This window comes from Dysgonomonas termitidis (assembly GCF_042654545.1).
GTDB lineage: Bacteria > Bacteroidota > Bacteroidia > Bacteroidales > Dysgonomonadaceae > Dysgonomonas > Dysgonomonas termitidis.
In genome coordinates, this window is sequence record NZ_JBHSGN010000094.1 from 57,672 (window position 1) to 115,342 (window position 57,671).

General features: G+C 39.1%; 33 protein-coding genes and 5 pseudogenes (2 of these 38 cut by a window edge). 14 read left to right on the forward strand and 24 right to left on the reverse strand.

Features of this window, described 5'->3' with window-relative positions; all coding sequences use genetic code 11:
* The 15 genes and pseudogenes from ACFO6W_RS16215 to ACFO6W_RS16285 all read right to left on the reverse strand — a co-directional run.
* Positions 1–761, reverse strand: the 5' portion of a protein-coding gene (locus ACFO6W_RS16215; protein ID WP_379998313.1) for a fimbrillin family protein. It extends 121 nt beyond the left edge of the window; the window shows 761 of its 882 coding nt (coding positions 1–761); it begins with the start codon at positions 759–761; its stop codon lies off the left edge, out of view.
* The gene (locus tag ACFO6W_RS16220; protein WP_379998315.1) at positions 761–1,687 is read right to left on the reverse strand and encodes a fimbrillin family protein; all 927 of its coding nucleotides are present in this window, start codon (positions 1,685–1,687) and stop codon (positions 761–763) included. The genes ACFO6W_RS16215 and ACFO6W_RS16220 overlap by 1 nt, the downstream gene beginning before the upstream one ends.
* Positions 1,688–1,734: 47 nt before the next feature.
* Complete coding sequence (locus tag ACFO6W_RS16225) at positions 1,735–2,628, reverse strand: hypothetical protein (RefSeq protein WP_379998317.1); 894 nt, start codon at positions 2,626–2,628, stop codon at positions 1,735–1,737.
* An 11-nt stretch (positions 2,629–2,639) separates the two neighbouring features.
* On the reverse strand, positions 2,640–4,847 hold the full coding sequence (locus ACFO6W_RS16230; RefSeq protein ID WP_379998319.1) for an OmpA family protein: 2,208 nt from the start codon (positions 4,845–4,847) through the stop codon (positions 2,640–2,642).
* Between the two features lie 33 nt (positions 4,848–4,880).
* Positions 4,881–5,423, reverse strand: coding sequence for a DUF3575 domain-containing protein (locus tag ACFO6W_RS16235; RefSeq protein WP_379998321.1), 543 nt, complete (start codon positions 5,421–5,423; stop codon positions 4,881–4,883).
* A gap of 19 nt (positions 5,424–5,442) precedes the next feature.
* Positions 5,443–5,889 carry a hypothetical protein gene (locus tag ACFO6W_RS16240; protein ID WP_379998323.1) on the reverse strand — a complete coding sequence of 149 codons (447 nt, stop codon included), beginning with the start codon at positions 5,887–5,889 and terminating at the stop codon, positions 5,443–5,445.
* Positions 5,890–5,922: 33 nt separating this feature from the next.
* Complete coding sequence (locus ACFO6W_RS16245; RefSeq protein ID WP_379998325.1) at positions 5,923–6,627, reverse strand: hypothetical protein; 705 nt, start codon at positions 6,625–6,627, stop codon at positions 5,923–5,925.
* 18 nt (positions 6,628–6,645) lie between these two features.
* Positions 6,646–7,230 (reverse strand): annotated as a pseudogene (locus ACFO6W_RS16250) (TraG family conjugative transposon ATPase); the annotation flags it as partial.
* Between the two features lie 109 nt (positions 7,231–7,339).
* On the reverse strand, positions 7,340–9,151 hold the full coding sequence (gene ltrA / locus ACFO6W_RS16255) for a group II intron reverse transcriptase/maturase (RefSeq protein ID WP_379998327.1): 1,812 nt from the start codon (positions 9,149–9,151) through the stop codon (positions 7,340–7,342).
* A 103-nt stretch (positions 9,152–9,254) separates the two neighbouring features.
* Positions 9,255–9,395, reverse strand: coding sequence for a hypothetical protein (locus ACFO6W_RS16260; RefSeq protein WP_379998329.1), 141 nt, complete (start codon positions 9,393–9,395; stop codon positions 9,255–9,257).
* A 352-nt stretch (positions 9,396–9,747) separates the two neighbouring features.
* Positions 9,748–10,740, reverse strand: a pseudogene (locus ACFO6W_RS16265) (TraG family conjugative transposon ATPase); the annotation flags it as partial.
* Between the two features lie 107 nt (positions 10,741–10,847).
* A complete protein-coding gene (gene ltrA / locus ACFO6W_RS16270; protein ID WP_379998331.1) occupies positions 10,848–12,509 on the reverse strand; it encodes a group II intron reverse transcriptase/maturase in 1,662 nt (553 codons plus the stop codon).
* A gap of 651 nt (positions 12,510–13,160) precedes the next feature.
* A pseudogene (locus ACFO6W_RS16275) lies at positions 13,161–14,084 on the reverse strand (TraG family conjugative transposon ATPase); the annotation flags it as partial.
* Positions 14,081–14,410, reverse strand: a complete 330-nt coding sequence (locus ACFO6W_RS16280) for a DUF4133 domain-containing protein (RefSeq protein ID WP_379998333.1) — start codon at positions 14,408–14,410, stop codon at positions 14,081–14,083. The pseudogene ACFO6W_RS16275 and the gene ACFO6W_RS16280, both read right to left, overlap by 4 nt.
* Before the next feature lie 42 nt (positions 14,411–14,452).
* On the reverse strand, positions 14,453–14,746 hold the full coding sequence (locus ACFO6W_RS16285) for a DUF4134 domain-containing protein (protein ID WP_379998335.1): 294 nt from the start codon (positions 14,744–14,746) through the stop codon (positions 14,453–14,455).
* 521 nt (positions 14,747–15,267) lie between these two features.
* Here ACFO6W_RS16285 and ACFO6W_RS16290 point away from each other — a divergent pair.
* The 5 genes from ACFO6W_RS16290 to ACFO6W_RS16310 all read left to right on the forward strand — a co-directional run bounded on the left by ACFO6W_RS16290 (position 15,268) and on the right by ACFO6W_RS16310 (position 22,100).
* Complete coding sequence (locus tag ACFO6W_RS16290) at positions 15,268–15,438, forward strand: hypothetical protein (protein WP_379998337.1); 171 nt, start codon at positions 15,268–15,270, stop codon at positions 15,436–15,438.
* 62 nt (positions 15,439–15,500) lie between these two features.
* Entirely contained in the window at positions 15,501–16,805 is a 1,305-nt protein-coding gene (locus ACFO6W_RS16295) for a radical SAM protein (RefSeq protein ID WP_379998339.1), read from the forward strand.
* Entirely contained in the window at positions 16,774–19,122 is a 2,349-nt protein-coding gene (locus ACFO6W_RS16300; RefSeq protein WP_379998341.1) for an outer membrane beta-barrel protein, read from the forward strand. Before ACFO6W_RS16295 ends, ACFO6W_RS16300 begins: the two co-directional genes overlap by 32 nt.
* Complete coding sequence (locus ACFO6W_RS16305; RefSeq protein ID WP_379998343.1) at positions 19,119–21,329, forward strand: peptidase domain-containing ABC transporter; 2,211 nt, start codon at positions 19,119–19,121, stop codon at positions 21,327–21,329. The genes ACFO6W_RS16300 and ACFO6W_RS16305 overlap by 4 nt, the downstream gene beginning before the upstream one ends.
* A 24-nt stretch (positions 21,330–21,353) precedes the next feature.
* Positions 21,354–22,100 (forward strand): HlyD family secretion protein, encoded by a 747-nt coding sequence (locus ACFO6W_RS16310; protein WP_379998345.1) that lies wholly within the window; start codon positions 21,354–21,356, stop codon positions 22,098–22,100.
* Positions 22,101–22,396: 296 nt separating this feature from the next.
* Here the strand turns inward: ACFO6W_RS16310 and ACFO6W_RS16315 are convergent, their stop codons facing one another.
* The 3 genes from ACFO6W_RS16315 to ACFO6W_RS16325 all read right to left on the reverse strand — a co-directional run bounded on the left by ACFO6W_RS16315 (position 22,397) and on the right by ACFO6W_RS16325 (position 24,310).
* Positions 22,397–22,996, reverse strand: a complete 600-nt coding sequence (locus ACFO6W_RS16315) for a hypothetical protein (RefSeq protein ID WP_379998347.1) — start codon at positions 22,994–22,996, stop codon at positions 22,397–22,399.
* A 121-nt stretch (positions 22,997–23,117) separates the two neighbouring features.
* Positions 23,118–23,543 (reverse strand): DUF3408 domain-containing protein, encoded by a 426-nt coding sequence (locus tag ACFO6W_RS16320; RefSeq protein WP_379998348.1) that lies wholly within the window; start codon positions 23,541–23,543, stop codon positions 23,118–23,120.
* Positions 23,544–23,545: 2 nt separating this feature from the next.
* On the reverse strand, positions 23,546–24,310 hold the full coding sequence (locus tag ACFO6W_RS16325; RefSeq protein ID WP_379998350.1) for a ParA family protein: 765 nt from the start codon (positions 24,308–24,310) through the stop codon (positions 23,546–23,548).
* 819 nt (positions 24,311–25,129) lie between these two features.
* Here ACFO6W_RS16325 and mobA point away from each other — a divergent pair.
* The 9 genes and pseudogenes from mobA to ACFO6W_RS16370 all read left to right on the forward strand — a co-directional run bounded on the left by mobA (position 25,130) and on the right by ACFO6W_RS16370 (position 44,577).
* A complete protein-coding gene (gene mobA / locus ACFO6W_RS16330; RefSeq protein WP_379998352.1) occupies positions 25,130–25,534 on the forward strand; it encodes a conjugal transfer protein MobA in 405 nt (134 codons plus the stop codon).
* Positions 25,531–26,829, forward strand: coding sequence for a conjugal transfer protein MobB (gene mobB / locus ACFO6W_RS16335; protein WP_379998354.1), 1,299 nt, complete (start codon positions 25,531–25,533; stop codon positions 26,827–26,829). Before mobA ends, mobB begins: the two co-directional genes overlap by 4 nt.
* A gap of 661 nt (positions 26,830–27,490) precedes the next feature.
* Positions 27,491–30,454, forward strand: a complete 2,964-nt coding sequence (locus tag ACFO6W_RS16340; protein WP_379998356.1) for a T9SS type A sorting domain-containing protein — start codon at positions 27,491–27,493, stop codon at positions 30,452–30,454.
* A gap of 17 nt (positions 30,455–30,471) precedes the next feature.
* Positions 30,472–40,413, forward strand: coding sequence for a SpvB/TcaC N-terminal domain-containing protein (locus tag ACFO6W_RS16345; RefSeq protein WP_379998358.1), 9,942 nt, complete (start codon positions 30,472–30,474; stop codon positions 40,411–40,413).
* Between the two features lie 102 nt (positions 40,414–40,515).
* Positions 40,516–41,235: a hypothetical protein gene (locus ACFO6W_RS16350; RefSeq protein ID WP_379998360.1), complete on the forward strand. Its 720-nt coding sequence runs from the start codon at positions 40,516–40,518 to the stop codon at positions 41,233–41,235.
* Between the two features lie 60 nt (positions 41,236–41,295).
* A pseudogene (locus tag ACFO6W_RS16355) lies at positions 41,296–41,592 on the forward strand (RHS repeat domain-containing protein); the annotation flags it as partial.
* 785 nt (positions 41,593–42,377) lie between these two features.
* Positions 42,378–42,881: a hypothetical protein gene (locus ACFO6W_RS16360; RefSeq protein WP_379998362.1), complete on the forward strand. Its 504-nt coding sequence runs from the start codon at positions 42,378–42,380 to the stop codon at positions 42,879–42,881.
* A gap of 202 nt (positions 42,882–43,083) precedes the next feature.
* Positions 43,084–43,596, forward strand: coding sequence for a hypothetical protein (locus ACFO6W_RS16365; protein ID WP_379998364.1), 513 nt, complete (start codon positions 43,084–43,086; stop codon positions 43,594–43,596).
* 423 nt (positions 43,597–44,019) lie between these two features.
* Positions 44,020–44,577, forward strand: a complete 558-nt coding sequence (locus ACFO6W_RS16370) for a hypothetical protein (RefSeq protein WP_379998366.1) — start codon at positions 44,020–44,022, stop codon at positions 44,575–44,577.
* Positions 44,578–45,079: 502 nt separating this feature from the next.
* Here the strand turns inward: ACFO6W_RS16370 and ACFO6W_RS16375 are convergent.
* The 6 genes and pseudogenes from ACFO6W_RS16375 to ACFO6W_RS16400 all read right to left on the reverse strand — a co-directional run.
* Positions 45,080–48,042: pseudogene (locus tag ACFO6W_RS16375) on the reverse strand (glycosyl hydrolase family 28-related protein).
* Positions 48,043–48,206: 164 nt separating this feature from the next.
* Positions 48,207–48,926: a DUF3823 domain-containing protein gene (locus ACFO6W_RS16380; RefSeq protein WP_379998368.1), complete on the reverse strand. Its 720-nt coding sequence runs from the start codon at positions 48,924–48,926 to the stop codon at positions 48,207–48,209.
* Between the two features lie 44 nt (positions 48,927–48,970).
* Positions 48,971–50,932, reverse strand: a complete 1,962-nt coding sequence (locus ACFO6W_RS16385; RefSeq protein WP_379998370.1) for a RagB/SusD family nutrient uptake outer membrane protein — start codon at positions 50,930–50,932, stop codon at positions 48,971–48,973.
* A gap of 12 nt (positions 50,933–50,944) precedes the next feature.
* The gene (locus tag ACFO6W_RS16390) at positions 50,945–54,361 is read right to left on the reverse strand and encodes a TonB-dependent receptor (protein ID WP_379998372.1); all 3,417 of its coding nucleotides are present in this window, start codon (positions 54,359–54,361) and stop codon (positions 50,945–50,947) included.
* 221 nt (positions 54,362–54,582) lie between these two features.
* On the reverse strand, positions 54,583–55,545 hold the full coding sequence (locus ACFO6W_RS16395; RefSeq protein ID WP_379998374.1) for a FecR family protein: 963 nt from the start codon (positions 55,543–55,545) through the stop codon (positions 54,583–54,585).
* 127 nt (positions 55,546–55,672) lie between these two features.
* Positions 55,673–57,671, reverse strand: partial view of a family 20 glycosylhydrolase gene (locus tag ACFO6W_RS16400; RefSeq protein ID WP_379998376.1) — the 3' portion only. 194 nt of this gene lie beyond the right edge of the window; 1,999 of the gene's 2,193 nt are visible here — the last part of the coding sequence; its start codon lies beyond the right edge, outside the window; it ends in the stop codon at positions 55,673–55,675.

Below are 57,671 nucleotides of genomic sequence, written 5' to 3' on the forward strand. Positions count from 1 at the left end.
CTTTCCCATTTGGTTCCGGCAGGTACGGGCCAGTGTGCTTTCAGGTTATCCGTGTAAAAGTCGACCAAAATATCCCCGTCACATTCTACCTGATCGACGGGCACGACCATCAATGACACTTTTGACCCGTCATAAAAATGATCGGAATTCAGTTGCCATCCGTAAATTATCGCCGGATCGTTCCATCCTTCCAGGTGTTCCATCCTTCCGGTAATAAGGTCCAACTTGGCTCTGCTGTAAAGGCCTTGTCCCTGAATGGAGATAAAATCCAGCTTTGCGGCTTGGGAAACATCCATCCACTCGAACTCAAATTCAATCAGTGCCAGTGCGTGCTTCATGGTAAGGGACAGTACCGGGTTAGAGCTGTTGACGCTGTGCCTTTCACTATACAGGTAATCCGTCTGGCTGGTATGCTCTATCTCAAAAGAGGTAGCCACATTATTTTGAAGATCGTAAGGATAAGTAGCATATATGTCCGTATTATTTTCAGCAAGGGATACAGGTGTTTGTAATACCCATGAACTATTTTTATAATTCAGCTTATTATAGCCTGTCCCTTGGGGACTGTTTATATGTAAGCCGATTTCATCCCCTTCTTCAAAGAAGGATTTCGATGTACCATCCGATGATTTTAGAGAAAAGCCGACTTCTGCAACAGATAAGAATTTTTCAGATCCTTCATTTATCCAACTCTCCGAGTCATTGCAAGCACAAAACAGGGATAGTAGCATCGTGATTGTAAAAAGATATTTCTTTTTCATTAGTACCTGCTTGTTTGGGTTAATACTACATTGATATTTCCTGTTTCTCCGGAAGATTTAAGTGACCTTGCCACGGGAACCATATCCACCTCATAGGTATATTTGTTTCCCGATTGCCAGCAAGTACCTGCTTTGACAGGCCATGTATAGATCCGTCCGTCGATCTCGAATTCAAAGAACAGGTCTCCGTCATTCCTTACAGGTTCGATGGGCATGACCAGAATACGGGCAAACTCTTCTTCGCCGGAATATGGCTCATAGAAATTCATATCCTCGGGCGTAATGGCGGCTTTGTCATAATAGCCATCCAGAATTGCTATCTCTCCGCTTTCGAGGTCTAATACCCCCTTGCTCCTGAGTTGTGATACCCCGTCCGCATTATTGATCGAAACCCTTTGCACGGAGCAGTCATGCGGATAATTGTTCCTGATAAATTTAAACTGTACTAAAGCCAGTACATGCTTCATCACTATATCCGCATAAGACTTATCCCGGCTTACATAGTCTCCTTCTGCCTGCCCGTGCATATAATCGGTCTGACTGATATGCTCCACCTCTACCTGTTTAGCCTCCAGGTTCGCATGGTCTTCCAGCCTGAACGGATAGTATGCGAACAGGCGTACCGGTTCACTGCTTAAGAATACCGGCTCCGACAGCCGCCATCCGTAATTTTCCCGTACTGCATGGGGAAAAGGATATCCCCTGTGGTATTCCTGCAGGTACAGCCCGATCGCATCGCCGTTTGTAAATTCACTGATTGTTCCGCTCAATGATCCGCCCCTTTCGTTATAAACCGCTACCGATTTCAGGTGCAGTTCCGTTTCATTCAGGGAACCACCGCCATCCGGCAGATTCTCGTCCGAACAGGAAAAGAATAGAGCAAGAGCAGAAAAGAATAATACCGTTATTATTAAAATCTTTTTCATAATCGTATTGATTAGTTATGAAATAGTTAATAAAAAGGTCTGAGACCTTAGAGTTCAATAGTTCCACCATCCGAGACATCCCATCCGGTAACCTCCACTTCCATATCTATCAGCCCCAAACGGATCTCAATGGTTATATTGATAATCCGCGTGGTAAATCCGCTAAAGACATTTGTCAGGTCAATGGCTTCCCTGTATATGTTGCCGTCAGAAGTTTGCAGGGCAATATCCATCAGGTTATCTATCCTGCCTGTAGCCTGCTTGTCGGGATTGACCCCGAATACTCTCAAATCAGAGAAGAATACATTGCTTTTTTCTTCATTACGGACTGAACCAAACGCCAGCCATGCCGAAGATCCGAGTTCATCCAACCGCTTAAAACCGTATTTATAGGCAATACCGGAAAGTTCTCCGTTGATAGAACTGACACCCACGCCCGAATTATCTACCACTACAAAATCAATATTGATTTGACGTATAGCCGGTTTTAATACAGGCTCACTGACAACACGTTCAAAAGGAATCACCGTCAAATCAGCATTTGCTGCATACAAAGCCGGGGCCAGAACCGTATATAGCCTATCATTCTCTTTATACGTACTTACCTCTGCCTGTGCCGTTTCGGGGCAGTCCATACCCGAGAAACTGATGTCTTCCAATCCGTATGCATTACACGCCAGCACCTTGTAGCTTACTGCCCGAATGCCTGTCACCAATGTATCGGATGTAATACTATACGTATAATTACGCTGTGGCGATAGCAGATAGATGTCTGTCAGTAAAGGTTTCGTTTCCCCTTTCTCCAATCCCGACCAGTCCGGCCGGATTTCCACATCCCCATAATAAGTACAATCCTCCGAAAAATCGATCAGACTGCAGGATGTCAAAAACATACAGCAGATAAAAGACAATATCCATTTTAGATAATTTCTATTTTTCATACTCATTTTCATTAATCGTTATTTTCGTTATCGCTATCCTCTTCCTGATTGAGATTGTACGCCTTAATCAGCCTGTTGATTTCCGGGTCGAGCGTTCCCCGCCAGCGTTTAGTTGGATCGAGCTCCACAGAGTGCAGGTAGCGAGTAACAGCTTCCTGAGTCTTACCCAGCCGTGAGGCAAGAATAGCCAGCAGGTACTCGCTGTTTGCCGTTTCAGGTTCATTCAATAGTATATTGTATGCCGCCTGATCGTAACCTAAACTCATCAAACAAATAGCTGTATTGTAATCGTTATAGTCATGCAAGATCTGTAGGGCATCGGCATACCTGCGTTTTTTCATCAGCTCCATACTCCTGGCATATACCGTATCGGGTTCTGTAGTATGAATGGTATCTTTTATCATCCCCTTGCGATGTACATGGAAGGTAAAATCGACAGCCCGCAAATACGGATAGAGCTTTTCGCGGATATACTTGTAATCGGCAGGATATTTTGAGCGGATATCCAACTCTTTCCTGTCCGGATCACTCTCTGAAGCAATCAGCTCAAGAATAGCTTGTCTGTTTTCACTATCCAGAGAATCCGCTACCAACCGGGATAAGCCCTGCCAGTCTTCCCTTTTGGGATAAGGTTTCAGCATCCCGGCTATCCCTTCGATTCCCGATAGCCCTCCGCTTAGATAATTACCGATGGACTCGGCACGCCGTTTCGATAAAAGCATATTGGAAGGGTAGGAACCCTCCGGCGAACAGCCCGCAATAAGCGAAATACTATCCATGACAAACTCACCCGTTTCCGTCAGTTTATCCAGCATATCCTGCACCTTGTCCAGTTCAGAACGGTTATCACCCAAATCAATATCCATATTGTACTTACCTGTCTTAAAGGTGATATTGGCCTGAAGTGTAGACAGGGCTTTACGTTCGATAATTTTCAGCATATAGCGGGGAGTGGTATCCAGAAACTGTATCATGGACGATACGATATAATCCAGTGTATCGGAATGCTGCAACAGGTGGCTGTCACCACTAATCGACTGGGCGAAACCGTCCAGATAGATTTTCATCCTGCGGCTGTCTTCGTCAGCCATAACCTGTTGCCTGTAATAATATTCAAACTTACCTTTGTTATAGATGACCGTATCGAGCCGTGCCTTTTCGTTCTTCGGGAACTTCACCATTTCAGCAAAAGCGATATGTTTGTTGTCGATCAAGCTCTGGTTTTTGGCAATCTGACGGTCTTTGAGGAATCGTTTTTTTAAGAAGACCGAATCGGCAGCCGTTACAGGCTTGTAATCGTTAATAAATCCGGTAGCATATTTGTCCTTACGGTATTTCCACAAAGTATATTCCGGAGAGAACTCTCGCAAGAGATGGAACATCGGCAGCAGGTTTACGATCTGGTTGTATCGTTTGTTGTAAACAGAGGCTATATGTACCGTATCCTGACCGAAGTATTCGTAATGCTCTTTTATTCCTAAAAAATTCATTTGCTTTTTAAGCCAATTCCGGTTACGATACATCTTCCCGTTGAAAAACTCATAACGCTTGTTCAGCCGGGCCTTATACTTTGAATAGCCTGCATGATCCAAAGAGTCTTTGCGTATACGCATAAATTCAGACCGGTTATAACGGTCTATATAGTGGTGAAAAGCTCCGGTCCTGACAAAGTATTCATCGAAGAGGCTGTCAGGGATGATTTTTGAAAGATATTTATCAAACTCGGCATATTGTTTTTGCTGCAACTTTCTGAAATCATCACCGCTGATAACAAGGTCTTCAAAATCCGAAATATTGTCCGCTTTAATCAAATGCGGAGTCAGGTTCAGTTGCCACCGGCTGTTTATCAGTTCTTCGGGTACCGAGACAATAAAATCGACGTCAACTTTCCCGAAACGTTCCGGTACGTTTTTCATTTTTGCCGTTACGGTCACTTCTTTTAGCTGAACCGACAACTGCGCATTTCCGTCTTTATCCTTTTCTGTCTGTACATAAGTTGTTTTATTTCCAAACCGGTCCTTCATATCGATGACCGAAGGCAGTTTCATATCCCGTACCTTTTCCTTTGATTCTTCCACGGGCTGTACCGGCAGATGGATATTGGCCCGGGCCTCTTTGTCCATACGCTGCGTACCGCAAGATGAGAACAGGGATACAATCAGCAGTATTAGTGCCCAAAACAAATAGAAGAAAGGATATGTTATTATTCGTATATTCATAACTTTTTTAGATTAATAAAAAGGTCTGCGACCTTAGAATAAATAGATGAATGAAAGGGCGAGCTTGTTGGGGACAGCCACCCAACGCGAGTATTCTCCTTTTTGCCGTCCGCACTCCTCACACTCGTACTCGGAATAGTCCGCCCATACAAGCCCGATACCCCCTTCAATTTCCAGATTCCAGCGCGGCGATAAGAGCCATGCATAGCCTGCACTGATTCCCATTCCGAATGCTTTTCCATCATAGCGGCTGTCCTTCCATGTGATATGGTATTTGGAGCCGATGGCATTGACCCCGACAAATCCGTTCACATAGGATTCCAATAGCCAGTAGCGTACTCCCGGCATCACTGTGAAGTTTTGCAATTTTTTGTTATCCTTGAATACGAACGGATTGTAGTACACAGGTAGGTGTAGTGACCATTTTCGGTCCAATGTCATACTGACTTCCGCATTGATCGTTGCCATTCCAAATGCCGGGATATTCGTGCCCAGCGAATAGAACTGGGCACGTAATCCACTGCATGAAAAAAAAAGAATTGAAACCAGTATGTATTTGAATATTATAGTTTTCATATTTCCTTTTTCAGTGTTGTTAATTAGGATTAATATCAAGGGGGATTGCAGGATAAGATGCCCTGTCAGCTGCCATGCGTACCATAGAGAGATTTCCGCAAATACGTAACTGCTTATTATTCTGATCATGCTCTATAAAAATGGCATATGAATCCAGAATGAAATAGCAGGTGTCTTTGTATTCCCTGATAGGATAAGATTCCCTGTAATCTTCCGGCTGGCCATTCAGATCACGGATAGAAACGAAATAATTGTTATTTTCATTTCTTATCGACAGGCAGATCCCCAGATCCTTTCCGCCCCATTCACCGCATATTGCATCGGGTACGGTTTTGAAATCTGTATGTTCCTGCCAGCAGCTTCTGCTCTTGACGATATTTACCAGGTCTTTGAGTAAATCATTCTGCAGGAGCAGTAATCCCGTAAGGGTTCTTATATGTATTGTTTTATTGAAAAATCCGAACATATTTTTTTGTTTTTGACGTTATTAATATTCCCTTTAAATAACCTGTCGTTCTAGAGCAACGCGGGTGTAATAAGTACCGCCCACAAGTATCCGGTCTATAGCGGGGAAATAGGTGATATCGACACGGATGCATTCCAGTTCGAAAAAGAAAGCCTCGTATTCCTGCCTGATAAGGCAAGCTTCCGGCAGCACCGTTTTTCCCTCTTTCAGGAAACGCACCTCATATTCCGAGGGGATGCTCCTGGAGATAAGGATATTGGGGACATTGCTTTTGTTCTCCGGCATCCATTCACAGCATAGCCAGCCCAGTATGATCTTCCTGTTATACTCAAGAGACTCTTTTTCCTTCGGGTCGTCGGGTTCGGTAAGCCTGTCCGCCAGCTGCTCCCGCCATTCCTCTTCAGTCTCGATACGGCTTTTGAAAGGTATGTATACTGTTTCCCCGGACGACAGTTCCCCTGTTTGCGGATTATAACCTATCACGCAGCGTTTCCCGGGCAATACAAGGTTCATATCCTTATCAGCCAGCACCGGGTAAGGTTCGGATATTATTTTCTCCTTGCTGTCCATAAAAGACAGTCTGTAAGATCCGTCACACTCCATTTCAATTTCGAAGCAGGGAATGTCCGGTTCGCTTTTAACCGCCCATATACGGCTTATCCTGTGCAGCATCCGGAATTGTTCTACCTGAAGTTCCAGCGCCGCTTCATAATCTGTTTCCATATGTTTTGATTCCATACCTTTAATCTTAATTTGTTAATTATTACTCCTTTTATTCTCTGCCAGCTGCTTGATAGCCAGTTCTATATTTCCACCCAATTTATCAGCCAGTTGAAACAATTCCAGCTTTTCCGTTTCCTCTGTCGTATATGTCAGGTATTCTTCCATCGAAACTTCCGTGGCGTATACAGCCGATTGCATTCCTCCCAATCCAATCCATACTTCTTTATATTTACGGGAGGGATCGTTATCCATATTGATAGATAGTATCTGTGCCCTTTCCTTATCGGTTAGCCCCAACATGGCTTGTATTGCATCGAATTTGTTCATGTACTTGCGCTGGTCGAGTAGGATTTTGCAGTCCGAGTTATTGATAATGGATTCCTTGACGATAGGAGAGGAGATAATGTCTTCAACCTCCTGAGTGACAACGATTGCCTCTCCAAAAAACTTCCTGACGGTCTTAAAAAGATACTTTAAATATTCAGCCATACCCTCTTTGGAAATGGCTTTCCATGCCTCTTCCAGCAATATTAGCTTACGAACCCCTTTCAGCCTCCGCATCTTATTGATGAAGGTTTCCATGATGATAATAGTGACGATCGGAAAAAGGACTTTATTATGTAGGCTAAGTACCCAGCGCCGTATCATATTGCTATGGTCGGTTTCCAAGAACTCGCCTCCGAACCGTACGTACACCTTCCAGCGTATACGGCTCTCCGCCAAAGTATCAGTCTTTCTTTCCAATGTCAGTCAATTTATGGCAGCTTGTACAAAGCGAGATAGTTTTTCGACGTCTTGCAATCATGTGTTTTTCCCAAGGTTTCTTATTATCTAAACCTTTGAGCTTTCTTACATGATGCATATGTAATTTTCTATCTGTTGCTCCGCATAACTCACATACATTCGCTTTTAGCCTATCAACCAAACTAGTTGTACTTGTGCTAAATGGCGATATGAGATTATCTACCCATGAATGATGAATTGGGTTCTTTCGTTTGAAACCTTCGTTGTAAAAGACTCTGATTTTGTTTTGCCCTTTCTTATTCTTAAAGTGTACAGTAAATACTTTGTTTTGTTTGTACTTACGGGCAATCTTTACAACAGATGTCCGATATTTACAGGCAAAAGTTTTGTACATACTGTATTCCATAATGTACTTAAAGGCATTCATCACCGAAACGTTATTAGCTATTGAATAATAATTGTAGAGACCTCTGATTTCAGAGTTATACCTGTCCAAAATTTCAAGGTCATCGTTATTTATAAATTGAACACGCGCTCTGGGTTTCCATTGCTCTTTACCATTGTGAGTTTTGATTTCCAACGCACCATATTCGAGCAATTTCTTTTTCATCACATCCGTAGTCAATTTTAGATATACCTTTTTATTAAAGGCTCTCATAAGACGACCAGCTTTGTTCCTTTTGGTCAGATTGGATTTGCGGACATAGATTTCATATCCGAGGAATTTGGCAGATTTCTCAGAGTGAGTAATCAAGGTTTTTTCATCAGACAGTTCAAGTTTCAGTTTGGATTGAAGAAAATTCTTTATATCCTCTTTGATTCTTGTTGCGTCTTCTTTACTCCCGATTATTCCAATCAGAAAATCATCTGCATACCTCACATATTTCATCCGTCTGTAATCGCCATCCATTTCGTCTCCACATGAGATTAAGGATCTTTCCTTGTCAAAAGCTTTAATCTGTTTGATGATGATTTTTCTTTCATCTTTGTCAGTTACACTTTTTAGTTTCGCTACAGCAAGCCTCTTTCCATACTCATATTGAATACGCTCCTTATTTGCTTTGCGGTTTTCCCCTTTATCGAATTTTCGGATATATTCCATTATATACTTATCCAGTTTATCCAAATAGATGTTAGCCAATATTGGACTAATGATACCACCTTGTGGAGTTCCACTTTGGGTTTTATGGAATTGCCAATCTTCGATATAACCTGCATTTAGAAATTTTCTTATCAGGCGAATGAATCGTTCATCGGAAATGCGTTCTTTCAAAATATCAATCATTACATCGTGACTAATATTGTCGAAAAATCCTTTTATATCTCCTTCCACGAACCATTTTGCCCCATTAAAAGACTTTTGAATTTGAGCCAATGCGGTGTGGCAACTTTGTTTGGGTCTAAAGCCATAAGAACAATTTGAAAATTGTCCTTCGTAAATAGCTTCAAGAATCATTCTTATTACCTCTTGCACTAGCTTATCATCAAAAGCTGGTATTCCTAACGGACGTACTTTCCCGTTTTTCTTTGGTATGTACGTTCTTTTTGAGGGTTGAGGCTGATAACTTTCGTCTTTCAACGATTGTATCAGTTTTGCAATTCGATCCAGATTCATTCCGTCAACAGTTTTATTGTCCGAACCTGGTGTCATATTGCCTGGTTTTGCATAGATGCGTTGATAGGCAACATAATACATCTCTTCATTGAACAAAGCACGATAGAGCCTTTCGTATTTGTAGGCTGAATGCTTGCTGTGTTTCGCAAGACTGTTTAATACTCTTTCTGAATTTCTCATAATGTCTCTCACATTTTTCGTTAATTGTATTAAAACTACTTTTAGCTGCCTCCCTTCGCCATGTGCAGGTCGTTATCCTGCTCGGACTACTACGGAAGCTCCGTTACCACTCCAGATATTCAGGGGCAGACCCCATAGCCTTACAACTGGCATTCTGGTATAGGTAATCCCCGTTTGCATACATAAAGAACTGTGAGACTATACATAGTCTCTGGCGCGACAGAGTGTCGGATACGACTTTCATCCTTTACTACATATTGTAGTTGCGCTGTGATTAGTTCCTTGCACTCCCTCCTCAAGGACTGGAAAAAGTGAACCACAGTACGACGAGTATAGTTATCTTAACGTCGCAGGTACAACATAATACCGCTTGGATTATCGTTCAATCAATACAGATTTTATCCTCATAACTGTCTTTTCATCACCCCATTCAGTCGCAACCTGATAACTGGCTGACTTATGGCTTTCTCGGCATGCTACACTCCCTGTCCGGTTAATTTCCCTTTCAGATAAGCCGAGTGATGATAGGTTTTTCAAAGAACACTTACCTAGTCCTTGCCAAAGGACATTTCTTATGCAGCCTTGACGGGCGCACCTTTTATATTATCTAACTCAAAGACAATGAATCGTTTATTAAGTAAGTCGAGTTGCTTTTCAGAATTCAGCAGGTAGTCGTATTCCCCTCCCCGGTAATAAGGCTCCAGTACATTCAGGAAATTATAGACATCAAAATCCTTTTCCCGTGTTTTCTTCTCCTCCAGGATTTTTATATAGTCATCCCATATAAATTCATAGAATGTGTTAAAAGAAGGGACAATGGTTTTGTCCGACCGGATTTTTTCCAGATACAGGTTTACCGCGTTCGATAAAGCCACTTCCTCCGCCCTTGTAGGTGATTCGTCATCCCGTTTCCATAAAGTCAGTATCAGTGTTTTAATAGATTCCCGCTTCTCTATATCAAAGACTCCGTCGTCCGTATAAAAAGGATTGAAAGCAATCGGATTTTCTTCGGTATACGTAAAATAAACTCCGTCTTTTCCATCTGTCTTATTATTTATCAGATTGCATAGTCCCAAATAAGAGTTACCCGTATCGACTAACAATACATGTGTACCCTGTTCGTAGTACTGGCGTACCATATGATTGGTAAAAAATGACTTCCCACTTCCCGAAGGCCCCAGTATAAACTTGTTGCGGTTAGTGATGATCCCTTTCTTCATCGGCAGATCCGAAATATCCAGATGCAGGGGCTTACCGGTTATCCGGTCTACCATCTTTATGCCGAACGGAGATAACGAACTCTTATAATTCGTTTCTTCTGTAAAAAAACACAGGGCATGATCCAGAAATGTATAGAAACTTTCTTCCGAAGGGAAATCCGCCTGATTGCCCGGTATACCTGCCCAAAAAAGGGCAGGCAGGTCAACTGTGTTATGACGGGGTTTACATTCCATCAAAGCCAGTCCTGAACCGACATCATTCTTGATCCGTTTAAGCTCGTCACTGTCGTCGCTCCATGATATGACATTGCAATGACAACGCACAGAGGTCAATCCATAGCTATGGGCTTCATTGAGGTATTCCTCGATGTCGAGTAGGTCGGCTCCCTTACGGGAGCTTTCCCCTCTAAGAACCGTACATGAGAGTTTCCCCTCATACGGCTCAAGCAATTCTAAGTTTTTATTATAAAACCGGCTCATAATAGATTCCATTTATTTCTGTCTGTGATACGTCTGCAATTGTCATGAACTAAGATTTTCACCTTCTTGGATTTCAGTGGAATATCCACGATTCTCCAAGGTGTTTCCCTTGTGATGTGTTTTCCACATACAGGGCAGCACTGCATTTGTTTCTCCCACAAGCGGTATATGAATTGCCTGTCATCCAAATGAGAGAGCATCCTTCTGGTCTTATGTTTTTCGAAGTAGTCCTTCCAATCGGCATCATAAGGGTTGGCTTCACTACGGATTTTGACATGACGTTTTATCTTTGTGTTCGTTAGTCTTGTTAGTGTATGGAACTTATTTCCATCTTCACTTTTCAAGGCTACCGCAAAAGTCCAACTTCTACCACGTACCGTGTGATAATATTTGTTTGCTACCCATCGTTTACCTTTCTTGGGATGTCTTCTATTCGACCACCGCCATAATTTGTGGAATATTTGTGTGTCTGCTTTTTGAAATGTTTCTGTCGCAGAACACCCCTTATAATAGTTCGCCCATCCTTTTATGACAGGATTTAATAATCTTATCAAGGATTGCTGTTTGATAGATTTGTTCTTATCCACAATCTCACGAACTTTGTCTAAAAATCTCTTTCGACTTTTCTTTGATGGTTTAGTAATAAACTTACCTTTATACTTTCTGATATTAAACCCAAGAAAATCAAACCCTTCTTCTATATGAGTAATCTTCGTTTTTTCTTCAGATAGGGTAAGTCCCCTTACTTTAAGAAACTCAGCGACTAATGGTTTTACCTGATTCTCCAGTAATTCTTTGCTGATTCCAGTAATAATAAAATCATCAGCATAGCGTACCAGATTTATCATTGGTGTATAATAGTTTTTCTTGGTACGGTTTATTTTGAAATTATCTTTCAGTAGCTTTTCCAGTCCATCTAAAGCCATATTTGCAAGAGTAGGGGAAATAATTCCCCCTTGTGGAGTTCCTTCTTCCGTGGAAAACAATTGTTTGTTGAAGACAAAGCCACATTTTAGCCATTTATGTAATATTACTTTATCCATTAGGATATTGTTAGATAGCCATTCGTGACTAATATGATCGAAACAACCTTTTATGTCTCCCTCCAAAATCCATTGCGGAGATACCGTTTTAGATAAGTCGATAAAACATTGCTGTATGGCATCTGCTGTACTTCTTTCTTTCCTGAATCCAAAAGAATGGCTGTCACCAGTTGTTTCTGCTATGGGGTCTAACGCCATTAAGTACAATGCCTGCATTGCCCTGTCCTTCATTGTTGGTATTCCCAACGGTCTTAGTTTTCCATTACTCTTCTTAATATGTACCCGTCTGAGAGGTTGGGGTGTATAGCCTTTTCTCTTCAAATCGGCTATCGCACTCAATTTTGCATCAGGTGATTTCCATGTGACCATGTCAATGCCTGCCGTATCACTTCCATTATTGGAAGTTACCCGTCTTACAGCCAAAGCTTTGGCATAATACGAGTGTGTAAGCGTCCACTGCAAGGCTTTCACCTTACCATATCGGCTTTCTTTATGAGCCTTTACAATACGTGCTTGTAGCTTTTTAACCGCAATCTCGCACTTGAGCCAATTGATGTCGTCCCAAGTATTCCATTGCTGGTCAGTTGATGCACACGATTTTTTAATTTCGTTCATTTGCTTTCCTACTTAAAAAAGTTCTAAAAGTTTCTTGTAAAGAATTACCTATAGCAGAAGTCAGCCCACTTTCGTGTTGTGTGATGTTGCCTTGTTCAGTACATGAACCGTGACTCAACTACATATCCACCTCATTACAAGGATGGCATTCGCTTTTTCCGCAATCCTATACCCGCATTCCATTCGGCTTCCCTTACGGGTTGCTTACCTACTTTAGGCAGGAGAAATACGGGCTTACCACGTTCCGTATGAAGTAACTGGATGGGTTAGGTTCCGTCTATTACACCGACAGTGCTATGTTCGCGTATTCTTAGAATGGAAAAGAATAGCCGACTGCTTCCCATTTTGGGCTAAAGCCTATCAGTATCTTTTGGCTTCTTCAACCTTACGGTGTTTCAATGACGATTCACTTATGTTAACCATACCACCCAAGCCAAGCTCCCTAACCGCATGATACTTGCGATTATTGCCTTCCCCTCACGGTTCTGACTGCTCCTTTCGGAAGGGCTACCTTACTGGGACAGCTTGATACAGTTGTATTGCTATTGGTGCATCTGCCCCTGGGCTACCGTTGGCGAAACAACGGGTTCAATCAAACTGTTACTCGCTTGTAACAGTTTGTCGAACAGTTACTCACACGACTTCGTGTCGCACCCATTCGCGGTTTATTTGGTTGCTTCTGCTGTACCTGGACAGGGAATGCATATTGCGTGCATTCTTTTCAAATTTTTTCAGGTCTTCCTCCGGATCATCAATGAATATATACTGGTTGTATAAATGGTTGCATGTCAAAAGAACCCCAACAGGAGCAGCAAAAGATAACAGACAGTCACTCCGGTCGGTAGACAAACGCTCATACCGGATATCGGTTTCTATTACAGAAGGCAGGTCATCCACATCAGAAAGTGTATACAGGCTAAGGTATTTGTCACCTATCTTCATCTCGGCGGCCTGAAGATCAATATCCTGCAGGCAGGTTGTTTCTTCCTGAGATAAAGAGAAATATTTTTCTATTATACCCGGTTTATTGTCTGTCCCTACTACGTCCTCTTTGCTCAATCGTTCCATTTTTATAAATCCGCCGTCATTGATGATTCGTTCAAACTGTTCGCACGCTTCCAGAAACTTTATAGCCGTGTCCTTATCCTGCATTTCCTTTGGTACGAGAAACCCACGGCAGAGGGTATTGAAATTACTCTGCCTTCGCATTCTTTCCCTGGTAGTTTGGGTCAGGAACAGGTAACATGTATGGTTCAGGAAGGGACGTTCATTGAAATGCCTCTCAAAGGACCTGCTTAAAAAACTAAGGCCATCTTTTTGTATTTCCGGTTGGTATTTCTCCTGTATAAACCAGTCCTATTTGTATACGATCGAATAGTTAGGCAATACTTTTATTGCTTTGAGCCAGGACGCATGCATAGCTTCGTATTCAGCCGAGGTTACGGAAAACAATTCGGGGAGATCCACTTTATAGGCGACTGTCAGGTCCGCGTCTTTTGAAATGATGCAATCCTTTTCGACCGATAACAACGGGAACTTACTCTCCAGGGTAGCTGCTTTTAACGTATTTCTCATAATTTAGCAGATTTAGCATTTTTGAAAATTCGTATAAAAGCAATACGGCTGATAATATAGCGAGGATGGTTTTTTAGAGCCATTCTTTTCATCAGGCCATGTTCTCCATATTTTTCATTGAGGTGAAAAACTCCCCACACTAGTATACTTGCACTTACCACTCCGAAACCGATGCATACCGTCTGGCTGATGCCTATCATATACATGATTACAAACAGAATGAATACCGACAACAGCCCTCCGGCGAATATGAAAAGGTATTGACTTTTAAGACCCTTAAATTCCGCCGGTTTTCCAATCCCTTTATTTATTGTGTATTCAGCCATTCTTTCTCGTTATTAAAAGATTAATAAGAGGGTCTGCGACCCTTAAAGAAAAAATGAACGCAGGATGGTAGCTGCTACAATCAGGAAGATACAGGCGCCAAACCAGGATGCCGCTGTTTTGGAAGTATCCGGGTCTCCTGACGAAAATTTTGAATAGACCTTTACCCCCCCGATAAGCCCGACCACAGCTCCGATTGCATAAATTAGCTTAGTAGCCGGATCAAAATAAGATGTTACCATACTGGTTGCATCGGTGATTCCCTGCATGCCGTTACCCTGGGCAAAAGCACCCGTAACAATAAACAGCATTACATAAAAAAGAATGATTTTTTTCATCGCAAATAAGTTTTTAATTAGACAAAAATGAATTGCGATATCAAAAATATTGTAGGTAAGATGATGAAATACAAAGGTGTCGCGTATTGTCGCGTCCTGTCGTAATTTGTCGTAGTATTACATGTTATCTCGTCTGTAAGATGAATAAAATGACGGTTTATATTGAATGAATTCTGACTAGTTTATTTCTTCTATATGAATGTTCTGTAAAGTCTAAATAAATAATTGAAAAAAGAACGAATTATTTCTTTTTAGTTATTATATTTACAAAAAAAACACCATACGTATAGTATGTTATTGTTGCTTTTTCTATAATAAAAAAAATATTTTAAATGAAAACAGTTATAATTTTAGCTTAAATATTGGGAAGTATATAATTTACTTAAATCCATATCTTGAAGTGAAATTTGTAATACAATAAAAATATAATTGTTGCGCGACAAGGAAAGGCGGATGTCGAAAAGCCTTGAGGATATTCTATATCTTTGAATAGAGTAGGTATATTTAAATTGAAAAATAAAATGAAAAATTCAATTAATTTCATTGAAAATCCTGAGGAACTTAACCAGTTTGATATGGAACAAATCCGTGGAGGTTATAAAGCTGAAGACAAAGCTTGTGGTGTTCATTGTACAGGAAGTTCTTGTAATGCACGTGCTAGTGCCGCAGAAGATCAACTAGCAATTTGCTAAAAGAAAATAAGGATGATGCAAAGCATCATCCTTATATGTTTAACTAATAAACAATTTCCATTATGTATTACTCAAAATATAATTATCTGTTTAAATCTTCTAAATACGGATTCCTTCTCTTTAATGCCGAAACAAACTCATTTGCAGAACTGACCGAAGAGTTATATAATACGCTAGAAAGAGTTAAATTAGACAATAAGTACATCAATAATTTAGAGAATGACTTGATAAAACAATTAGTAATGGCAAAAATTGTAACATCAGAAAATGATAATAATTTTTTTTATGAGAAGCGATTGATGTATTATTTTCGAAGTTTTACTAATAAAACATTGGGCTTGGCAATAGCGCCTACTACTTATTGTAATTTTGCTTGTCCTTATTGTTATGAACATAATAGACTTCCAATATTTATGGATGAAAAAATAGAGACGGATTTGGTGAGTTTTATAAAGAAACATAAAAATATAGATGAAGTTGATATTACTTGGTATGGTGGAGAACCATTACTTGGTATAAAGTCTATAAAAAGAATACTAAAACAAATCAAAGATGAAAATATACCAATACGAAGACATGGAATGATAACGAATGGTTATCTTTTAAATGAAGAAAATTCAGCTTTTTTCAAGGATTATAACCTCAATTATATACAAATCACATTAGATGGAGATAAAAAGTCCCATGATAGCAGACGGGTTTTATCTAATGGAAAGGGAACATTTGATAAAATTATCCATAATATTGACATTTTTAAGAAATATAACCCGGATACTTTTGTATCTATACGGGTAAATCTTGACGAAACAAATAAATCCAGATATACTGCATTAAATAATATGGTTAGAGAAAGATGGAAAGATAATAATATTGGTATATACCCTGCATTTGTCCAAGACTTTAGCGACGGTTGTACTAGTTGTGATATGATATCGACAAACTCACAGGTACAGTTTTATATAGATTTATATAAGAATTACAATATCCCTGTGAATTTTTATTCTCAATTACATATTGGAGGATGTGGTGCGACAAATTTAAATTATTATGTAGTCGGACCTAAAGGAGAGTTATATAAATGTTGGAACGATATAGGTGTAAAAGATAAAGTTGTAGGATTTCTTGATAAAGAAATGATACCTAATAAAAATGTATTATCCCAATATCTAGCTGGACCCACAATGTTTGATGACATTAGTTGTCAAAATTGTAATATTTTCCCAATATGTAGTGGTGGCTGTGAATGGTTAAGATTAGAGAACATTAAAAATGGGACTAATTATAATCTATGCTCAAGCCGTAAGGAGAATTTAGAAATACTATTAGAATCTCATTATGAAAAACGTAAAATCTCACAAAGTGTATAAATATATAATATTAAGTATATTAAATATTTTTATTTTCTTAATATCAGAAAGTATTTGTGCTCAAAATCAAACAATATCTGGAATAGTTAAGGCAAAGTCTGATTATAAACTGGATTATTTTATAGTCGATATATTTAATGAAAAAGATTCAACACTAATATCTGGTGCAAGTTTTTATGACTCTGATAAGTTTGAATTGGTTATTAAGAAATTGGAAGAATCAATAATTGTTAGAATATCAAGTTTAGGATATAAAAATGCTTATAAAAATATTTCCCTATCCAGTCTTAACGATAATATTGATATTGGTGAAATTATGTTAGATGAGATAGTTTTAAAAGAAATAGAAATTGTTTCAAAAATACCGACGATTATAAATAAGGCTGACAGAATGGTCGTCAATGTAACGGGCAGTATTCTTAGCGATGCTTTAAATGGTCTCGAAATGTTACAAAAAACACCGGGACTAATTAGAAATAGAGATGGCATAAGTGTAGCCGGAAAAGGAACGCCTGTATATTATATCAATGGGAAAATGACAAAATCATTGCAAGAGATAGAAATGATAAACCCAAGAGATGTAAAGTCAATCGAAGTAATTGATAATCCATCTTCTGCATATGACGCTGATGGGCATGCTGTTGTTATTATTAATACCAAAAAAAGATCAGACCTTTATTATTATCGAGCAGGAGGAGACTTAATACAAGCTCGAAGATTAAGTGGTGATATATATACCGAAGGGCAAATAAGTTATAAAAAAATGATTGTAAACTCCTATTATGGATATTATGACAATACTTCAAGAACATTTGAAGATAATTATAGATCAGCCGGAAAAAACAATACCATATCTTCATTTGCTAAAGGATTTTCAAAATCAAACCGTCATCAGTATAGATTCTCTACTGACTTTAATATTTCAGATAGACAGAAAATAGGTTACCAATTGGATGGATATTATAGAAACGATAGTTTCAACAAAAATCAATTTACAACAAATTCAAATCAATCATTGAATGACTTTATTACATACTCTGTAACTGAAGGAAACAACCGACAAATTAATAATACGATATATTATAATGTTGATATAGATACGCTTGGTCAATCATTAAATATAATAACTGATTATACAATCTATAGCGATAGAAGTAATCAGGTATATTATAATTTATTAGATAATGAATCTCCGTACTACAATACCAATTTTAATAAAGGAAAGTCAACAATTTTTTCGATAAAAGCAGACTATCAGAAAAAGATATCAAAAAAATGGTTAATGGATACAGGAATAAAATATTATGTTATTGATTCAAAAAATACAAATAATCAATCTGGAAGTACAAATATTATACAAGCATATGATTCTAAAGAGAAAAATGTTGCAGGCTATATAAATTTTAGTGCAGATATTAGCCCAAAGGTTAATATGAGATTGGGTATAAGGGGGGAAAATAATTACAGAAAAGGTTTAAAAGGTGATATGTTATTCATTGATACTACACATTTCGACTTTTTCCCTAGTGCGTTAATCAGATACAATTACAATAATGATTCATATATTGGATTAGCATACTCGAATAGAATTAGTCGTCCCTCACTTTCCGCCTTAGATCCAAGTTTGATAGTTGATTCACTAATGAACCGTATAGGAAATCCAAATTTAAAATCGACAAAAATACATTCATTCCAATTTTCAATAAATCCATTTCAATCATTGAATATAAGACTGGGATATAGCTATTTAGTTAATCCTTTTTATTTCATGGCTTATCAGGATGAGCTTTCTCCACATATAACGAATGTCAGGTTTGAAAATGGAAAGAATACACATACATATACATTCTCTGTAACTTATAATAAAAATGTCACTAAGTGGTGGAGTTTCTCTTTTTTTGGCACAGGATGGCAGGATTTTTATAAATATGCAGCTAACAATACTTCTAAATATAATGATAAAATTAGTTGGTTTATCAATCTTAACAATTCTATCTCTTTACCTTACGATGTAGAGATGGAATTAGCTTTGGATTATAATGGAGGAGGTAGTTCCGGGACTATACAAAATAAGAAGAATTGGAACTTATATGGTTCGTTAAAAAAATCATTTCTTGCAAAAACAATGACTGTAAATCTATCATACAATGATATATTCAGAACTTATATTTCAAAACAAAGATCTGTTTTATACGGAAATAATTTTAATGTGTGGGACGGCGATTATTCATATATAAGATTAGGAATAAGTTATCAATTAGGAAAATCAAAATATAAATCAGTAAGTGGAAATAAAGAAGAACAGAATAGGTTATGAAAAGATTCCCAATTTATATACAGTCTGACTCAATGGATTGTGGCCCTACTTGCCTTAAAATGATATCTTTATATTATGGAAAAGAACAGTGTCTGGATTATTTAAGAGATATAACTTTTACGGTAAGGGACGGTGTTTCTCTTCTAAGCGTAAGTAAGGCTGCTGAACAAATTGGGTTTAAAACCTCTGGAGGCCGTTTTAATATTGAGCAACTAAAGAATAGAGTTATATTCCCCTGCATCCTTCATTGGAATCAAGACCATTTTGTCGTTTTATATAGAGTAGAGAAAAAACGAAAAGACACCGTCTTTTATTTTGCCGATCCCGGCAAAGGACTTCTAGAATATAATGAGAAGGAGTTTAGTGAACACTGGATAAGCACAAAAACAAATGGGGAAGAAAAAGGGGTAGCCTTACTTTTGGAGCCAACAGAACAGTTTTATAAGCAAAAAGGGGAAAAGCCAGCAAAAGCAAGCGGAAAGCTGAAATTCCTTTCCTCCTATTTCAACCGCTACAGAAAATTCTTCGGACAACTCATTATCGGACTTCTGGTTGGCAGTTTACTGCAACTCATCTTCCCATTCCTGACACAAGCTATAGTCGATATTGGTATCGGGAATAAAGACATCAGTTTTATCTGGCTTATCCTTCTGGCGCAACTAATGCTTATTATCGGGCGTACAAGCATTGACTTTATTCGCCGACGTATTCTGCTTCATATCAGTACCCGCATCAATATATCTCTTATATCTGACTTTTTCATCAAACTGATGAAACTTCCTATGAAGTTTTTCGATACGAAACTGCTTGGAGACTTGTTACAGCGCATAGAAGACCATAGCCGGATAGAGCGTTTTCTGACGGCCCAATCCTTAAACCTTTTGTTCTCATTATTCAGTTTTGTCGTTTTCGGTATTGTGTTGTTTATTTATAATCTGAAGATATTCCTCGTATTCCTTTTGGGTAGCATCCTGTACGGCGTCTGGATACTATTCTTCCTGAAAAAAAGAAAAATACTGGATTATAAAACTTTTGAACAGCAAGCCATAAACCGGAGTAAAACATACCAACTGATCAATGGTATGCAGGAAATCAAATTGCAGGGATGCGAGCAGCGCAAACGCTGGGAATGGGAAGATACGCAAGCCGACCTGTTCGGTGTGAATACGCAGGCTTTGTCCCTGCAGCAGACACAGGAAGCCGGAAGTGTCTGTATCAATGAAGTGAAGAACCTGTTGATAACCATATTGGCGGCAACCGCAGTCATCCATGGGGAATTAACGCTCGGTATGATGCTCTCGGTACAATATATTATCGGGCAGCTTAATTCTCCGGTTGAGCAAATAATGAACTTTATCTACCAGTGGCAGGATGTAAGTATCAGCCTTGAAAGGATGAGCGAGATCCATAATAAAGACGATGAGGAAAACAAAGACAAAAACATAAAAAGCCTACAGCCAGATATCCTAAAAGACATAGAGATAAAAGATCTTGTCTTCCAATATGAAGGGCCTTATTCAAAGAAAGTCCTGAATAATATCAACCTGACAATACCAGAAGGGAAGGTAACAGCTATTGTCGGAGCTAGTGGAAGCGGTAAGACTACTCTAATAAAACTGCTGTTGGGCAATTATTCTCCGGTAGAAGGAATAATAGATGTAGGCAACAAGCCTTTGAATGAATTCAACCTGACATGGTGGCGTACACAATGCGGAGCAGTAATGCAAGACGGTTATATTTTTTCAGAATCAATTGCTAAGAACATAGCAGTTTCAGAAGATGAGATAGACACAAAAAGATTAAGGGAAGCCGCACAGATAGCAAACATAGATGATTTTGTTTCCAGTTTACCGTTAGCCTATAATACAATCGTTGGACAAGAAGGTCAGGGAATAAGCCAGGGACAAAGGCAACGCATCTTGATAGCCCGTGCCGTTTATAAAAATCCTCAGTTTATATTTCTGGATGAAGCTACCAATGCGTTAGACGCCAATAATGAGAAAGTTATACTTGATAACCTGAATGAGTTCTATAGAGGAAAAACAGTCGTAGTTGTAGCCCATAGACTTAGTACAGTTAAGAATGCAGATCAGATTGTCGTTCTGGATAATGGTGAAATTGTGGAAAGGGGAACTCATGAAGAACTGACTAATTTGAGAGGAAAGTATTATCATCTGGTAAAGAACCAACTAGAACTGGGAAATTGAATTATGACGGAGAACAATTTAAATATGGACACAGATAAAGCGAAAGACAGAAACAAGGACATCGAATTGCGCAGTGGGAAAGTCCGCAATATCGTAGGAAAAGTGCCTCCTTTACTTCTAAGGATAGGGATTTTTGTAATTTCCATTATCCTAATCTCATTGATGATTGCCGCTTATTTCTTGCCATACAGGGAATATAAGAGGGTTGAAGTGGAATTGTTCTGTCGTCCCGGTTACCAGAGTATAACCATGCCGGAAGACGGGAATGTATTTATGACTACACCAACGATCCATGTAAGACAAGGACAACAGGTATGTTATATCCAAACAAGTGTAGATTCAGTTATAAGCTTCTATGCCAGTTTCGATGGGAAAGTCTTATTTGATACATCTCACGGTGATTTTCTCAGGAAAGAGGATCATATTTATACCATCATTCCGGATTCCATAAAATCTATATATGGAACAGCTTATGTTACAGAAGATGATATTGCCCGGATTGATAGCGGGCAACCGGTAGGTTTTATACTTACCTCAACAACCCCTTACATTGATGATCGCCTGGAAGGCCATATAACCAAAGTTTATCCTTCTTCATCTATAAATAGGGGAAAGAATAAAGACATGTACAAAATTGAGATGGAATTTCCCGGATATAAGCCCGCTTTCCATGATTCTTCCTTTCCTGATTTTAACCCTAATATCAAAGGTATCGGGCAAATTCTTATATCAGACATTCCAGTTCTGAAAAGAATATTGAAGTTTAAATAGAAGTTGATTAATAATATTTTTTCCGTTGATTGATAATTTCTGTTTATCATAATTATTGCAGTTTTTGAATAGTTGTAATTTGACAGGCTCACCGTCCGCTAGTTATGGTCGGTGAGCCTGGTATGTTTATCTTTTGGCTTATTGGGGCAATTTTAGTAGTATTGAATAGGATGAGTAAAAAAAATGCTCTGATATCTACGGCTTTATATTAAAATATCATGCAATATGCTTGGTTTATGAAAAGGAGGAGAAATTTGATTCTCCCCTTGTATTATTAAATGTTTTTACTGAAAGAATTAGTTAATAAATTTCCTTATGTCAAATGTCTCAGAAGATGTCAGATTATTGTTGATAGGATTCATCAATATTTTAGCATGATTATAAACGGAATTATTAATTGTTATAAAATTAAAGAGTTCAGTACCTTCTATCTGATTTAATACATTCACGGTATTTTCTTTTTCAATATCAGTCTGTTCATCTTTCTTTAAAACTTCAATTGTCCTGGATAACTCTTCGAAACTGACACCGGTTGAAATCGTAGAATCTTCAAAATCATTGCCATAATCTTCGTCGAAGTCATCCAGATCATCTTTATAAAAATCCGAAGGTTTTTCCACTTCAAAATCAACAATATCAGGTTCATGATATTCGTCATCCTCTTCAACTATTATTTGTAATTGCTCACTTTTAAAAGGTAGGATGGAAGGCTCCTGTCTTTGCCTTAAGACAGGCAATTCTTTTATGAATCCGGTTTTGGATTCACCAACAATCGCTTTATTGTTTACAGGTATTTCATTCGGTTCCACTCTTGAGGTAATTTTCACATTTTCTTTGTTAATCATGTTGACTCCGGCCGATTGATTAATAAATACTTTTTGCCGGATTTTTACCATATACAGGCTTATATACAAGAAAAATCTGAAAATATACTTTATGATAAGTAATATCCATCTGCACAAAACATGGATTATAGTATATATTACAAATACAATATACAAACTAAATGTTTTCATATTATTCATTTTCAAACAGGTCAGACATAAAATTGCGTCTTAATTCCATGATTTCATCTTTATATTCAATAAAATGCTGCCTTAATACATTGTTAACAAAATTGGCGAGACTGATGCCATCAGTGACCTTTAGTATTTTCTGAATTGAGGTATAAACATCTTCTCCCAGTATGATGGAGGTTTGTCTATGGCTCATATTCGGTTGCCGGACAAGAAATACATTCTGATAGTCATTTTTTGTCTTTTTTCTGCGATTGACTTTTGGGATATTTTCTTCTTTCATGTCAGCATCAGTTTCTTTTACAGTCTCTTTTTTTAGGCTGGAATCCTGCTGGCTTAACTGATCGAACGAATGGGTCGGTATATCCCCTGCAATCATTTTCTTTATAATATCTTCGTCAACATTGACGACTTCTCTCTTTCCCATAATTATAAATTTATGATTTTACTTATTTCAGAAACGAACTCTTCCAGATTACTGTATTTTAATAATTTCTTGTCAGGAGGAAAAAAGGTGGACCTGAATACGATATTCCTGTCTAAGGCAAGCTCTTTATTGTATTTCTTCGTATCCGGAAGCTGTGTCTTTAGCAATCTGTAATTTTCTGCGAGCATGAGTTTATTAAAGAAATCATATAACTCGGTGCTTTCTCTTTTGTCAACTTTATTCCAAAACATTATAATGTCTTTTAACCTCAGGGGTAGGGTAGAGGCTCTCTTATATTCTGTAACAGACATTATAAAGGTAAGACTACTCTGCAAAACCCTCTTATCTGCAATAATAGGCACAAATATGTAATCCATATTAAATATAACATTCAGAATCCCGCTGCTGTCAACCGTTCCCGGTAAATCAAACAGGATCAGATCTATATTTTCAGCGCTGGAGTCAATAATCTCCTGTGCATATGTCAAAGCCTTGTCCGGAATCGCATTAATTATTTTATAGGCTTTCCGGTTAGTTACCTCTAATTGCCTTTCCAATGCCACCTGCAGCTCAGGATTGCTGTTTATCGTTTCAATATCACTATTCCTCATACGGAAAATTGAATGTTGCGGGTAGTCACAATCTATGATTGCCACATTCTTCATATTATTGTAATGCAGGTAGCTGGCCATAATTGTTGTCAAAGCTGATTTCCCGACCCCTCCTTTTTGATTGCTGATAGCAATGTACAATGTTTCTTTATTCATTGGTGAAAAGTTTAAATTAATATATTAAATTACTGTAAACTAATGGTATAATAATTTTGTAACCAATTTATTTAATTACCTAATCATTAGAATAATCGGTAATCAGATTCTTTATTTATTTAATAATCTGGTTAATCAATTTACAGATTGTCTGATGAATAGGTTTTCTAATTATCAGATTATTCTTTAATTAGATTATCTAATAATCTGATTGATTAATTAGAGAATTACATAATTACATAATGGTTGAATAATCTAATGACCTTGTAATTTTATAACTAAATGATTTAATTATCCTTTTACCGTAAAATCCAATAACCTGATTACCAAATTACCCAATAATCCAACTACGGGTTTAGTTGATCATCCAATCATTCCCTAATCTAATTATCTGCAAAATGAATGAATATTAATCCACTTTGATCTTTGTGTCGTAATTTGTCGCATTCTGTCATGATTTGTCGTATGTAACAGTCTTGTATTTAGTGTTATATGATAGTAACTTTGTGCTGTGCCAGTATAAAAGGAAACATTAATATACTTAGAAATCTTACTATTGGTAAAATAATAAAATGCTATATGAAAAATCAACATTCCTCACTTAAGGAAATAACGCTAAATCTACGAAGTAGCCCAATCTACTGTAAAGTAGATTCAATTGCCCGTGCAATTAGCAAGTTGTGTTTTTGTACGACAAATATAATTTGCCATACAAAAACAGAACTTGCCCCCACCTGCTGGATGGGGGATGATTTCCTCCAAAGTCGGAAATCATAACATTGTTTTGTGAAGTGTTTGATAAACTAAATATAATCAGTTATGGGACGGAAAACAGCCAAAGACCCGGCAATACATAAGGTTAATTTCAGGATGAACTCCTCCGATTATGAGAGACTGATGCGGATGTTCAGGGAATCTGAACAAAAAAATCTGTCATTGTTTATCATTTCTGTCATGTTGAACCGTGAAATGAAAGTTGTGAAAGTTGATAAATCCACGATGGATTATTACATGAGATTGACCACTTTTTATACCCAATACCAGGCTGTCGGCAATAATTATAACCAGTTAGTGAAAGCCATTAAATCGAATTTTGGTGAGAAAAGGGGCTTGGCAATGCTCTACAGACTGGAGAAAACTACTATCGAACTGATTTCTATAACAAAACAACTGTTCGCTTTAACAGATGAATTTGAAAAAAAATATTTGGCTAAAAAAGAATGAAATTATTCTTTTCGATACTCTTCAACTGGAAAAACTACGATTCAATGATAGCAAAAATAACTTCCGGATCTTCTATTTATGGAGCCGTTTCTTACAACCAAAATAAGGTGGATGCAGGTGAAGCCAAGGTGATTCATACCCATAAAATGATAGTCCCCAGAGACGAAAGCCAGGAGGCCCTGTTCAATAAAACTTTACAATCATTCGAACCTTACCTTCAGGCAAACAAACGTACAAAGAAGCCGGTGATGCATGTATCTCTAAATCCGAGCCTGGAAGATGTGTTGGATGAATATAAATTAGCCAGAATATCGGACGATTATATGAGGCAGTTGGGTTATGGCGATCAACCCTATATTGTTTACCTCCATACAGATATTGACCGAAAGCACATTCATATTGTTTCACTGAGAATCAATGAAGATGGAGTGAAGCTAAACGACCGTATGGAAAAGATACGTTCGATGAAGATTTGCCGGGACTTGGAAATAAAGTACAAGTTAAAGCAATTATCTAATGAAAAGAGTGAAGACAACACATTATATCTTAAAAAAGTTGATTATATAAGGGGTGACATTAAAAGGCAGATAAGTAATAACGTAAAAAGCCTGATCGAGGATTACCACTATCAATCCTTTGGAGAGTTCAACGCTTTATTGTCTTTTTTCAATATACATGTAAAACATGTAAGAGGAGAGGAGAGCGGTAATTATTATAATGGGCTCATATATTGTGCTGCCACAGAAGACGGAACTCCTGTCGGAAATCCTATTAAATCATCAGCCATTGGTAAAATAGCCGGTTATGAAGCATTAATGAAAAAGATAAAGAGGACCTCAGAACTGGTTAAAGACAAAAAACTGTATGTAAATGGAATTTCTAAAAAAATCATCACAGATGCAATGAAGCATGCTGGAAATGATACCAAATTTAAATCTATTTTAAAAAACAACAATATTGACGTCCTTTTCCGGAAGAATGAGGAAGGACGTATTTACGGCGTAACATTTATAGATCATACACACCGGATGGTGTTTAATGGTTCCAGACTGGGAAAAGGATTTTCGGCCAACGCTTTCGATAAGTTGTTCGGTCTGTATGCCCTCAATTCTAAGGAAACTGAGCAACCTGCCAACGGTGAAGAATCCCAATTCTCTACAACTCAAAGAATCCCGGTTTCGGTAGATGAAATTTTTGGAACATTCTATCTGGATAATTCCGGCTATGATCCCGAAGAGGAAGTCTTTAGGAAAAAACTTAAACGAAGGAAAAAACAAAAGAGACGGAAAATCTGACATAGGCTACAATATTCTGGAATTTTTCATTAGAGTTTATATCCAATAAGGATTTATTTAAATGAATATCAGCTATATGTGAATGTTTCTTTTAGTAATCTGAAGAAGAGATGTTTATTTGTAAATAACTGATAGTCATAAGTCTTTTGGCTTATGCTTTATGATGTCTATTAAAAAGCCGAATCTACCAATAAAAAATTATCAGATAAATTTTAGTATTTATTTGCATATAATTATAATATTAATACATACATTTACATTTGAATATATGTATAGTATTTTAATTTATAAATTTACTTTAAATGAATGCATATAATATATAACAATAAGTTTATATAAATAAATGATAAAGAATGTATTAAATTGAATTTAAAATTATACTAACTATATATATTAATATATTGTAATTTATAATATTAAAAATAATAATGATTAAAAATATATATATGTATAAATATTATGGAATATAAATAATTATAAATTTTCTATGCATTAATAAAAAATGATTCATTAACATATTACAGACAAAATTACTCAACTTATATTTTTCCCAACCAGCACAGAATAATTTATAGACTTATAGATAGGAATATGACACCGGTTAATAATATAAACAACCATATTAATTATCTTTTTTTTCAATTCAAATATCTGTTACCTTATGAGGAAACAAATTACCCTATTATTAATTTTGGCGATATGCTCCGGAAGCCTGCTTGCGCAGTCCCCCGGAGGAGTCGGCAGCCCTGAGCTTTGGTTTCGTACCAAGCCGGCAGGAACAGACCTGAATGGTAATTACCGCTGGCAGGATTTCAGCGGTGATTCCCTGCACCTGAACGTTTATGATTCCCGGGGTGCGTCCTACGGAGACGAATTTACTAATTCTTCCGTGCGCCACTACAATGGTAATCCTGCTTTGAGCCTGAACAAACTCCTTGATGCAAAAAGCCGGGAAGTACAACTTAAACGCACCAACCTGTCTCAGGCAACAATTATCGGTGTCTTCGCACCCAATGCAAACTTTGATAAGGAGATGTTGCTTTACGGGCTCAACGGCCGGCCGGGACAAGGTGTTTTTGTAACTACCAACAAAATTATCCCCAGTATCGAAAGTGGAAAAAGTAAGTTCGATTTTGGGGAAAGCCAGGGTATGGACCTGATGTATTCATCTAACGATCCTGAAGGCAGCCTGAATGTTTTCCACGAGAAATCCTTACGTATTGCCGCATATTACCGCAGTGTACCGCCTTCAACAGGTTTATGGGGTGAAAGGGATAAGGCCGTATTAACATTTGGCTCAATCTACAGTTCAAATAATGTCAACAATAATTCCCGATTCTCATTGAGCAGCAGCGAGAACCGTGCCTTTACCGGATATATACCCGAGCTGATCGCTTATAACCGTTTGCTGGCTCCTCTGGAAAGAAGGCAGGTAGACAGTTACCTGGCTATAAAATACGGATTGTCGCTTCCGGTATCATTTATAGGCAGCAACGGACAGCTACTCTGGGATTACGATGCTGAACCTACTTATAATAACCGCATTACGGCTATTTACCGTGATAATGCAAGCGGACTCTATCAAAGGGAATCGGGCACCAGTTTTGAGGAACTCCCTAATTATAGCGACCTGAACGACTATTATCACCTGGGTAATCCCAATTACCGGAGTTCAGCCTCCCGTTTGCTGGTTGTGGGCAGGCAGTTTGCCAATAAAACCAAAGATGGGGAGTATATATTCTGGGGAGATAATAACGCTTCAGTCAAATTAAAAGAAATAGAAGGGGTCCTGGGTATGAAAATCATGAGTCGCAAATGGCTTGTCAGGACAAATATAACAGCCACTAATCAGGCCGACAAGCAACTTGAATGGCAGGTAACGGACCTGAGTTCTACTGTCAAAGGTTTTGTAACCACTTTACGGAAACCCTCTTCAGGCAATTCTCAGGGAACAGCCTTTACACAAAAGCCATTGGTTGATACAAAAGGTTATTTAGGCGTTTCCGGTATATCCCTCTCCGGAAACCTGTATATCAAGTTAGGGAATAATCAAACCCTTCTCTCTCCTGGCAGCCACGATTACGGCTATTATATAAGCGGTAGTAAAGTCTATCCTATTGTATCGGGAGTAGTCAGCGAGACATCCATCTATACCCTTATCTTTTACTCTACACTGGAACTGGAGAAAGACGACAGCAGCATCTGTCTAAGGATTGACGGGCAACGAATCCCGGCTAGTGAAATAACTATTACCCCACAAGATATAAACAAACAGTTCTACGGGGCCGTCTGCCTTACCAACGGCACTTTTGACTCGCAGGTCGATATCCGTCACGGAGGTTTTGTCGATACAGGAAATCGTATCGAGTTGTCTTATTCTTCGAACCGTGCTTCTGAATTCAAGGATAATGACAAAGGGCGCAGTTTCCTGTTGATAGACCATACCGGAACGGGTAATTTTGATTTGAATACGGTAGATATGATTGAGGTGGATGATATTGACATCTCACGTCAAAAGGCGATCTTCAACAATGTGTTCCTAAACACAGGTGATGTGTTTACTTTCGCCTATCGCGAATCCGGCCTGGCAGGAGAAATTGTAATTACCGATCCGGCCTGTAACCAGTCCAATGGAGAAATCACCGTTCAGATTAAACAGGGAATCCGCGCTTTCATCTATACCCTGACCGATCTGGCAACAGGGCAAGTTGTAAAATCAGGCCGGGAAAACAGCTATACTATCCATCTGACCGGGCTTAAGGGAGGAAATTACGAATTGAAAATATCGGAAGCCGGAGGCTTTAATTTAGAGAATATCGATCCGGCAATAAAACCAACACGGGCCAAAACGACCAACTGCTTACCTGTTTTTGAAGGAGCACTCGAGTGGACGATCTCCAACATCACCGATACTTATATGATCGGATATACCACTTTTATAGAAGATGTAAATAATACGAAGAATATTATCCATTACGGTCTGAAAAAGCAGGCGGACAAACTCTATGTCGTAACTAACGGGAAAGCAGCCACTTCTCCGGTCACCACCCTGGCAATAGGAGATGTAATCCGAATTGAGAAAACCATGAGCGGATTAAAATATAAGAAGAACGGTACACAAATCGCTACAGGTAGTATTTCTTTGCTGGATTACCTGTTGAAATTCTACGGGCTGATCGACACAGGTTTCGGCCCTGCCGAAATACTTAATGTCAATGCCACTGGCTTCTTCAACCTGGCGGATTATAACTGGACAAGGATGGATAATATGAAAATATCCCACTCCGACGGGGCTTCGCTGACCTATACACTGACCCTGAATGACCCGTGTGGTACCAATTCTGTACAACTACAGCCGGAAACACTACAAGAAAAAACAGAAGACAAGCTCAAGTTATCCTATATACAAGGCTCTATGACGGTCAAAGCTGAAATTGAATTTGAAGAACCGGATGTAGTTTCATTTACTGTCTTCAATTTGAATGGAAATCTTATCCAAAAGAAGAACCTTACTACACCCCAGAGAATACAGGTAGCGGATCTGGATGTACCGGCTATAGGAGTATATATCATCAAGGCTATCACAACCAATGGTGAATATACCAAGAAACTGCTAATCCAATAATAAGTAAAACTGACATTATGATACATAAGAAAAAACGATATGCATTATTCTGTGCACTGGCAATCAGTGCAGGGATACTGGGGGCAGTGGTCTTCTCCGGCAGGAGCCTCCAAAAGGATGTTCCTGTCTTTTCAGAGGTTACAGGAGGACAAAGTCCGACTGCGCCAAAAACAGATAAAAAAGAGGCATCCATTGAAACGGAAGTAAATCCTGAAACAAAAGATTTACAACATACGGCAAAAACAACTCAAATACAGTTCGTATCTTCTCTACAGGAAGGTATAATAGGGTCTTATGCAGGCAAGCACCTAGACAACCCTTCCGATAATATTTTCACTGTCGATATAAACAGCGAGCTATCAGATAAAGATATCGTCTGGCTAAGTTATCAACTGGAAGGGGTCTCTGATTTTACCAATATTCCGCGTAGTGTCAATGACCGCCTTGCCACCGGTGGTTATCTGGTTAAATTTTCAGACAAAACCTCTCTACAACGGGAACAACTGAATGTTAACTGGCTGAAAAAAGGAGAAAACCGGATTCAGTTCAGTTTGCCGGAAAATGCAGAATACGGTTACAAAGTAAGCAACCTTTCCATAGAAGTGGAAAAAGGGGCTAATACTTCCCCTCTGATTGTCATCAGTTCGGGAACAAACTTTGACAACAAAGCCTATATAAGCGGATATGTTCAGGATAAGAATGCCGGACAAACCAAGTATTATGTAGACAACAAACCCGTTACTACAGTAGAAGGGGCTTTTGAATCAATCGTACCGTTGAATAATAGCCGTAAGATAGATGTCAAAGCGGTTTACGCTGATGGCAGAGAACTGACAAAACAGATTATAATTACATCAGGAACCAATATGGATATTGAATATGCCTTAGGACAGAATGTAAAACAAATATCCAAAACATTCAAAAAAGGCATAGCTGATAATATTCAATTTGAAACGGCGCTATTGAAGGTAGACTCTTCAGCCCTACTGACAGATTCAAAGAATATCACAGTCTCTACGTTGCGTCACATCGATATTGCTGCCCTGGATATGGGGATGAGTAATGTTACGGCAACACACAAAGGGTATCGATTTCTTCCTCATGGAGAACATTTTGCTGAAGGAGCTAAAGTGACGATCAAATATGACCGAACCAGGATACCGAATGGGTTTACCGAAGACGATATTAAAACCTATTACTTCGACCTCGGTTCAAAACACTGGGTGGCGCTTAAACGTGATACCATCGATAAGAAAAACCAACTGATCGTATCGACAACGACTCACTTCACCGATATGATAAACGGAGTGATCCAGACACCTGAATCACCCGAAACGCAGGGTTTTGCACCGACTATGATGAATGATATCAAAGCGGCAGACCCTACGGCAAAAGTACAGGTGATTGCACCTCCTGCGGCCAATAACAGGGGATCGGCAGGATTAAGCTACAACTTTGAAATGCCTCCCGCTCGTAACGGTATGTCTCCATCATTAGGTATTCAATACAACTCCGATGGGGGAGCCGGATGGCTGGGTGAAGGATGGGATTTAAGCACCCCTTCAATTTCAATAGATACGCGTTGGGGAGTGCCCCGTTATGACGAAGTAAATGAAACCGAAACCTACTCGTTTAATGGCAGTATGCTGATGACGATGGATGATTCGGGAGAAAGTTCTGTGGCCCACCGAGGCGATAAGATCAATCGTAAAACAGACCGTCAGTTTTATCCAAGAAATGAAGGTACGTTCTCGAAAATAATACGTAAAGGAAGTTCTCCAAGTAATTATACATGGGAAGTAACCGATAAATCGGGGACTAAGTATACATATGGAGCTGTACTGAAAGGTACTGCAAAAACTTTAAGCACAAACAAAGAAGTTATTGTAGAATGGAAATTATCGCGTGTTGAAGAATTACACGGAGATTATATCGAATACATCTATGAGGCGGTAGACGAACCGGTAAGAGGGGGCTTAACCGCCAAAGCCATCTACTTGAAAGAGGTGCGGGCCGGTAATAAAGGTGAAGACCCGCATACGGTAGTAAGCCTGACCAGTACAACCCAGAAAGATAAAAAAAGTAATTCGGCGCGTTATGGATTCCTGACATCGAATAATAGATTACTCAATAAAGTGGAAATTGCCTTTGAAGGACAAACACTAAGAAGTTATACTTTCACTTACAAGCAGAGAGCTTTCAATACCAATATTCTTGATAAGGTAACGCATCTTGATGCTTACGGAACTGCATTTGCTTCGCATACGATGGATTATTACGATGATGTGGATTCGAAAAATGGGTATAAACCATTTAAGACGGATGCTGAAATCTGGAATTTGAATAATGACGGTATAGATGCGGGATTTGTCAATCCGGTAGCTATTCTTGGTGCACCCGGATTCAGTGATAAGGCAACAGCGTTAGGCGGAAGTAAAACAACTTCCACTACTATATCTGCGTATGTCGGTGTCGGAATTGGAAGCCCTATCAGCAAGGAGTTGTCCGCCGGTGCCAGCTATAGCCGTACAAATTCAACAACACAGGGATTGGTAACGCTGGTAGATATCAATGGGGATGGCTTGCCTGATAAAGTATACAAAAAAGACAAATCCATATACTACCGCCCTAATATTTCGCAAATTTCAGATACTGAATTTAAATATGGGGATGAAATAAAGATTGCTGGTATATCGAACTTTTCAAGGACGAAAGCCACTACAAACACTTTAGGCCCTAAAGCATATGTACCTTATGTATCCACCGGATCGGACGTTGGCAAAACAACCAGTAAAACCGATATATATTTTTCTGACTTAAATAACGACGGTCTTTTGGACATAGTTATAGACGGTAAAGTGTATTTCAATCATATTGTTATTGATAACAATAACAAAGCCGTGCCAACTTTTACTTTAAGTAGCGGAGATACACCCAGCCCTATATCAGGAGGAGGTGTAATAGACCTCAGTGATACGGAAGTCGATCCTGTTGAACAGGCTGAAATAATAGCAAACTCTCCATTACAGGATGTAGTTCGTGTCTGGGAAGCACCGTTTGCAGGAACAATTAAGGTGGAAGGTAATGTTCAGTTACAGGCTCCGCAGGCAGGATATGATGAAAAAGAATATGAAAAAGCGGACGGTGTGCGGGTAGCTATTCAATCCGGCAGTACAGAGAGATGGAATAAATCTATAGCCAAAGGGGATTTTATGTCTTATCCTGCCAATGTAAATAATATTTCCGTTACCAAAGGGCAAAAAGTGTATTTCCGTGTACAGTCCGGAGCAAATGAAATAGCCAACGGAGCATTCGATCAGGTAAAATGGTCTCCTGTTATTAGCTATACGGACCGTACCAATCAAACGAACCCGAATGGACAGGGCACAACCATTTTTAAATTATCTGAAACGGATTATATAAGTATTGAATCTCCGAATTATATCCCATCGGCGTCTTCTGCGACAATCTCCGGCACATTCATAAAACCGGTGACATCCGATAATATTACCTTAAAAGCGGTCCTTTCTACAGATGAAACCATCGATGACGGGCAGGGAAATGCTATTGCGAATCCAGCTTATCAGCAAGTTACCGTCTATGAAAGGACTTTCAACTGGGATGAGACATACAACGGAAATCTCACTTTTAACGTAGCCAATTCAATCGCCGGGGAAAATCTGCAATTTTTGATCGTTTCAGAGACTAATGTTGGTATCGAATATATCAAGTGGTCTCCGGTAATAGCTTATTCAATCGACGGATCAACTGTCAATACAACAGGAACCGTTACATATCCGGCTTACTCGACTATGTTATCGGAGGGGCAACCTTACATTTTGGCTGCCAATGGAACATTAAGTATTAAACCTCAATTTTCTGCTCTTACTTCATTACCGAATTCATCTATAAACGGAACATTACTAATGGCCGTGAAAAATGTAACAGGTTTATTGGCAAAACAGCAGGTAACCATAACCAATGGAATTGTAGCTCCGGCTTCCGGTATTAGCTCACTGGCTGCTTCCGCAGGGACAATCTGGGTTGAATATTATATTGCCGATGCCGGGTTATTCGCTCAACTGGGAATTCCGCAAGCAGTAATAACAGCTAATGCCGTGACCTCAACAGTAACTGCAAATACATTTACCGTAAGAGGCAATGATGGTTATGGTATTATGTACCGTGGTTGGGGACAATTTGTTTATAATGCAGCAGATGGCCGTTATGGTAACCCTATCGAAGAATCCCTGTTAGTTTTGCCTCAGACTGAAGAGGCGGCAGATCCCCTGAAAATGGTGTTTATGCCGATGTCACCTGATAGTGACGGCAAAAAGTACTGGATGGGGCAAACACCTGATAATTACATAAACGGTTCTCTTATGTCCAGTTCACGCCTTGGGGAACAAGATGTGCTTCTAACCAATCCACTGGCTGATTTCAGTAATGTAAACGTTAAAACGGGTAATTGTATTGAAGGTTCCGGAGCAAGTGCACCGGTACTTGAAAGCAAGAGTAGCAGTACAGGTTACTTTCTGGGAGGCGGCATCGGGCCTGTTTCCGGAAATATAAGTACTGCTTCCGGTTGGGAGAATAACAAGCGATCTTTTACCGATATGAATGGTGACGGTTTTCCTGATATAATTACAGAAAATCAGGTTCAATATACCAATGTAAAAGGAGGCTTTGATGGAGAAATTCTAAACGGTAACTATACGCATTACAGTAAAAACGGCAGCAAGTCGGGTGGTGCTGGCGGAGGCGGTATAATACTGTCAAATTCAAATACATCATCGGGTACTATTCCAGCAGGCACAAGCACGGAAAAAAAATCATCTGGAACCAGTTCAGGAAGCCTGTGGAGTAAAATAACAGCATACAGTAATGCTGCAAAGACTTCAGTTGAAAACGGAACGAACAAATTGAAGGCATCCGGCTCACTGGATGGCTCGCTAAATAACGATGAGACCAGTTATACTCTTGTCGATGTGAATGGTGACGGTTTACCTGACAAAATTAATGAGAATAAAACCGTGCAAATTAATCTTGGTTATGGATTTACGGATCCCGTAGACTGGAACCTTGATAAAATACAGGAAGGTAAAAGTACGACTATCAGCGCAGGTGGTGGTTTGGGGTATGATATCAAGCAATCCAGTTTTTCCGGAGGATTCGGTATAACAACTACCACCAGTAGTGTCAACTATATGCTTTTAGATGTAAATTCGGACGGCCTGCCTGATAAAGTGAGGGAAGATGGTGGGAATGTCTACGTTTCGCTTAATACAGGAAACGGATTCTCCCCTGAGTTTTCATGGACGGGGATGGAACGGATAAATAAAACCGCTTCGACGTCAGAATCTGCCAATGCGGCTGTGACTTTTGGAATTATAATTCCTCTCACTCCAATTAAGATAGTTACCAATCCTGGAGGAAGTATTGCCCAGAGCATGAGCCGCTCTTTATATGATATCCGTGACATAGATGGCGACGGTTATCCTGAAATCGTGTCTTCCGATGAAGATGGTAAAATGACCGTTTATCGTTCCACTATAGCCCGTACCAACAAGCTAAAAACAGTCAATAATCCGCTTGGCGGTAGCTTTACCCTCGATTATGCCCGTACCCATGCTACTTATGATCATCCCGGAGGTAAATGGGTCATGAAATCGGTGGAAGTAAACGACGGTATTTTAGACGACGGAGCCAATATGAAGACTGTCTTCGACTATGAAGACGGTAAACAGGAACGCCACGAACGCGAGTTTTTAGGCTTCGGTAAGGTAATCACAAAGAATATTGATACCGAAGCGTATGAAACCGATAAGGTTTACCGTAAGGCCATACAGGAATACGATGTAAACTCAGTGTACACTGCCGGAAATCAAGTCCGTTCGGCAGTGGAAGATGCAGCAGGTAATAAATTTTCGGAAAGTGTGAACGAATACCACAGTTATAAGGTATCCGCTTCTGCTGATACATATAACTTTGCAGCAGATAATAGTATCTGTTCAGACCGTGCCATAACCTTTACACCTTTGAAATACACCAAATCGGTCGTATACGAAGGACAGGCAGACGGCATGACAGCCAACGAAAGTTATTACGAATATTACCTGAACGGTAACTATGGTGACCTGAAAAACTATAAATACAGCGACAAGGGTACGTTGGGCAACTCAGGCACCGGGGCATTCAACTACCAGACATCGGTTGAATATACCAATAATACAGCCAAGCATATATTGGGGCTTCCTGTAAAAGTGCAGGTAAAAGGATCGGACGGCAAACTCTACCGTCAGACGGAAGCAGCCTATGATCTTGCCTATGCCAATCACCTGACCAAAGTGACCCAGACCCTCGATGAAGGAGGCAACAAAGCCGAAATAGACATTACATACGATAAATACGGCAATATCAAACAGAAAACACTCCCTGCCAACTCAAAAGGACAGCGTATGTTCTACAAATACCTGTATGACCGTGATTACAATATGTATGTTGAGCGTGTCGAAGATGCTTTCGGCTACAGGAGTGAGATGGAAAACTATGATTACCGCTATGGCATTCCTTTGGTAACCCGTGATATGAACGGTTATACCATGGAGTCGGCTATCGACTATCTGGGACGTATCGAAACCGTAACCGCCCCGAATGAACAAGCGGAAGGCGCACCGTATACCATCAAGTTCGAATACCATCCGCAGGTCGAAAAAAACGCGGGAGGTATTAAATCTCCGGCTTATGCCGTCACCAAACATTACGATCCCCAACATCCGAATGATGACCTGGAGACTGTAACCTTCGCAGATGGATTCGGACGAGCCCTGCAGGTAAAGAAAGACGGCGTGGTAACAACCACAACAAACGGAACCATTCCACAGGATCAGAAAGTAATGATCGTCAGCGGACGTGCCAAGTTCGACCCGTTCGGGCGTGTGCGCGAAGCTTTCTATCCGGTTACTGAAACAATGGGAAGTAAGACTGTTTTCAACCCTGCATTTGATACGGAAACTCCGACCAAGACCCATTACGACATTATGGACAGGGCTGTCAGGACCATCCTTCCCGATAACAGCGAATCGCTGATGGCTTATGCTAAGGATAACAGCAGCCGAACATTAGTCACTACCGTTACCGATGCCATGGGAGGAAAACAATCGACCTTTACTAACGGTTCGGGATTGACTGTCAAGACCGAGCAATACTCAGGCCCTGACGGAACTATAACCACCCGTTTTGAATTCGACCCGATTAACCAGTTATTAAAAGCTATCGATAATGGCAACAATGAAACTGTATCGGCTTACGATATGGCAGGCAGACGAATACATGTAACACACCCGGCTTCGGGAACCACATCGTTCAAATACGATAATGTAAGTAACCTGTTAAGCAAGCAAACCGCCAATTTGGCATCGGAAAATAAGGAAATTACTTACGACTATGATTACTCACGTCTTACGGCAATCAATTATCCCGATAATCCGCAAAATAATGTGAAGTATCACTATGGAAATAAGAATGCCAAAGAGAACCGTGTCGGACGCCTTATGTTGCAGGAAGATGCGACAGGGGCACAGGAGTTTTACTATGACCGTTTAGGGAATATAGAACAAGTTCGCCGTACTGTAATTATTCCGAACCAGGCAATCGCTACCTATATCACTCAGTGGAGTTATGATAGCTGGAACCGTCTGGAACAAATGGTTTATCCCGACGGGGAGAAAATCAGCTATGCATACAATACGGGAGGATTACTGGAAAGTGTGAAAGGTGAAAAAGCTTACTCATATATTTACGTGAATAAACTGGGCTATGACAAGTTCGAGCAACGCATCTACATGAAATACTGTAACGGAGCCGAGACAAATTACAGCTATGATCCTCAACGCAGAAGGCTTTCCAACCTGATGGTAATTTCAGGAAAAGAAACCCGTAAGCAGATTATGAACAATGCTTATTCGTATGATAAGGTAGATAATGTGTTGAGCGTCATCAATACCGCACCTGCGCCTGTAACGGGTATGGGCGGGCAAATGAGCCATACCTACAACTACGACGGACTGTACCGTCTGCAAAGCGCAACAGGAACTTATAGCGGAGCAGATAACAAATTGGCATCTTATACCCTTGCTATGAGTTATGATAACCTGCATAATATCACCAGCAAGAAACAGCATGTACAGCAACAGGGCATCCAGTTTGACGGAATGCTGAAAGCAGGTTATGATCTGACCTATGAGTACAACAGCCAGAAACCGCATCAGATAGCCAACCTGAAAGACGAGAATTACCGTACTGAAGGATCTGAAAATCAGGATAAGATTAAGAAAGACCATACATATCAGTATGATGCCAATGGTAACCTTGTATATGTAAATACCGCAAGGGAGAAACAGGACGGACAGGCGGAAGAAAAAGCCAATGAACGCAAACTACGTTGGGACGAAGAAAACCGTTTACAGGCAATTAATGACAACGGCTTTATCTCAGGTTATTGGTATGATGCATCGGGAGAACGTGTGGTTAAGACAAGCGGCGATGACGAAGGTATATATGTGAATGATGTATTCAGCGGAGCCAGAACCGAAACGGCTAACTTTACGGCATATATCAATCCGTATCTGGTTATCAGCAAAGGCGGGCAGTACACCAAGCATATTTATATTGGCTCACAAAGAATCGTATCTAAACTGGGCGACCTGGATAGCTACGGGCAAGATCCACGCAGAATAGAATACGCAGGATCAGGTATAAGCAATATTACGGTAGACTATAAGAACAAATACAAAGAATCACAACAAGCCATTAAGGATAATTATGCTAACTTTGAAGTACCGTATTACGGGACGGATAATGACGATTATGTGAACGGTGGCGGATTCTGCTGTGGTGATAGCCCGAAACTGAAATCTTTCGATCCAAGCAAGAATGATAATCCTGAGTTGTACCAGTATTATTACCATTCCGACCATTTAGGTAGTAGTTCTTTGATAACTGATTTAGATGGAGAAATTGTTCAGCATATAGAGTATGTGCCTTTCGGAGAAGTCTTTATCGAGGAACGCAACAATACGTGGAATACGCCGTACCTTTTTAATGCAAAGGAACTGGATGAAGAAACAGGGTTGTATTATTATGGAGCGAGGTATTATGATCCGAAAATAAGCCTTTGGTTATCAACAGATCCCGCACAGGAGAAGTTTCCAAGTGTAAGTACTTATGCTTACTGTATACAAAATCCAGTAAAATTTGTTGATCCGGACGGGAAAGAAGTATATTATGATACTGAAGGCAATAAACTAGGAAAAGTTGGTGAGAATAATGATGTAAGAGTCCTTAATTCAACTTCATTAACGAGAGATGATGCTTTAAATTATATTAAATCTGCGTCTGAAGAGTCGATACAAGCTTTAATGGATAATAGTATTGCTTTTGCTGATTACTTCAATGATGTTTCAGATGTAACAAATGATGCTCCATTAGTTCCGTATATTGATAACTGTTATACAGCTGCAAAAAAACAACTCCTAAATGCAGGATATACACCTCTTGGACGAACTTCTGCTATTGATACAAAAACAGATAAAGGGTATAACCCTAATCTAAAAACTGACCCCATCGGAGGAGCTATAAAAATACAAACTGATCTGTACGATGGAAAACCCGTAATAGTTGGTGTTGAACAAGCTGATTCGAGAGGATATTTTGCTCTTGAAAAAAGAAATGCCAATCAATCAACAGGTCATTTCATTGTTATTAGATCAGTAAGCAAAGATGAAAATGGTGTCATTAAATTTAATTATTTAGATAATGCATCTTATAAGGGGAAAAATGATGTTAATAACTTGACATTAAATACCAAAACAGGAATAATAAAAGGTTTTATGTCACAAAGAAATCTCACTTATACAGTTTCAGAGGTTAGATCAAGTAAAGAGACCGTTAAAAAATAACAAGTTAACAATGCTGTAGCGCATTTAAAAATCTTATAACAGTCTTTTAAATGCGCTACAAAAAGAAAATAAGTACCAAACTAATATGTAACTCATACTTATATGAAAAGGATAATTCTATTATGTAATTTTACCATTCTTCTATTATCAGTATATCCGCAAAGTTCAAATTGGATAAATGTAGAATATATAGAAAGAATGAATAATAAACTTCCTTGTGAGTGTGAAGACAGTACCCTTCAGTGTTTCTATATTTCTATTTTGAATAATTGGACATATGAAATAAATAAAATTGTAGCACTAAATTATATTCGACAAACTGAGCCTCATTATTTTAATATTTTAGAGTCTGATTCATTATATTATAAGATAGAAGGTGAAAACCAAAATTGGGAAAAAATAATATTAGAAATACAGATAGAAGGAGATACTTTATTTTTACATGGAGAGAATACTACTTCTAAATTTGTATCATCAAAAACATCCAATAATGAAGTTGAATATTTGTACATAGATAATATTGGCTTATTAAATAAAGCACTTAAACAAAGAAATTATTCTTCGATAGAAGAAATAATAAAAGAGAATAATTTAGGATTTTCATGCAATACTTGGTGGAGCAATGGCCTTAATATCTTATATAAAGATGGCGGTAATAAAGAACTAAAGTTATGGATTTTAGAAGTCCAAAATGGGTATTTATATATTGACAAGATATTGAACCCACTCAGAAGTCCATTTGAACCCATAAAAAGGAAATTAATAATGAAAATGAAATGGGATGATTTATTATCTATGAAAAGTTCTCCTTGTTCGACATAGCGTCTCGGTATTTTTGATTTAAGCACAAGGCTTAGCTTCCGATGGGATTTAAATTCCTACCATTTGGGTAGTAGTTCTTTGATAACTGATTTAGATGGAGAAATTGTTCAGCATATAGAGTATGTGCCTTTCGGGGAAGTGTTTATTGAAGAACGGAATAATACATGGGATACCCCTTATCTGTTCAATGCCAAAGAGTTAGACGAGGAGACGGGGTTGTACTACTATGGGGCACGTTACTATGACCCGAGAATAAGCCTATGGCTGTCTACCGACCCGTTGCAGGAGAAACACCCGAACAAAACCCCTTATCATTATTGTTCTCTGAATCCAGTGAATAGATTTGATCCAAAAGGATTAACAGATTATTTTAATTTGAAAGGTGATAAAGTTAAACAAACTAATGATAATCCTGGATTAAAAAAAGTCGTATTAACTCAAGAGAAAAAAGATATGGATGCAATTAATAGATCCATAGATGAAGGTAATGTTATTACACCTTTTAGCAATGATGAGATGAGTAATATTGATAAAATCTATGAATTTGGAGATAGCGATAAGAAAGGTATTGAGAAAGGCTTTAAAAGGAGTAATGTAGGCCCATCCGTAATCGTTGAAGGTAAAGATGCAGGTAAGATTGTAGGTAAAGATTGGGTAACAGCAACTATGGACTTGGAAAATCGAGGCGGAACTGCATATGCAGACGGGCATCTACATCCATTTGGTTATGATGATTCTGGGAATATTATAAATATAGGAACACCGAGCCCCTCTGGTTCAGACATGCAATCTCAGGGTTCGCAAGGTTATAACTATCCAGAACCATCTTTCATTATGGGATATGTTCAAGAAAGAGATTATAGTAACAGTTTTGGTACGGGTTCGGTATCAAGTGTTGGTGGAGTTTCTGTAAAATATAAAGATGTAAAAACCATAGGTTTTTACAATTCCGAAGGTTCCATTACTACAATTTCTTGGGGATCACTTAAAGATGCAATGAAAAAAATAAATAAAGCAAAATAGAAATTGAGGTTTGTGTCAAAAGTCATTTATTAGTCTTTGAGAATTGGATATTTGAAATTAATCCGAATAAAAGAAGAACTAAAAAAGACTTTTGACACATCCTTTCAAAAAAGTATATAATGAAATATAATATATTGTGTGTGTTTTTCTTTCTACTTGTTATTTCATGCAAAAGTCCGTTTGTTGATTCAAAAATCGGTAATATGGGCACAGGTGATAAGGGCATTATCTTAACTTCAAATACTAATTATAATGAACTGAATTATAATCCAACTGTACAATTATCAAAAGATAAAGAAATATTATTACTGAATAATTACAATATTTACTTGCCAAAAGGTATTGTATCTTACTCTATCAGGAATAACATTCTGTATTTTTACTACTCAAATAATGAAATTATTATCATAAACAGTGGGGAGAAAGAAAAAGAAAGAATAGAGGATGGTTCTTTGAATGATTTTTATATAGATAATGAAGATTTCTACAAGAATGCAGGTAGCCAACCATATATCTATATATCAAGAGAATATTTACGTAAACCTCAGAAAGGTAGAATTACTAAAATATTTAGCAATAACAACATTTTTATTATCTTATACAATATAAAAAAAAATCAGTAGATATGTATAGTTCATACATTAGTTCATTCCAAATAGAATTATAATATGAAACCCTCGTTCAGCGTAGGCTCCATCTGCGTTGGGATTTAAAGCAAGGCTCCGCCTTGATGATGAAAGGATTAATAGTTTATAACATGAATTCGCCCTGTCAGAAATTGGCAGGGCAAATTTTACAAAACAAAATAAAGAAAGGAGGTAAAAAATGGCTTATGATAACCTGCATAATATCACCAGCAAGAAACAGCATATACAGCAACAGGGTATCCAATTTGACGGAATGCTGAAAGCAGGTTATGATCTGACCTATGAGTACAACAGCCAGAAACCACATCAGATAGCCAACCTGAAAGACGAGAATTACCGTACCGAAGGATCAGAAAATCAGGATAAGATTAAGAAAGACCATACCTATCAGTATGATGCCAATGGTAACCTTGTATATGTAAATACCGCAAGGGAGAAACATGATCCTATTATGATAGATTTATCGGTGAAATCTAAGACATACGGTTCAATATTTTATTATTGTCCTAATATTACTTTTTCTTCTAAGCCAGTCCCTATTTATGATTCTCTATTTACATGGATAAAGACTGTAATTGAGTGCTATGAGAAAAATATCTATAATATTTCAGAAGAAGGAAAATTAATGGTTATTGGAGATGAAAATGAAATAACAAAAAAGTATAATAAACCTTATTCTTTTTGGGATTAGGATTTTTAAGTACATTTCTAGTCCTTCGGTTTGCAACCCTTGCTGTTGCACGCTTGTATAGTATGAAATAATGAAAAAGGACGATACTATTTTTATTGGTCCTTTTATATGATCAAAATCTTTGGTTTTTCTTGAAGAATTTTATCCACATAATAAACCACGAGGGGTAATAAACTAAATGCAATACGAAAAAAACAGAAAATATAGAATTCCTGCAACTATTCAGAGAGGTCTTTATCGAGTAACGCAGCAATACATGGAATATGCCGTATCTGTATAATGCCAAAGAGTTGGACGAAGAGACAGGGCTGTATTATTATGAAGCAAGATGTTGGCTCGGTTAAAGTTGGCCAAGTTTTAGGAGGGTGGGTTCTATCTGTAGCTGAGAATGCCGATATAATAAGAATTATAAATCCATAAAATATGAAAATTAGATTTGAGATAGTAACACAATTGTATATAAAAGCATTTTTAAAATCTGATTCTAATCAGATTGAAATTGCTCATAGTGGGGTTTTAAATGATGGATTTCAAAATCTATTAACAAGCCTTTTCCATATTTATCATTTTGTAAATGAAAAACAAGAAAGCTTTTTCCCTTATAATAGTTGTATAAAATGGGAAGATGACTTTATTGAGTATTTATGGTCTATTTCAATGAGTTCTATAGATTCAAGTATTCAGTTTAAAATAATAAAAACATCAACAGGCAATCCTAACTATAAGGAAACTCTTTGGGATAATATGGTTGTATTTAATGATCTTTTTGACAATATCTTTTTGTCATTAGATAATATATATAAGGATTTTGGTCTTATAGGATATAAAAGAATTTGGGAAGTAGGAAACTTCCCAGTATGTGAGTATCTATTGTTAAAAGCAAATAGAGAAAATTATATTCTAAATGAAATGGAAACAAATGAAGAAAATGAATGGAAACATAAAATTCATAGAGAAAATGAATTATTCTTGTTAAAATAAAGTTGATTTAAACTGTCGGAGTTAAAAGCAAGGCATTGCCTTGATGATGATAGTAATAACTTCTAATAAATTCACCCTGTCAGAAAAGTTGGCAGGGTGTATTTACAAAACAAAAAAAGAAAGGAGGTAAACAAATGTCCTATAATTACTTGCATGACATTACAAGCAAGAAACAGCATGTACAGCAACAGAGTATCCTATGAGTATGAAGCCAATGATAACCTTGTATATGTAATACTGAAAGGGAGAAACAGAACTATCAGTAAGGGGAAAGGTATTATAAGCAAGGGAGAAAACTGTATTTTAATTTTCCCCCTCTACATACATATTACAATTAGCCATTTATGGCCGGCATGATGTTCATTACAAACTTTAAAACCAGAACTTACAACATAGTTCTATTACAAATCCAGCAGGACAATACTACAGCAAAAAGTTATATTCAATAGCCCTTTATCTACTGCAAACTAGAACAAAATAAGTTTTTGCCATAACCAAAGTTTTACATATTCACCTTATATAAAGACTTATATGAATTTACAAAAAGGGTCTTTTTATCTCTTGCTCCAAAAGCCATTGTAAGAGGCCTCTCAGGTATATTAATCTGGTTTATCTTATTCCCTTCTTTATCGAAAACCAATATTTGACCATCCGCTACATACAGGTTACCGTTTGCATCTGTTGCCGAACCGAATTCTCCGTTTTCAACGAAGTATTTCATATCCGAAAGGTTACCAGAACTGTCAACAGACATCCTTACCATTCTCCTGTCGTATTCATCGGAAGAATAAAATGGTTTTCCGGGAAAAGCTTCCAGCACACCACAACTACGGGCAAGATCATACTGACAAGGTATAATGGTTACTCCATCAGGTGCGACAAAACATTCTTCAGGCTTATATGTAACCACTGTATTGAAATCGTGAAAATCTCTCCATCTGTTTGACGGATATAGCGCCTTATGTATATTATTTACTGACCCCATAGGGACTTTAGGCAATAGCTTAATTGTTTCTTCCGGATTGTCGGGGTTAACAGAATATACCCATGTACCAAAGCCGGAATTGCCCCAACCACTGAAAGACGTACCACCAGCATCAGGAAGGTCAGCAACAGTTTCCTGCTTACCATCAACCAGATAACCAGGTTGAGGATTATATTTAAATATTACCAGCAGGTTATCCTTCGAATCACATGCTGTAGCTAGTGGCTCCCATGGGAAATCGGCAATCAGAGAAATTGTTTCTGTTTCGGCAGACCATTTATACACACGACGGAGACGTTGTTCACAGAAGTAGATATTTCCCTTGCTGTCACTGCTCATTCCCTGTGCGAATTCAAAACCAGTGGCAAGTTGTTCCACTTTATTACCGGTTTTCTCTTTTTGCTCTTCTCCTGTAATATACAGGCGGTTAAACTCCCAAGGTCGCACCTGTATCCCTGTATTTACATCATATAGTGTCAATCCTGCTGTATATTTTGTCTGGGCATAATTATGCACATTGAGTAATTCCACATCTCTACAGTTCCACGTACGTATAGCATACGGATATACTGTATTGACACGTATAACCTGGAACATATAAAGATTGGAAAAAACCATATCCGAACAGTTTTCCAGTTCGAGCGGCTGGCAGAATTCTCCTTCGCGGCTCTCTTCTTCGAGTTGGAACGCATAGACTTTCCAGTTGGAAACATTCTTAAAGCGTGCTTCATTTCTCACATGATGCTCCAGCGACATAGCATATATCCTTCCTGGTGTGTTGGTATCATTCACATAAAGTCCACTGGTACTGTATGAATTGGCAGTCCATATATCCTTGAATGTACCCCCGCCACTATTGGTAACCCAAAGACTCCAATACTGATTATCCCAGGCATAATCCTTTCCCTGTTCGGCTACAGGGCTAACCGGTGAACTTATTCCCCTCTTCGGCCAAGACCATGGCGCTTCCGTCCCACGTGACATACTACCATGTCCACCGATGAATTTAACATCATTCATATAAGAGCCCGCACCTGCCATCCATTTGCAACCTACAGCACGGTAATTATAACCTCCTGTATTTAACCCTATACCATTTACAATATTTTTACCTCCTGAAGGTGTCTCCAATAAAGGCTTCGGCGCTCCGAATCCACTGAAGGCAGGTGTACTTTCTTTCAGTATCAGTTGTGTAGCCACCGGATTAAGTCCTATCAGATTTGTAGTCTCTTTTAATACAAGAGATTCTGATATAATATACCAGCCCTGCGGAACATATATATTCTGATTTTTAGCGATTGCATCGAGAAAAACCTGTGTATCATCTGTTACGCCGTCCCCTTTTGCCCCCAAATCTTTGATACTTATCCAGTTTGAGACATCAGGCAATGCAGGAATATCCTTTTCTATACCAGGTATCTGCTGAACAGGTACAATGTCACTTATTGTTTTCATTTCAGGATTAGCCGACATATTATCCATATCCAGCCCATGGCGGTAATTTTTTACCTGATAAAGATTTCCCTGACCTAAAGTCTGCTTCCCGCTTCTGCGATAATGAGCGAGAACCGGAACATTTTTACAGAATACATTCCGTAAGGTTATCTGGTTTACTGCATTATTTTCATTGCTGATTATAATAGCCTTATCTTTTACATTCTCAAAGATACAGTCTTCCATAAAGAGCTTTTCCATGTAGTTTTCATCAATATCGATAACAACAGGAACACTCTTTGCAGTAAGCCTTACGATGGTTAGTCCTGCCTCCTGTGTGCGAATAGCGGCTTTACGCTGTCCTTCAAAGTAGGTGTCCACCATCATCATCTGCCACCCGGGAGAGGCTTTACGGGTCATAATACCATAATCGCCACCAAAGAAGCGTACATTCTCCATTTCATTACCTACATCGTGTATGCCTGCCTTACCCTTTCCTATATGAATATCCACATGTGATATAAAGCTATGCTGGGCATAATGTGTACGCAACCCTACTGCAGATGGATTTCCATCTTCTATCCGCAGGTTTATATTGGAAAAAGCACTGTAGAAAGTTCCGGCATTGGCGTCGTGAGGAACCTTTCCCTCTTCCACCAATCCTCCGGTAAACCAGAACATGTATTTTACTTTTTCGTCCTTAAAACCCAAAGAATTTCCGGCAAGAATAAATTCGGGACGATTCGTTCCATATCCAATCAGGCGGACAGCTCCCGGGATATAGATTGTTTTGCTTATCCTGTATGTTCCTTCGGGAATAAAAAGAATGCCGAAGTTCTTCTCTCTCTTAATCTGATTAATAACTTTTTGCAGGGCATCGGACACATCCGACTTTCCATCTGCCTTTATCTGATAATTTTCAGGAGTAAAATAGAAAGCTTCTGGACATTGGGTTTCTGGGAATATATAGAATTAGGCTGTACCGCGAAAAGCTGTGTACATACTACTCCTAATAGTATTAAAAAAATGATTTTCAGTTTCTTCATGATTTTATTTTTAAACTTAAAAATTTGACTTATCGAAGCAGTGCTTCGTTAGTAAAAAATATTTTTCAACTAAATATCTGTTCAGCACTACTGCGGAAAATATTAATTGTATGGTAAAAAAAGACGTCCTGTATGATGGCAGAACGTCTTCTTCTGCTATGCGCTTAGAACATTATGACTTCTAGCGGAGAGTAGTTATGCCGTACAGTCCCAACACCGGATACTTCACCCAGCGCACCTATACGAAAATAGTAATTTTTTCCTGTATACTTGAAAGAATTGGCATTTTCCGCCAAGTCAATCGTCAAAGTATAAGCCTTTGAAGAATTAATTATTTCACTTGGAGAAATTACAGCCTTATCACTACCGCCACTTAAAGAATACTTTACACTATTTCCCACCCATTGATCTGAGAATGCGAACAATTGGACTTCCTTCACTTTTACTTCCGGATTACCTGCTTCAAGGGAGAACGTGGCTGTGACGGTATTACCGTTTTTCATGATTTTCGGATTTCTTATGCGAATATATGGGGTTACCTGAAAATCATATGTATTATTCCCTTTTTTCACTACAAAATTATCTATCCTGAAAGGGTAAAAGTTACAGTTTTCAAACCTTACATCATACGTCGCGGCAAAGATCAGGTTATCACGATATTCTCCAGTATTCATGATATACCAGTACTGGTCTTGCGGATTGGTAAAACCCTGTTCCCGTACAATAATAGAGTTGCCATTTTCGATATCAGTACCTACGGGCTCTCCTGTTTTTTCATCAAGGAACTGGCCGTGAATAGAAGCATCCGGCCCGTCGTAATTGTCTATTTCACAAGAAACGAATGTGAACAGACAGCAAGAAATGAATATAAATATTTTTTTCATAAACTGAATAATTTTATTAACTGAATAACTTATTGTCTTAAACATTACGGATTCGGTACCAGACCGTTGGTTGCTATTCCTGGTATATCAGTATAATAACTTCCCGGTTGAAACGTACGACCGTTGTTTTGTTCATCCTTGTGAAAGTATGCCCTTACAAAAATATACTTAGGAGTACTTTCCCGGAGATCGACCATTGGAACCAGCACAGTACGGCTTGTAGCATTAAAGAGTTTATGAAACTCTCTGCGGCGTACCAAATCCCAATAGCGATGACCTTCGAATGCCATCTCCACGCGACGTTCTTTCAGCACATTATCCAGTGTCAAAGGTATATTATCCGTATGTGCAGCCCTATGGCGCAAATCATTGATATATCTTGCGGCAATAGTCACATCTCCTTTTCCACTCTCTACAACAGCCTCTGCATAATTCAGATAAAACTCTGCCAAACGCATATCAATATAAGAAGTAGTAGATCCCATATCCGCACTTGGCACAGTACCCTCCTGCATATACTTACGGATAGAGAAGCCAGTAGTAGAATAGTTAGAATCTTCCGAACCACCTAACGCGGCGAACCCAGAATACTGGGTAGCTCCTTCCGCTCCATAACCGAAATAAATCTTTCCATCTTTACCCTGAGCCTGGTCATTCGCATAAACAGCATAATTACCGTCTTGTTTCACAATACCTCCTTGCAGAATAATTTTCGTACCGGCATAATTGGTACCTGGGACAATGATACTTGCGAGCAAACGGGCATCCTTATCTTTAAATGGTTCGTACAAGTCGTTATATTTTTTGTATGGAACTGACAGATTAAGCGCATTTGGTGTATTTATTCCGGAAACAATAACTTCATTGCCATCGGTACGGGTTACAATCTTCGCGCTCATTCCCGTTCCGTCATCCGTATAGTTTTCGTATAGATCCACCATATTTAGAGTAGGGTTAAAACGCCCGAAACGAATAGACCCTCCCGTATTCACCTGAGCAAGAATATAGTTCCGGTCATAATTATGTCCCTGGTTCGAATAAATAGTACCATCCAAATATGCTTTACCGAAAATTACTTCGTCGTTACTGAAGTTAAGGAATAATTGTCGGTAATTATTAACTGCTTCTTCCGGTGAAGTAGGATTCGGCTTATACAGAGATTTACCGGATAGAGTTATAATGGCTTCTGAAGCAGAGATACACTCCTGATAGAAAAAATCAGCATCGGATACACTCATACCACCCACCAGTTTCTGAGTAACAGCATCTCCTGTTAACGGTGCATTATTCCAATATTTCGCCACTGATGCGGCAAAAAGTGCGACTCTTGATTTCAATCCGTATGCCGCCCATTTGGAAGCGCGGAAAATACCATCGTCTTTAGTAACCGTTTCCGGCAAGTGAGCAATAGCCTGATCACATTCATTCAGAACAAATTTCCATGTGTCCAACTCAGTACTACGCGGTATAAAAAGTTTGGATGCGTCACCAGGTGTATAATCCCCATCCTGTGCATGGTCTATCAGAGGTACGCCTCCGAAACGTTTTGCTAGTCCGAAGTAGATATAAGCACGTATAAAATGGGCCTCACTGGTCAGACGTTCCGCTTCATCTACTGTAATGGAATTGCTATTCTTTGCTATCGCAATGTTATCTAAAAATAAATTTACCTGACGGATATCACCGTAAGGCCAATAGGTGAATCCTTCTGGACCTATACCCTGATCCCCGTCGCTACGGGTAGCTTCATCCGTGTACATTGCAATATTAGTTGTTCCGTTAACACCATTATAGTTATGCAGATTAAAGCCTTCGTTCGGACGATATGAAAAGTCTTCCATTGGTATCAAGGTATATATATTGGCAAGGAGCGCCTTCAACCCGCCCGGAGTCTGTGTCAACTGGTCCCCCGATACTTTATCAAGCGGTTTTAGTTCTAAAAAATCGTTGCAAGCGGACAGTCCTATCATTGCACATAGCAATCCTGTTATAATATGCTTTTTCATGATTCTACTGTATTAAAAGTTAATGTTTAGTCCAAAATTGTATGCTCTCATCAATGGATAAGCCAAGCTGGCAGACCAAGCTGCCTCTTCCCGTTCAGGATCAGCATTTTTCAATTGACGGTTACAAAATGTAAGCAGGTTAGAACCGTTGACGAACAACCGCACACTACCAACACCCATTTTTTGGGTCAACGATTTAGATAAAGTATATCCTATTTCCAAACTCTTCAGACGAAGATAAGTAGCATCCGGATTCCAGACGTCAATGCCGTAAGCCCAATAGTTACCGCTTTCCGTAGTTCCGCCGCTACTTTTGCGAAGCGCCGGATAGAAACCAGATACCCACTTCGTTGTAGGATTATAAGGATCATCTGTCGGATTGACTGTATGCCAGCGGTCCATATATTTGGCAATCAGAGTCGGATTAGTCTTATCCAGATAACCCCATACGTCATCGTTGGGATAAGATATGGAGAAAAGGGAAGCACCCTGAAAAAGCATGTTGACATCAAAATTTTTATAAGAGCCTGCCAACACCAAACCGTATTGGAGAGGCGGATTCAATGAACCGGTGCTGGTTGAATTACCCCAAAATTCCATAACAAGGTCACTCATATCTCCCCAACGGCTTATGATCCCATTACCGTTCAGGTCTACTAGCTTATAACTACCCGGCAGCATCATAGAGTTGCCTTGACTTCCACCCATCAAAGGTGCAGTTTCATATTGTTCGATAGATGTATATTGACCATTGTATTTGTACATAGATATCCCTCCCTGAAGCCGGTTCTCCTGGCCATTCAGCCACCTGTCCATGGAACTTGAGAATTCACCACGCTCCTGGTGTAACGTCTTCACACGGGCATATGTAAGATTGGCAGATACTTGATATTCGAAGTCTTTTCCTATCTTGCCTCTTGTTCCTAATGACACCTCAAACCCCATATTCATATTGGAATTGATGTTTTCCTGCGGGAAATCCGCACCGAACGTATTAGGAATAGTCTGGATACGGCTGCCGAGTAATCCATCATTTTTACGCTGAAAGAATTCAACCGTACCATTCAGTTTGCCATTCCAAAAATCAAAATCAAGACCTATATTACTTATTTTAGAAGTGATCCATGACAATTGGTCTGATTGCATACCCGGAGCTTTCATACCTACCACTTGGCTGTTGCCATCAAATACATAGCCCAAAGACGAAGCCGTATATGCAGAAATGTATTGGAATGCGTCACCCGTATCTGTCCCGCTTTCTCCATATGAGGCTCGAAGTTTCAGGTTGGTAATGAGAGGAACATTTTCCTTGATGAATTTTTCCTCGGAAATACGCCAGCCCACACTAACGGATGGAAAGAAAGCCCAACGTTTGGCCGGAGCGTAACGATATGACCCATCATATCTGCCGACTGCTTCCAGCAGATACCTGCCGGCATAGTCATAATTTGCACGCATCAGATAGGCTGCCCTACGCGTATAGTTACGGTAACCGCTATTGGAAGCCGTACTTGCGCTGGCCTGGTTCAATATATCGTTAGTGAATAGTTCGGTGTATTGACGGGCGCCGTTCAATTCGTCGTAACGGGTGCTTGACAGTTCTACAACGCCAAGAAGATTTATATTATGCTCGCCGAAAGAACGCAAATAGTTGGCCTGTCCACGACCATAAACTTTCTGAAAGATTCCCATTGTATTGGAATAATTATCACTGCCATATTTACCGGAAGGTGCGTCTGTAAAATAATCATACAATGGATAAGATTTCTGTAAGGTGGAATTATTACGGTTATTCCCGTCAAATGATCCCAGAATACCTACAATCAAACCATCTGCAAATGGCACTTTCCAACTTAGTTCTACATCTGCAGAATAAGTCAAACCTTTGCCACGACGGTAGCCGTCCTGTTCAGGATCAACAAGAGCATAAGGGTTTTTGCCTTCCGGGCCGATATTAGAGAGGTGTGTCGGATTATCCATGGTGTGCCAGCCGATACCCCGGTCGTTTACAACCAAAGTCTTGTAAGTCCACAAAAAATCTTCACGGGGTCTTTGGGTCTCGTCCATGCGACCGGATATATCAATATTCAGTGTTATACCTTTTACTATCTCTGTGGTCAGGTTACTACGCAGATTGTATCGTTTGTAGTATTGAATACCACTTTTCAGTAAACCATTATCTTCCGTATACCCGAAGCTTGCGAAATATTTTGTCTTCTCTGAACCACCCCTCACTGAAATAGTATGATTCTGCTGGAATGCTAAATTATTCATGAACATGTTAAGCCAGTCATTATCCGTATAACCCGGTGCACCAGTTCTATATTTTTCAAGGACATCATTGCTATAGGCGGCAGGCTGTTGACCATTACGAGCCATTTCGTTGGCTATCAGACGATAAGTATAGGCATCTACCGTAGATTCCATTCCAGTAGCGTTCTTCAGACCAAAAAGGCCTGAATAAGAAATCCGGGGCTTCTCGGCAACACCCTTTTTAGTAGTGACAAGAATGACACCATTGGCCGCACCCATCCCATAAATGGAAGCAGAAGCGTCTTTTAAAACTGATATGCTTTCAATGTCATCAGCATTCAACTGGGCAAGTTCTGAAGTACCACCGTCACGGGTCACACCATCGATAACAACTAAGGGGTCGCCATATCCGCGAATGCTGACCATGTTGTCAAAAGTCCCCGGCTCACCAGTTTTTTGACGGATGAGCAAGCCTGGAATCTTTCCCTGAACATTTGTAATCAGATTTTCGGTTTTTGTAGTCATAATTTCGTCAGAATTGATAGCCGTCACAGCTCCTGTCAGTGATTGTTTCTTCTGTACGCCGTAACCGACAACAACAATTTCGTCCAGATCACTGGAATCACCGACTAACACGACGGATATATCATTTCTGTTGCCTACTACTATTTCCTGATTTTTAAAACCGACATAAGAGAAAACTAACACTGTATTCTCTCCGGATATTTGAATTGTAAATTTGCCGTCTATATCTGTTATTGTACCAGTGGCCGTATCTTTGATTCGTATACTAACCCCGATCAGAGGTTCTCCTGATTCATCGGTTACGGTTCCTGTAATATGCTTTCCATCCTGCTGTATCTGCAATACTTTTTCAACTTTCATCAGCATAATGTTGTTGCCCGTCATTGCATATACAATATCCGTATTGTTGAAGATATTAGAAAGTACATTTGCCACCAACTGGTTTTTGGCACTTACAGTTACCAGCTGATTCATATTAACTTCACTCTTGTTGTAAACAAACAGATAGTCCGTCTGATTTTCGATTTCATTGATAACCTCCCTGAGAGTTCCGCTCTGTTTCTGGATGTTTACTCGTGCAATTTGTGAATGCGCTCCCTCCGCAAATATCGCTGTTGTGAAAATAAATAAAAAGAGAAAACTGATTTTCATAATTCGTAGTCCTCGTTTTAAATGTGTTTGGAAGTAATTAGATTCCGGATACAATTTTTTTTTCATACTTTTGTATATCTAAGGTTAGTACTAAGATTAATTTATCACTAGTCTGGTATTGGTCTTTATGCCCGGGGAATGTTACAGCATTTTCCGGGCACTTGTTTTTCTTTTGGTTATTTCATAGGCATATTAGGTTTTAAGGTTTTTAGTCGTTTTTCTTATAAAATACTAATAATGTTGGCAGAATCATCCCGTGTGTATTTGAACATATGCTTCAGTTGCAAAACCTTCAGCACTTGCTCTACACCATCTTTAGTCCTGAATTTCCCTGAATATCTGTGCGTAATTATGGACTTATTCTGCACATCAATCTTAATATCGAAATATAGTTCCAGCTTTTTCATTATTTCGAGTACCGTTTCATTATCAAAATAAATAATACCATCTTTCCATAGTAGAAAATTCTTATCAATGAGCGGAGCGGTCTTCAACTTTCCATTTTCAGTATAGGCAATGTTATCAGGTGAAAGTACACATGATGACTTTTCATCATGTGATTTCACCTCTACCGAACCTTCCAGCAAGGATGTTTCAAACAGCTCCGAGCCTTTGTAAGCTATGACATTAAATTCAGGACCTAATACCTTAATGTTATAATTATCCGTCCTTACGGTGAAAGGTCTTTTTTCATCTTTTTCCACTTCAAAATAGGCTTCCCCATCCAGATATACATCTCTGTGATCAGGGTCAAATTTCTCAGGATAGATAAACCTTGTCCTGGCATTCAACCATACCTTGGTTCCATCTGTAAGCGTAATTTCAGCTCTTTGCCCCGGAGGAACAAATACTGTATTTCTAGCAGTTTCTGTTCTTACAGCTTCCGGTGCACCAAAATAGGTAAGGAAAATATAACAGCCCAATACAGCAATGAGGAATACCGCTGCATAGCGGGAAAGAATTATAAGTTGCCTTTTTATACTTCTTTTTTTAAGCTGAATTCCGGAAAGAATATTATAATTCTCTCCATACCTATTCCAAAGAAATGCATCGTATATCTTGTGAAGAGTTTTATACTCATTCATATTTTCAGGTGATTCTTCCAGCCAGCTGACAACTGTTTCACATTCATCATCTGTCAGGTAATTTCCTTCTATATATTTCTTTAACAACTCTTTATGCATTATTTTATCTTTAGCCTTACATATATAAAATGAATCAAAAAGAAATAACCCTAAATTTTAAAACGAAATCAGGTTTACAAACCTGTTACTGTTCAGAACTATTATTATATATCACTTCATGGGTCGGCTACCATATTACAATCTCGTCGGTGAAAATGAATATATGACCATTATCTTCTTTGGCTTTCAGCCGGATATAGCGGGCCTTCCAATTACCGGTGAAAGTATAATCTTTAAAAGTCAGTTTCTTTTCATCACGGGATACGGTGGACGGAATAATTCCCTGCGATAGGAAGTTCTCACCGTCGGTCGATGTTAGAAGTTCTACCTGCTGTGGTTGGAATACAGAAGGACCGGTCAATTGTAAAAAACGTGAGGATACTCTATGGATATCTGTCGTTTCTCCCATATCTATTATACAATCCAGCGAACTGGTATAGCCTTGCCATCTGTCATCATAATAAGTCCATCCTCCCCGGTAACCATCGAGCAGCGCATTTATTCCTCCGGCCATATATCTGGAAGATAACTCATTATTGTAACGGATCGGTTTGTTGATACCCCGGTGATAGTCGATTCGTTTTTCAGATATCTTTCCTCCCTGAATCTTCCCATCCTTGAATATGGCTGCTTTGATGACTGCCGAATCTTTCACGATTACCGGATATTTGTACAGGGAAGACGATGCTGTAGGAATAGAGCCATCGGTAGTATAATGTATTTCTGCAGGGTCTTTTTCAGCATCCAGCATAACAGCAATCTGCTTATTTATAGTATCTACCTGCATGGCAATATCTATATCGCAGGAAAGTGGAAACGCATTTATCCCCATTCCCAGAAGTACCGGAATATGCGCATTCATACGAGGTTTAAAATCTTCCCACGAACGTGTTTCCTGTGGCGACCAAGCTACTTCGGACAAGGCCAGCGCGCGGGGAAATATCATATATTCGGCATGTTCGGTGGTTGGGATGTATTCTGTCCATGTATTTGCCTGCACGCCTATGATGTGTTTACGTTCGGCTTCGGTAAGCGAGTCTGCCAATACCGGATTATAACTGTACACACGTTTGGGCGGGGTATATCCGCCGATTGCGGAATAAGGTTCTGCCCTGGGGTCGGCTACATAGAAATCGAAGTATAAATAATTCTGAGGCGTCATTACAGCATCGTGTCCCAGCCGTGCCGCTTTTATCCCGCCCTTCTCATCCTGCCATGACATAACAGTGGCATCAGGAGCTATACCTCCCTCCAGAATCTCGTCCCAGCCAATCAGTTTGCGTCCTTTTGAATGAAGGAAATTCTCTATACGCCGGATCATATAACTCTGCAGTTCGTCCACATCCTGCAACCCTTCCTCTTTCATTCGTTTCAGGCATTTCGGGCAGGTCTTCCACGCGCGTTTAGATGCCTCGTCACCACCGATATGGATATATTCCGAAGGGAACAGCTCTATAACCTCCGCCAGTACATTTTCAATGAATATAAAAGAGTCCTCATTGCCAATACAGTAATCTCCGTCCTTATAGGCTTCGCCGGAACAACACAGTTCAGGATAAGCGACAAATACTTCCGAAGAATGCCCCGGCATCTCAATTTCAGGGATAATCGTTATATGCCTTGCCTGTGCATATGCTACTACTTCACGGATATCTTCTTTTGTGTAATATCCTCCATATGCGCCAGGTGTTCCTTCGTCGACAAACTTATGCCCGGTTTCTTCCCATTTCATAAAATCAGGGGCATTACGAAAAGCTGTCTTAGCGGTTAATTTCGGATACTTATCTATCAGGATACGCCATCCGGCGCCATCGGTAAGATGCCAATGAAATCGGTTAAGCTTATAAAAGGCCATTGCGTCAAGCATTTTCATCACAAACTCTTTCGGGAAGAAATTTCTCGATACATCCAGATGAAGCCCCCTATATGGGAAACGCGGTGCGTCTTCTATGCATATATACGGAATACCTTCAGGTGTAAGTAGCTGTCGCAACGTCTGTTGGCCGTAAAATAAACCTGCTTCGGTTCCCGCTTTGACGGTTATACCCTTCTCATTAACATCCAATCTATACCCTTCCGGTTTATCTTTATCGAATAGTTCGTCAATAATATAACGCACCTTTTCG

What these genes read in the sequence shown, in the direction of transcription:
- ACFO6W_RS16220 (WP_379998315.1), bottom strand. Translation starts at nt 1,687, where the DNA reads ATGAAAAAGATTTTAATAATAACGGTATTATTCTTTTCTGCTCTTGCT.
- ACFO6W_RS16225 (WP_379998317.1), bottom strand. Translation starts at nt 2,628, where the DNA reads ATGAAAAATAGAAATTATCTAAAATGGATATTGTCTTTTATCTGCTGT.
- ACFO6W_RS16230 (WP_379998319.1), bottom strand. Translation starts at nt 4,847, where the DNA reads ATGAATATACGAATAATAACATATCCTTTCTTCTATTTGTTTTGGGCA.
- ACFO6W_RS16235 (WP_379998321.1), bottom strand. Translation starts at nt 5,423, where the DNA reads ATGAAAACTATAATATTCAAATACATACTGGTTTCAATTCTTTTTTTT.
- ACFO6W_RS16240 (WP_379998323.1), bottom strand. Translation starts at nt 5,889, where the DNA reads ATGTTCGGATTTTTCAATAAAACAATACATATAAGAACCCTTACGGGA.
- ACFO6W_RS16245 (WP_379998325.1), bottom strand. Translation starts at nt 6,627, where the DNA reads ATGGAATCAAAACATATGGAAACAGATTATGAAGCGGCGCTGGAACTT.
- ltrA (WP_379998327.1), bottom strand. Translation starts at nt 9,151, where the DNA reads ATGAGAAATTCAGAAAGAGTATTAAACAGTCTTGCGAAACACAGCAAG.
- ACFO6W_RS16260 (WP_379998329.1), bottom strand. Translation starts at nt 9,395, where the DNA reads ATGAAAGTCGTATCCGACACTCTGTCGCGCCAGAGACTATGTATAGTC.
- ltrA (WP_379998331.1), bottom strand. Translation starts at nt 12,509, where the DNA reads ATGAACGAAATTAAAAAATCGTGTGCATCAACTGACCAGCAATGGAAT.
- ACFO6W_RS16280 (WP_379998333.1), bottom strand. Translation starts at nt 14,410, where the DNA reads ATGGCTGAATACACAATAAATAAAGGGATTGGAAAACCGGCGGAATTT.
- ACFO6W_RS16285 (WP_379998335.1), bottom strand. Translation starts at nt 14,746, where the DNA reads ATGAAAAAAATCATTCTTTTTTATGTAATGCTGTTTATTGTTACGGGT.
- ACFO6W_RS16290 (WP_379998337.1), top strand. Translation starts at nt 15,268, where the DNA reads ATGAAAAATTCAATTAATTTCATTGAAAATCCTGAGGAACTTAACCAG.
- ACFO6W_RS16295 (WP_379998339.1), top strand. Translation starts at nt 15,501, where the DNA reads ATGTATTACTCAAAATATAATTATCTGTTTAAATCTTCTAAATACGGA.
- ACFO6W_RS16300 (WP_379998341.1), top strand. Translation starts at nt 16,774, where the DNA reads ATGAAAAACGTAAAATCTCACAAAGTGTATAAATATATAATATTAAGT.
- ACFO6W_RS16305 (WP_379998343.1), top strand. Translation starts at nt 19,119, where the DNA reads ATGAAAAGATTCCCAATTTATATACAGTCTGACTCAATGGATTGTGGC.
- ACFO6W_RS16310 (WP_379998345.1), top strand. Translation starts at nt 21,354, where the DNA reads ATGGACACAGATAAAGCGAAAGACAGAAACAAGGACATCGAATTGCGC.
- ACFO6W_RS16315 (WP_379998347.1), bottom strand. Translation starts at nt 22,996, where the DNA reads ATGGTAAAAATCCGGCAAAAAGTATTTATTAATCAATCGGCCGGAGTC.
- ACFO6W_RS16320 (WP_379998348.1), bottom strand. Translation starts at nt 23,543, where the DNA reads ATGGGAAAGAGAGAAGTCGTCAATGTTGACGAAGATATTATAAAGAAA.
- ACFO6W_RS16325 (WP_379998350.1), bottom strand. Translation starts at nt 24,310, where the DNA reads ATGAATAAAGAAACATTGTACATTGCTATCAGCAATCAAAAAGGAGGG.
- mobA (WP_379998352.1), top strand. Translation starts at nt 25,130, where the DNA reads ATGGGACGGAAAACAGCCAAAGACCCGGCAATACATAAGGTTAATTTC.
- mobB (WP_379998354.1), top strand. Translation starts at nt 25,531, where the DNA reads ATGAAATTATTCTTTTCGATACTCTTCAACTGGAAAAACTACGATTCA.
- ACFO6W_RS16340 (WP_379998356.1), top strand. Translation starts at nt 27,491, where the DNA reads ATGAGGAAACAAATTACCCTATTATTAATTTTGGCGATATGCTCCGGA.
- ACFO6W_RS16345 (WP_379998358.1), top strand. Translation starts at nt 30,472, where the DNA reads ATGATACATAAGAAAAAACGATATGCATTATTCTGTGCACTGGCAATC.
- ACFO6W_RS16350 (WP_379998360.1), top strand. Translation starts at nt 40,516, where the DNA reads ATGAAAAGGATAATTCTATTATGTAATTTTACCATTCTTCTATTATCA.
- ACFO6W_RS16360 (WP_379998362.1), top strand. Translation starts at nt 42,378, where the DNA reads ATGAAATATAATATATTGTGTGTGTTTTTCTTTCTACTTGTTATTTCA.
- ACFO6W_RS16365 (WP_379998364.1), top strand. Translation starts at nt 43,084, where the DNA reads ATGGCTTATGATAACCTGCATAATATCACCAGCAAGAAACAGCATATA.
- ACFO6W_RS16370 (WP_379998366.1), top strand. Translation starts at nt 44,020, where the DNA reads ATGAAAATTAGATTTGAGATAGTAACACAATTGTATATAAAAGCATTT.
- ACFO6W_RS16380 (WP_379998368.1), bottom strand. Translation starts at nt 48,926, where the DNA reads ATGAAAAAAATATTTATATTCATTTCTTGCTGTCTGTTCACATTCGTT.
- ACFO6W_RS16385 (WP_379998370.1), bottom strand. Translation starts at nt 50,932, where the DNA reads ATGAAAAAGCATATTATAACAGGATTGCTATGTGCAATGATAGGACTG.
- ACFO6W_RS16390 (WP_379998372.1), bottom strand. Translation starts at nt 54,361, where the DNA reads ATGAAAATCAGTTTTCTCTTTTTATTTATTTTCACAACAGCGATATTT.
- ACFO6W_RS16395 (WP_379998374.1), bottom strand. Translation starts at nt 55,545, where the DNA reads ATGCATAAAGAGTTGTTAAAGAAATATATAGAAGGAAATTACCTGACA.